The sequence below is a fragment of the Nocardioides astragali genome, assembly GCF_024436375.1.
Taxonomy (GTDB): Bacteria; Actinomycetota; Actinomycetes; order Propionibacteriales; family Nocardioidaceae; genus Nocardioides; species Nocardioides astragali.
This window is the reverse complement of the sequence record NZ_JAFMZM010000007.1, coordinates 286876-331732: the sequence shown is the minus strand read 5'-3', so window position 1 is coordinate 331732 and position 44857 is coordinate 286876. Positions and strand designations below refer to the sequence as shown.

At 70.0% G+C, this 44857-nt stretch carries 43 protein-coding genes (1 of these 43 cut by a window edge); 14 read left to right on the top strand and 29 right to left on the bottom strand.

Annotated elements, in window-relative coordinates:
• Window positions 1-118 precede the first annotated feature (118 nt).
• Window positions 119-1207 carry a 2-oxoacid:ferredoxin oxidoreductase subunit beta gene (locus J3P44_RS23405; RefSeq protein ID WP_255892915.1) on the top strand — a complete coding sequence of 363 codons (1089 nt, stop codon included), beginning with the start codon at window positions 119-121 and terminating at the stop codon, window positions 1205-1207.
• Window positions 1208-1241: 34 nt separating this feature from the next.
• On the opposite strand, the gene J3P44_RS23400 is transcribed toward J3P44_RS23405, so the two are convergent.
• On the bottom strand, window positions 1242-1652 hold the full coding sequence (locus tag J3P44_RS23400) for a hypothetical protein (RefSeq protein WP_255892914.1): 411 nt from the start codon (window positions 1650-1652) through the stop codon (window positions 1242-1244).
• A gap of 101 nt (window positions 1653-1753) precedes the next feature.
• Between J3P44_RS23400 and rarD the strand changes: the two genes are divergently transcribed.
• From rarD to J3P44_RS23385, 3 genes are all read left to right on the top strand, one after another.
• Entirely contained in the window at window positions 1754-2662 is a 909-nt protein-coding gene (gene rarD / locus J3P44_RS23395) for an EamA family transporter RarD (RefSeq protein WP_255892913.1), read from the top strand.
• Between the two features lie 78 nt (window positions 2663-2740).
• Window positions 2741-4183 (top strand): HNH endonuclease signature motif containing protein, encoded by a 1443-nt coding sequence (locus tag J3P44_RS23390; RefSeq protein WP_255892911.1) that lies wholly within the window; start codon window positions 2741-2743, stop codon window positions 4181-4183.
• Between the two features lie 244 nt (window positions 4184-4427).
• Window positions 4428-5270 carry an arginase family protein gene (locus J3P44_RS23385; RefSeq protein WP_255892910.1) on the top strand — a complete coding sequence of 281 codons (843 nt, stop codon included), beginning with the start codon at window positions 4428-4430 and terminating at the stop codon, window positions 5268-5270.
• 48 nt (window positions 5271-5318) lie between these two features.
• On the opposite strand, the gene J3P44_RS23380 is transcribed toward J3P44_RS23385, so the two are convergent.
• From J3P44_RS23380 to J3P44_RS23305, 16 genes are all read right to left on the bottom strand, one after another.
• Complete coding sequence (locus tag J3P44_RS23380) at window positions 5319-6320, bottom strand: polyprenyl synthetase family protein (RefSeq protein ID WP_255892909.1); 1002 nt, start codon at window positions 6318-6320, stop codon at window positions 5319-5321.
• Entirely contained in the window at window positions 6317-7909 is a 1593-nt protein-coding gene (gene nuoN, locus J3P44_RS23375) for an NADH-quinone oxidoreductase subunit NuoN (protein WP_255892908.1), read from the bottom strand. Before nuoN ends, J3P44_RS23380 begins: the two co-directional genes overlap by 4 nt.
• Window positions 7906-9390, bottom strand: coding sequence for an NADH-quinone oxidoreductase subunit M (locus J3P44_RS23370; RefSeq protein ID WP_255892907.1), 1485 nt, complete (start codon window positions 9388-9390; stop codon window positions 7906-7908). Before J3P44_RS23370 ends, nuoN begins: the two co-directional genes overlap by 4 nt.
• On the bottom strand, window positions 9390-11315 hold the full coding sequence (gene nuoL, locus J3P44_RS23365; RefSeq protein WP_255892925.1) for an NADH-quinone oxidoreductase subunit L: 1926 nt from the start codon (window positions 11313-11315) through the stop codon (window positions 9390-9392). Before nuoL ends, J3P44_RS23370 begins: the two co-directional genes overlap by 1 nt.
• Before the next feature lie 76 nt (window positions 11316-11391).
• A complete protein-coding gene (gene nuoK / locus J3P44_RS23360) occupies window positions 11392-11685 on the bottom strand; it encodes an NADH-quinone oxidoreductase subunit NuoK (protein ID WP_255892906.1) in 294 nt (97 codons plus the stop codon).
• The gene (locus J3P44_RS23355; protein WP_255892905.1) at window positions 11682-12494 is read right to left on the bottom strand and encodes an NADH-quinone oxidoreductase subunit J; all 813 of its coding nucleotides are present in this window, start codon (window positions 12492-12494) and stop codon (window positions 11682-11684) included. Before J3P44_RS23355 ends, nuoK begins: the two co-directional genes overlap by 4 nt.
• A gap of 67 nt (window positions 12495-12561) precedes the next feature.
• Complete coding sequence (gene nuoI, locus J3P44_RS23350) at window positions 12562-13095, bottom strand: NADH-quinone oxidoreductase subunit NuoI (protein WP_255892904.1); 534 nt, start codon at window positions 13093-13095, stop codon at window positions 12562-12564.
• A complete protein-coding gene (nuoH, locus tag J3P44_RS23345) occupies window positions 13088-14425 on the bottom strand; it encodes an NADH-quinone oxidoreductase subunit NuoH (RefSeq protein ID WP_255892903.1) in 1338 nt (445 codons plus the stop codon). The genes nuoI and nuoH overlap by 8 nt, the downstream gene beginning before the upstream one ends.
• Complete coding sequence (locus tag J3P44_RS23340) at window positions 14425-16857, bottom strand: NADH-quinone oxidoreductase subunit G (RefSeq protein WP_255892902.1); 2433 nt, start codon at window positions 16855-16857, stop codon at window positions 14425-14427. Before J3P44_RS23340 ends, nuoH begins: the two co-directional genes overlap by 1 nt.
• On the bottom strand, window positions 16854-18164 hold the full coding sequence (gene nuoF / locus J3P44_RS23335; protein WP_255892901.1) for an NADH-quinone oxidoreductase subunit NuoF: 1311 nt from the start codon (window positions 18162-18164) through the stop codon (window positions 16854-16856). The genes J3P44_RS23340 and nuoF overlap by 4 nt, the downstream gene beginning before the upstream one ends.
• Window positions 18161-18862 (bottom strand): NADH-quinone oxidoreductase subunit NuoE, encoded by a 702-nt coding sequence (gene nuoE, locus J3P44_RS23330; protein WP_372496695.1) that lies wholly within the window; start codon window positions 18860-18862, stop codon window positions 18161-18163. Before nuoE ends, nuoF begins: the two co-directional genes overlap by 4 nt.
• Window positions 18859-20205: an NADH-quinone oxidoreductase subunit D gene (locus J3P44_RS23325; protein WP_255892900.1), complete on the bottom strand. Its 1347-nt coding sequence runs from the start codon at window positions 20203-20205 to the stop codon at window positions 18859-18861. The genes nuoE and J3P44_RS23325 overlap by 4 nt, the downstream gene beginning before the upstream one ends.
• Window positions 20205-21011 carry an NADH-quinone oxidoreductase subunit C gene (locus tag J3P44_RS23320; protein ID WP_255892899.1) on the bottom strand — a complete coding sequence of 269 codons (807 nt, stop codon included), beginning with the start codon at window positions 21009-21011 and terminating at the stop codon, window positions 20205-20207. Before J3P44_RS23320 ends, J3P44_RS23325 begins: the two co-directional genes overlap by 1 nt.
• 67 nt (window positions 21012-21078) lie before the next feature.
• Window positions 21079-21633, bottom strand: coding sequence for a NuoB/complex I 20 kDa subunit family protein (locus J3P44_RS23315; protein ID WP_255892898.1), 555 nt, complete (start codon window positions 21631-21633; stop codon window positions 21079-21081).
• A gap of 12 nt (window positions 21634-21645) precedes the next feature.
• Entirely contained in the window at window positions 21646-22005 is a 360-nt protein-coding gene (locus J3P44_RS23310) for an NADH-quinone oxidoreductase subunit A (RefSeq protein ID WP_211733613.1), read from the bottom strand.
• A 193-nt stretch (window positions 22006-22198) separates the two neighbouring features.
• Entirely contained in the window at window positions 22199-22888 is a 690-nt protein-coding gene (locus J3P44_RS23305; RefSeq protein WP_255892897.1) for a demethylmenaquinone methyltransferase, read from the bottom strand.
• Between the two features lie 211 nt (window positions 22889-23099).
• Here J3P44_RS23305 and J3P44_RS23300 point away from each other — a divergent pair, with 211 nt between their 5' ends.
• Window positions 23100-24038, top strand: coding sequence for a L,D-transpeptidase family protein (locus J3P44_RS23300; RefSeq protein WP_255892896.1), 939 nt, complete (start codon window positions 23100-23102; stop codon window positions 24036-24038).
• Window positions 24039-24056: 18 nt separating this feature from the next.
• Here the strand turns inward: J3P44_RS23300 and J3P44_RS23295 are convergent, their stop codons facing one another.
• A complete protein-coding gene (locus tag J3P44_RS23295) occupies window positions 24057-25235 on the bottom strand; it encodes an AMP-binding protein (RefSeq protein ID WP_255892895.1) in 1179 nt (392 codons plus the stop codon).
• Window positions 25236-25354: 119 nt separating this feature from the next.
• Between J3P44_RS23295 and J3P44_RS23290 the strand changes: the two genes are divergently transcribed.
• On the top strand, window positions 25355-26596 hold the full coding sequence (locus tag J3P44_RS23290) for an isochorismate synthase (RefSeq protein WP_255892894.1): 1242 nt from the start codon (window positions 25355-25357) through the stop codon (window positions 26594-26596).
• Window positions 26597-26603: 7 nt separating this feature from the next.
• Here the strand turns inward: J3P44_RS23290 and J3P44_RS23285 are convergent, their stop codons facing one another.
• Window positions 26604-27239: an MBL fold metallo-hydrolase gene (locus J3P44_RS23285; protein WP_255892893.1), complete on the bottom strand. Its 636-nt coding sequence runs from the start codon at window positions 27237-27239 to the stop codon at window positions 26604-26606.
• A gap of 122 nt (window positions 27240-27361) precedes the next feature.
• On the opposite strand from J3P44_RS23285, the gene J3P44_RS23280 reads away from it, so the two are divergent.
• Window positions 27362-28561 (top strand): glycoside hydrolase family 16 protein, encoded by a 1200-nt coding sequence (locus J3P44_RS23280; RefSeq protein ID WP_255892891.1) that lies wholly within the window; start codon window positions 27362-27364, stop codon window positions 28559-28561.
• 35 nt (window positions 28562-28596) lie between these two features.
• Here J3P44_RS23280 and menD read toward each other — a convergent pair whose 3' ends face one another.
• From menD to J3P44_RS23265, 3 genes are read right to left on the bottom strand one after another with little or no spacing between them, the layout of a single operon-like run.
• Window positions 28597-30192, bottom strand: a complete 1596-nt coding sequence (gene menD / locus J3P44_RS23275; RefSeq protein WP_255892890.1) for a 2-succinyl-5-enolpyruvyl-6-hydroxy-3-cyclohexene-1-carboxylic-acid synthase — start codon at window positions 30190-30192, stop codon at window positions 28597-28599.
• The gene (locus J3P44_RS23270; protein ID WP_255892923.1) at window positions 30189-31130 is read right to left on the bottom strand and encodes an o-succinylbenzoate synthase; all 942 of its coding nucleotides are present in this window, start codon (window positions 31128-31130) and stop codon (window positions 30189-30191) included. Before J3P44_RS23270 ends, menD begins: the two co-directional genes overlap by 4 nt.
• A complete protein-coding gene (locus J3P44_RS23265; RefSeq protein ID WP_255892889.1) occupies window positions 31130-32149 on the bottom strand; it encodes an AMP-binding protein in 1020 nt (339 codons plus the stop codon). Before J3P44_RS23265 ends, J3P44_RS23270 begins: the two co-directional genes overlap by 1 nt.
• 36 nt (window positions 32150-32185) lie before the next feature.
• On the opposite strand from J3P44_RS23265, the gene J3P44_RS23260 reads away from it, so the two are divergent.
• The 3 genes from J3P44_RS23260 (at window position 32186) to J3P44_RS23250 (ending at window position 33984) form a co-directional block, all read left to right on the top strand.
• The gene (locus tag J3P44_RS23260) at window positions 32186-33457 is read left to right on the top strand and encodes an MFS transporter (RefSeq protein WP_255892888.1); all 1272 of its coding nucleotides are present in this window, start codon (window positions 32186-32188) and stop codon (window positions 33455-33457) included.
• A gap of 61 nt (window positions 33458-33518) precedes the next feature.
• Window positions 33519-33773: a DUF1330 domain-containing protein gene (locus J3P44_RS23255; RefSeq protein WP_372496693.1), complete on the top strand. Its 255-nt coding sequence runs from the start codon at window positions 33519-33521 to the stop codon at window positions 33771-33773.
• Window positions 33774-33822: 49 nt separating this feature from the next.
• Entirely contained in the window at window positions 33823-33984 is a 162-nt protein-coding gene (locus J3P44_RS23250) for a hypothetical protein (protein ID WP_255892887.1), read from the top strand.
• 126 nt (window positions 33985-34110) lie between these two features.
• Here J3P44_RS23250 and J3P44_RS23245 read toward each other — a convergent pair whose 3' ends face one another.
• From J3P44_RS23245 to J3P44_RS23235, 3 genes are all read right to left on the bottom strand, one after another.
• A complete protein-coding gene (locus J3P44_RS23245) occupies window positions 34111-35346 on the bottom strand; it encodes a hypothetical protein (protein ID WP_255892886.1) in 1236 nt (411 codons plus the stop codon).
• A 440-nt stretch (window positions 35347-35786) separates the two neighbouring features.
• On the bottom strand, window positions 35787-37229 hold the full coding sequence (locus J3P44_RS23240) for an HNH endonuclease signature motif containing protein (protein ID WP_255892885.1): 1443 nt from the start codon (window positions 37227-37229) through the stop codon (window positions 35787-35789).
• A 179-nt stretch (window positions 37230-37408) separates the two neighbouring features.
• Complete coding sequence (locus J3P44_RS23235) at window positions 37409-37849, bottom strand: VOC family protein (protein WP_255892884.1); 441 nt, start codon at window positions 37847-37849, stop codon at window positions 37409-37411.
• 152 nt (window positions 37850-38001) lie between these two features.
• On the opposite strand from J3P44_RS23235, the gene J3P44_RS23230 reads away from it, so the two are divergent.
• The 3 genes from J3P44_RS23230 to J3P44_RS23220 all read left to right on the top strand — a co-directional run bounded on the left by J3P44_RS23230 (window position 38002) and on the right by J3P44_RS23220 (window position 41577).
• Window positions 38002-39390, top strand: coding sequence for an MFS transporter (locus tag J3P44_RS23230; protein ID WP_255892883.1), 1389 nt, complete (start codon window positions 38002-38004; stop codon window positions 39388-39390).
• Window positions 39374-40249: a 1,4-dihydroxy-2-naphthoate polyprenyltransferase gene (locus J3P44_RS23225; RefSeq protein ID WP_255892882.1), complete on the top strand. Its 876-nt coding sequence runs from the start codon at window positions 39374-39376 to the stop codon at window positions 40247-40249. The genes J3P44_RS23230 and J3P44_RS23225 overlap by 17 nt, the downstream gene beginning before the upstream one ends.
• A 71-nt stretch (window positions 40250-40320) precedes the next feature.
• Entirely contained in the window at window positions 40321-41577 is a 1257-nt protein-coding gene (locus tag J3P44_RS23220) for a GNAT family N-acetyltransferase (protein ID WP_255892881.1), read from the top strand.
• Window positions 41578-41595: 18 nt separating this feature from the next.
• Here J3P44_RS23220 and J3P44_RS23215 read toward each other — a convergent pair whose 3' ends face one another.
• A complete protein-coding gene (locus J3P44_RS23215) occupies window positions 41596-41859 on the bottom strand; it encodes a DUF4229 domain-containing protein (RefSeq protein WP_255892880.1) in 264 nt (87 codons plus the stop codon).
• A 37-nt stretch (window positions 41860-41896) separates the two neighbouring features.
• Here J3P44_RS23215 and J3P44_RS23210 point away from each other — a divergent pair, with 37 nt between their 5' ends.
• Entirely contained in the window at window positions 41897-42073 is a 177-nt protein-coding gene (locus tag J3P44_RS23210) for a hypothetical protein (protein WP_255892879.1), read from the top strand.
• Here the strand turns inward: J3P44_RS23210 and ccsB are convergent.
• The 3 genes in view from ccsB to J3P44_RS23195 are tightly spaced (each overlapping or abutting the next) and all read right to left on the bottom strand, a layout consistent with a single transcriptional unit that may run on beyond the window.
• A complete protein-coding gene (gene ccsB / locus J3P44_RS23205; RefSeq protein WP_255892878.1) occupies window positions 41990-43021 on the bottom strand; it encodes a c-type cytochrome biogenesis protein CcsB in 1032 nt (343 codons plus the stop codon). The genes J3P44_RS23210 and ccsB overlap by 84 nt on opposite strands.
• Window positions 43018-44652, bottom strand: a complete 1635-nt coding sequence (resB, locus tag J3P44_RS23200; protein ID WP_255892877.1) for a cytochrome c biogenesis protein ResB — start codon at window positions 44650-44652, stop codon at window positions 43018-43020. Before resB ends, ccsB begins: the two co-directional genes overlap by 4 nt.
• Window positions 44649-44857 carry the 3' portion of a cytochrome c biogenesis CcdA family protein gene (locus J3P44_RS23195; protein ID WP_255892876.1) on the bottom strand. Its footprint extends 541 nt past the window's final position, so 209 of the gene's 750 nt are visible here — the last part of the coding sequence; its start codon lies beyond the right edge, outside the window; its stop codon occupies window positions 44649-44651. Before J3P44_RS23195 ends, resB begins: the two co-directional genes overlap by 4 nt.

Sequence of the window (44857 nt, the reverse complement as noted above, 5' to 3'; positions counted from 1 at the left end):
GGCTACAACGAGGTCCGCGGCCTGCCCCTCAAGGCCGCCGTCCTCGCCGACGTCATCGGCGGACTCGTCGCCGAAGCCGAAGGCATCGAGGTCGACGTCACCCCCAAGGAGAGTAGTGATGACTGAGCCCCTGACCGACTTGGGCGTCCCCACCTTCCGTTCGGGCACCGAGTCGGTCCCGACCAGCGAGCAGCCCCAGACCGGGAAGGAGTTCACCTCCGACCAGGAGGTGCGCTGGTGCCCCGGCTGCGGCGACTACGCGGTGCTGAAGGCCGTCCAGTCGTTCCTGCCCGACCTGGGCCTGCGCCGCGAGAACATCGTCTTCGTCTCCGGCATCGGCTGCTCCTCACGCTTCCCCTACTACCTCGACACCTACGGCATGCACTCCATCCACGGCCGTGCCCCCTCGATCGCCACCGGCATCGCCACCGCCCGCGAGGACCTCTCCGTATGGGTCGTCACCGGCGACGGCGACGCCCTCTCCATCGGCGGCAACCACCTCATCCACGCACTGCGCCGCAACGTCAACATGACGATCCTGCTGTTCAACAACCGCATCTACGGCCTCACCAAGGGCCAGTACTCCCCCACCTCAGAGACCGGCAAGGTCACCAAGTCCACCCCCATGGGCTCCCTCGACCACCCCTTCAACCCCGTCTCGCTGGCCCTCGGCGCCGAAGCCACCTTCGTGGCCCGCACCATCGACTCCGACCGCTCGCACCTCACCACGGTCCTCGCCGCCGCCGCCGCCCACCGCGGCACCTCCCTGGTCGAGATCTACCAGAACTGCCCCATCTTCAACGACGGCGCCTTCGACGCCATCAAGTCACCCGACACCAAGGCCGACGCCATCATCCCGCTCGTCCACGGCCAACCCGTCACGTTCGGCGTCGACGGCGCCAAAGCGCTCATCCGTGACGAGCACACCGGCGGCGTCAAGGTCGCCGCCACCGCCGACGTCGCCGCGGCCGACATCATCGTCCACGACGCCCACAACCCCGACCCCACCCTGGCCTTCGCCATCTCACGGCTCACCGACTCCGGCTACCTCAACACCTCACCCATCGGCATCTTCCGCCAGGTCCACCGCCCCACCTACGACGACGCCGCCCGCGAGCAGGTCACCAACGCCCAAGACACCACCGCCGACCGCACCACCCGACTGGCGGCGCTGATCGGCGGTGGCGACACCTGGACCGTCCTCTGACCTCTCGGTCAGGCGGGGGTCGATCCAGCGGGGATCACTCGAAGTACAGCGTCCAGACCTTGCCCTTGGTGTTGCCGTAGCCGTTGGAGTGGTCGACCTTCGAGCGCCACTTCCAGCGGCCGCGATCGGGCGCGTAGATGCGGGTCTTGAAGACGCCACTGTCGTTGGTCTTGACCTTCTTGACGGCCTTCCACTTGCAGGTGCCGCACTTCTTCTTGAGGATCTTCACCGTCTGGTTGGCGTACGGCAGCGCAGTTCCGTCAAGCTGGGGCTCGGTGACCGTGCCCTTGAGCTTGAAGGCGTTGTAGGAGACCTGGTGGTCCTTCGGCGGGACCTCGTCGATGATGCGCTTGGGCAAGGACCCGGCACTGGCGCTGACGCTGAGCGCACCTGCGACGAGCAATGCGGTGACGAGCGCAGCCAGGACGGCGCGGAACTTGCGCATGGAGATTTCCCCCTCGAGAAAACGATGATCAGCTGAATGTCGCGGGGCCCACCCCCGAGACCCCCTCATGGTAGGCGACGGCCGAGGCCTACACTCCCGGAGTGCCAGATAGCCGCCGTGGACTCGTCCTCGGCGCTCTCGCCTACACGCTCTGGGGCACCTTCCCTCTCTACTGGACCCTGCTCGAGCCGGGCGGTGCCGTCGAGATCCTGGCGCACCGGATCATCTGGTCGCTGGGGACGATGCTGCTGATCCTCGTCCTGTGGCGCAGGGTGCCGCAGCTGAAGGCGCTCCTGCGCGACCGGCGTCGGGCCCTGATCATCAGCGCCGCCGCCGTCGTCATCACGGTCAACTGGGGCGCCTACATCTGGGGGGTCAACAACGGGCGCGTGGTCGAGACGTCGCTGGGCTACTTCATCAACCCCCTGGTCACCGTGCTGATGGGCGTGCTGATCCTGGGCGAGCGCCTGCGTCGACTCCAGTGGGTGGCGATGGGCATCGCCTTCGTCGCGGTCGTCGTGCTGACCTTCGACTACGGGCGCCCGCCGTGGGTGGCCCTCGTCCTCGCCTTCTCGTTCGGCACCTACGGGCTCGCCAAGAAGCAGGCGGCCGTCGACGCCGTGGAGAGCATCACCCTCGAGACCCTGGTCCTGGCGCCGATCGCGCTTGCGTACGTCGGGTGGCTGATGTCGACCGGCCAGTCCAACTTCGCCTCCCACGGGGTCGGCCACGCGCTGCTCTTCACCACCACCGGGATCATCACCGCGATCCCGCTCATGCTCTTCGGCGCGGCGGCCATCCGGGTCTCGATGGTCTCGCTGGGCCTGCTGCAGTACCTTGCTCCCACGATCCAGTTCGCCCTGGGGATCCTCGTCTTCCGCGAGGACATGCCAGCCAGTCGATGGATCGGTTTCGGGCTCGTGTGGCTGGCACTGGTGCTGTTCACCGTCGAGGCGGTCAACCACCGCCGCCGGCAGCTGCGGTTGGTCGCGCACGCCAGCGCCTGCTGAGGTGCTCGTCGCGATCTTGACGTTCCCTGGACTCCCAGACCGGGCCGAGTGTCGGTGGCCTTCCGTAGAATCGAACACATGATCGAGACGCTGGCGCGGCCCGGGACCGAGGTCGACGACGACCTCACCGCCTCGGGTCTGCTCGCCCTCGCCCGCGATCGCAAGGCCGCCGAGGACCGCGCGGCCGCTGACCTGCTCGATCTCGCTGCCCGGTGGGCGGACCTGCACCCGCCCGAGTCGATCCACCACGCCGCCACGTTCACCAGCGGCCGCGGGATCGGGATGGAGGTCGAGGCGCCCATCGCCGGCGACGGGTGCCCCACGGTGGCGGAGTTCTGCGTCGCCGAGCTCGGCACCGTCCTGGGCATCTCCATCGTGTCGGCGAAACGGCTGATCGGGCACGCCCTGGAGCTGCGGCACCGGCTCCCTCGACTGTGGACGCAGGTGCAGTCGGGTGGGGTCGCACCGTGGCGGGCCCGGATGGTGGCCGAAGCCACGATCCACGCCACCCCGTCGCTGACTCCGGAGGCGGCCGGGTGGGTCGATGCCCAGGTCGCCGCCGTCGCCGGACGCATCGGCCCCGTCCAGCTCGACCGGCTCGTCGCAGAGAGCATCAAGCGCTTCGAGCTCGCCCCAGCGGATCCCGCGGCGGACCCCGATGACGGCTACCTGTCCGTGGACCCGCGCCACGTCACCGTCCACGACCAGGACGTCCACTACGCCGGCACCATGCACCTCGAAGCCGACCTCGACATCGCCGACGCCCTCGACGTCGACCGCGTCCTGACCCACGGCGCCGAGCTGCGCAAAGCCCTCGGCTCCACCGAGTCCCTCGACGTCCGCCGCGCCCAAGCCCTCGGCGACCTCGCCCGCACCCAGACCGCGCTCGACCTGCACACCCGAGGCCACACTCAGGGCCGCGCCGGTGCATCCGGCCAGGACGGTCTCCCGGTCGCGCGGGAGGTCGTGCTACACGCCCACTTCGAGGCGGTGTCGGTTGCCGAGCAGATGGTGTTCGGGCCGGCCGGGCGGCTCGAGGAACGCCAGCGGCTGGTGCTGCTCGACCAGGTCCAGTCCTGGTGCGGCGACTCCCGGACCAAGGTCACCATCAAGCCCGTCATCGACCTCAACGCTCACCTCGAAGCGCCCGGCTACGAGATCCCCGACCGGATCCGCGAGCAGATCATTCTGCGCGACCGGACGTGTGTCTTTCCCTGGTGCACTCGCCCGGCGCGGGGCTGCGACGTCGACCACGTCATCGAGTACGACCACGACGCCGAGGCCGACGGCAGACCTCAGCCCGGGCCCACGCAGACCGACAACCTCGGTGCGCTGTGCCGGTTCCACCACCGCCTCAAGACCCACACCGCCTGGCACTACGACGTCATCGGACCCGGTGAGTTCGAGTGGACCAGCCCCCACGGCCACCGCTACCGCCGCGACCCCACCGGCACCACCGCACTCGACCCGCCACCAGAACCAAGCCGGCGACCACAGATCCCACGCCAGCGACGACCATGACCCCGCCCCACACCCCGCCACCCATGCGATGGCGGGGCCACAGGCACGCACAGGCAGCTCCTCGGCGGGCCTAGACCAAGTCGAACCGGTCACCGCTCTTGCGACCCCATGCTTCCTGCCTCATGCATCTACCGCGTGCTGCGAGATCTCGCACCCCGGTGCGCACGAAGTCGATTGCAGCCCCTGATCGCGGGCTCGTACCGTCGGGGACGTCAGCCTGCCACCGACTCTCCAGGAGACCCTGATGTCCAGCACGACGCCCTCCGCCCACCCGGTCGGGCTGACCCACTTCGCCGGCCGCGCCGGTGACCACAACGATCTCGCCATGATCGGCTCTCGGGAGCTGGCTGACGCCCTCTCGGCACGCCTCGGCATCGAGATCACGACCGTCGGCGTGCCCGAGCCTGCCCGGTCGGTCGGGTGGAAGGAAGAACTCGACGCCGCTACACCCGCCCTCAAGGCCATGGCCAGTCAGCTCGACCACGTCTTCAGCTCAGGGCTCACACCCCTCACCGCCTGCAGCAGGTGCGCGGTAGCCCTCGCCACCCTCCCCGTCGTCGCCGCCCACCGCCCCGACGCCGTGGTCGTATGGTTCGACGCGCACGCCGACCTCAACACCCCCGAGAAGACCACCTCCGGCTACCTCGGCGGCCTCGCCTACAGCGGCCCCCTGGGTCTCTGGGACTCCGGTCTCGGCAGCGGCCTCACCACCGACAACGCCATCCTCGTCGGAGCACGCGACCTCGACCCCGCCGAGCAGGAGCTCATCGACACCGGGACCATTCCGCTCGTCAAGGTCGGCCCGTCCATGGCCGACGACCTCGGCACCGTGGTCGACGGGCGTCCCGTCTACGTGCACATCGACTGCGACGTCCTGGACGCCGGCACCGTGCCCACGGACTACCTCGTCCCCGGTGGCATGACCCTCGCGGACCTGCGCGCCACCGCCGAAGTACTTGCCGAGTCCGAGATCGTGGGCCTCGAGGTCGGTGAGCTGGAGAGCGCGCGAGACGAGGAGACCCCACCGAGCTACGTCACCGCCCTGCTTGAGGCGCTCACGCCCCTGTTGACGACTGCTTCCCCCTGACTGACGGCGCCACGAACCGTCCCTCAGTGCCAGGTGCGGGCCAAGACCTCAGGAGGAGCGGGTCGCCACGACGTCGGCGAACGACTCGAGCGCGGTGCGCACCGGGCCGGGGTCGAGGACCTCGAGCAGCTTCTTGGCCTGGGTGGCCTGGCCCAGCACGTAGTCCCGGGCCTGGTCCATCGCCCGGTGCTGGCGGAGCAGCGTGAGCGCCTCGGCATGCAGCGCGTCGTCAGTGAGGTCGGCACCCAGCAGCTCGAGGAGGCGGGCGTCGGCAGGGTCGGTGGAGGCCTGCGCCATCAGCACCGGGAGCGTGGGTACGCCCTCGCGCAGGTCGGTGCCGGGCGTCTTGCCCGAGGTGTCGGACTCCGAGGCGATGTCGAGGATGTCGTCGGAGAGCTGGAAGGCCGAGCCGACGATCTCGCCGTAGGCGCTCAAGGCCTCGACGACCTCGGGGCGCGCCCCGCCGAACATCGCGCCGTAGCGGGCCGACGTGGCGATCAGGGAACCGGTCTTGCCCGCCACCACGTCGAGGTAGTGCGCGAGTGGGTCCTCGCCCGGCTCGGGGGTGACGGTCTCGAGGATCTGTCCCTCGACGAGGCGGTTGAACGTCCGCGCCTGGATCCGGACTGCGTCGGGACCGAGGTCGGCCGTGAGCTCGGAGGACCGGCCGAAGAGGAAGTCGCCGGTGAGGATCGCGACGTGGTTGTCCCAGCGAGCGTTGGCCGTGTCGGCCCCGCGCCGGAGGGCAGCCTCGTCCATCACGTCGTCGTGATAGAGCGAGGCGACGTGGGTCAGCTCCACGACACACGCCGCGGTGTGGACCTCCTCGGCCTCCGGATGCGTCCCGGTCTCCGCCGCCAGCAGCACCAGCAGCGGCCGGAACCGCTTGCCGCCCGCCATCATCAGGTGGGCCGCGGCACGCGAGACGTAGGGCGTACGTCCCTGGCAGTGACCGGCCAGCAGCTCCTCGATGCGCGCCAGCCGGCCGACCAGCCGCTGCGCGAGCTCGGCGTCGACGACAGGCAGTGCGAGGGGCGAGGCGTCGGTCACCTGATGAATTCTCCCGCAACCGCCGCCAGGTCGAGCACCGGCCCCGGCAGGACGCCGAGGGCGAGGGTCACGGCCGCTCCGACAGCGATCGTGGTCGCGGTCAGCACCGACGGGTACGCCACCCGCGGGCCGTCGCCCACGGGCTCGTCGAAGTACATGACCTTGATGACGCGGATGTAGAGGAACGCGGCGACGATGCTCGCGATCACGGCGGCGACCACGACCGGCCAGGCACCGGCGGCGAGGGCCACCGAGAACACCGCGAGCTTGCCGACGAAGCCGGAGGTCAGCGGGATCCCCGCCATGGCCAGCAGGAAGAAGGCGAAGACCGCCGCCACCACGGGCGACTCCTTGCCCAGGCCGGCCCACCGGTCGATCGCGGTGGTCTCGCCACCGGAGTCGCGGACCAGGCTCACCACGGCGAAGGCACCGATCGTGGCGAAGCCGTAGGTCGTCAGGTAGAAGAGCACGGCCTGCACCGACGAGATCTCGCCGAGTGCGAGCTGGTCGGTCGCCTGGAGGCCCAGCACGCCGGTCAGGATGAACCCGGTGTGCGCGACCGAGGAGTAGGCCAGGAGCCGCTTGATGTCGCTCTGGGTGATGGCCAGCGCAGCCCCGACGAACATCGAGAGCACGGCGATGATCCACAGCATCGGCTGCCACGACCAGCGATCGGCGCCGAGCGCGACGTAGAACAGACGCATGATGGCCCCGAACGCGGCGACCTTCGTGCCGGCCGCCATGAAGGCCGTCACCGGGGTCGGAGCGCCCTGGTAGACGTCGGGGGTCCAAGCCTGGAACGGGACGGCGCCGACCTTGAAGAGCAGGCCGACCGACAGCAGGCCGGTGCCGATGAGCAGCAGGCTGGAGCTGCCGACGTCGTTGCGGACCGCCTCGTTGATCGCGGCGAAGTCCATCGAGCCGGCGTAGCCGTAGATCAGCGCTGCGCCGTAGAGGAAGAAGCCGGACGAGAAGGCGCCGAGCAGGAAGTACTTGAGCGCCGCCTCCTGACTCAGCAGGCGGCGACGACGCGCCAGTCCGCTCAGCAGGTAGAGCGGGAGCGAGAGGACCTCGAGGCCGACGAACATGGTCAGCAGGTCGTTGGCGGCCGGGAAGAGCATCATCCCGAAGACCGCGAACATCATCAGCGGGTAGACCTCGGTGTGCTCGCGGTTGGCCGCGATCGCTGCGGTCTCCGCGTCGGTGCCGGGCACCGCAGAGGCCTGGCCGGCGAAGGCGGAGACTCCACCGTCGAGGTGCCGCTCGGCGAAGAGAAGCACGCCTCCGATGGCCAGGGCCAGCACGAGGCCCCAGATGAAGAGGCTGGGGCCGTCGATGGCGATCGTGCCGCCGATCGCGAGGACGCCGCGCGCCGCCCCGTCGTCGTACGTCTGGACGTCCCGCGCGACCAGGACCACGCCGACCAAGGCGGCGACGAGGCCGCCGAGGGACAGCACGACCTGGGCGACGTAGCGCGCGCCACGCGGGGCGAACGCCTCGACCACCACGCCGAGGCAGGCCACACCGAAGACGACCAGCAGCGGCCAGAGCTCGAAGTACTCGACGCTGGGCTTGACGAACTCGGTCACTGGTGACCACCCTCCTGGGCGACGCCCACTCCTGCGAGAGTGTCGTGGACGACGGGATTGATGACGTCGAGCAGCGGCATCGGGTAGAAGCCGAAGAGCACGAGCGCGAGCAGCAGCGGCGCGACGATGCCGACCTCACGCCGATCGAGGTCGACCACCGGGGCCACGCCCGTGAGGGCCGGACCGGTCATCGTGCGCTGATACATCCAGAGCGCGTAGAACGCCGCCAGCACGATGGCCAGGACCGCCACCGAGCCCACCAGCCAGTGGTGCTCGAACGCGGCGATGATGACCATCAGCTCGGAGACGAAGGGCGACAGGCCGGGCAGGCCGCAGGCGGCGAGGCCGGCGACCAGGAAGAAGCCGGCGAGCACCGGCGCGGTCTTCTCGACCCCTCCCATCGCGCGGATGGAGGCGGTGCCGGTGCGCTGGATCAGGAACCCGGCCACCAGGAACATCAGCGCGGTCGCGATGCCGTGGTTGACCATGTAGAGGATCGCGCCGGTGCCGCCGGTGGAGCTGAAGACGAAGATGCCGAGCACGATGAAGCCGAAGTGGGACAGCGACGTGAGGCCGATGAGGCGCAGCACGTCGTCCTGGCCGATGGCGACCAGCGCGCCGTAGATGATCGAGACCAGCGCGAGCACCACCACCACCGGCGTCGCCCACTGCGAGGCGTCGGGCAGCAGGCCGAGGCAGAACCGCAGCATGCCGAAGGTGCCGATCTTGTCGAGGATGCAGACCAGCAGCACCGAGGTCCCGGGTGTCGCCTTCTCGGTGGTGTCGGCCAGCCAGGTGTGGACCGGGAACATCGGCGCCTTGATAGCGAAGGCGATGAAGAAGCCGGCGAACAGCCAGCGCTGCGTGATCGGGTCGATGTCGAGCGCGGCCAGGTCGCTGAGCAGGAAGCTCGGGGTGCCGGAGTTGGCGGACACGACGTAGAGGCCGATGACCGAGGCGAGCATCACGAGGCCGCCGGCGAGCTGGTAGATCAGGAACTTGGTGGCAGCACGGCCGCGACCCGCGCGCCCGAAGCCGCCGATGAGGAAGTACGCCGGGATCAGCGTGGCCTCGAACACGACGTAGAAGAGGAGCACGTCGGTCGCGGTGAAGACCGCAAGCGACATCGCCTCCAGAGCCAGGGTCCAGGCGAAGAACGCCTTGGCGCCGCCGTTGCCCTCGGCCTCGGACTCACGCCAGCCGGCGAGGAGCACGATCGGCACCAGGACGACGGTGAGCAGCACCATCAGCAGGCCCAGCCCGTCGACGCCGAGGGCGTAGTGGACGCCGAGCGCCTCGATCCAGGTGTGGGTCTCGGTGAGCTGCATGCCCCCGCCCGCGTCGTACTGCGTCGCGGCAGCGATGCCGGCGACCAGCGTCGCCGCGGCGAAGCCGAGGCCGACCAGCCGCGCGAGCGCCCCCGGCACGAATGCCGTGACGACAGCGCCGACCAGTGGCAGCAGGATGAGAACGGTCAGCATCATGCGAGGTTCACCGCCAGGAGGGCCAGGACCACGAGCAGGGCGCCGGCGAGGAGGGACAGGGCGTAGGAGCGGACGAACCCGTTCTGGAGCCGGCGCATCGTGGTGGACAGGCCACCGACTACCAGGGAACTGCCCTCGACGGCACCGTCGACACCGACCCGGTCGAAGGTCGTCAGACCGCCCACGAGCGAGGCTCCGGGCCGGACCACGACCACGTCGTTGATCGCGTCGCCGTAGAGGTCGGCGCGCGCCGCACGGGTCGCGAACGACACGTCACGGGGCGCCTCGCGGGGGATGTCGCGCTTGCCGACGAGGAACCAGGCTGTCGCCACACCGATGGCCACGACGCCCACGATGAGCATCGTGATCACGATGGCCGGCAGCGGCGGCTCGTGGTGCTCGGCGTGGCCGGTGACGGGCTCGAGCCACCCGACGATCCAGTTGCCGGCCAGCAGGAAGCCACCCAGCACCGACAGCGCGGCGAGCGCGATGAGCGGGACCGTCATCACCTTCGGCGACTCGTGCGGGTGCACGTCGGCGTCCCAACGCTTCTCGGTGAAGAAGGTCATCAGCATCAGCCGGGTCATGTAGAAGCCCGTGATGCCGGCACCGAGCAGGGCGAGCACGCCGATCACGAGGTTGTCGGCCAGCGCCGACTCGATGATCTTGTCCTTGGACCAGAACCCGGAGAAGCCGGGGAACCCGATGATCGCGAGGTAGCCCATCGCGAAGGTCAGGAAGGTGATCGGCATCATCTTGTTGAGCGCGCCGTAGTGGCGCATGTCCACGTCGTCGTTCATGCCGTGCATGACCGATCCGGCGCCGAGGAACATGTTGGCCTTGAAGAAGCCGTGGGTGAGCAGGTGGAAGATCGCGAACGGGTAGCCGACCGGGCCGAGGCCGGCGGCCAGCATCATGTAGCCGATCTGGCTCATCGTCGATCCGGCCAGCGCCTTCTTGATGTCGTCCTTGGCGCAGCCGAGGATCGCTCCCCACAGCAGCGTGACGGTGGCGACGATGACGACGGCGGTCTGCGCGATCGGGGCGACTTCGAAGATGAAGTTGGAGCGGACCACCAGGTAGACGCCGGCGGTGACCATGGTCGCGGCGTGGATGAGGGCCGAGACCGGGGTCGGGCCCTCCATCGCGTCGAGGAGCCACGACTGGAGCGGCACCTGGGCCGACTTGCCGCAGGCACCGAGCAGGAGCAGCAGGCCCAGCGCGGTCAGCGTGTCCTGGTCGGCGTGCGAGGTCGCCTCGCTCACGGCCGCGAAGTCCGTCGTGCCGAACGTGGCGAACATCAGCGCGATCGCCAGCGACAGGCCGATGTCCCCGACACGGTTGATGACGAAGGCCTTCTTGGCAGCGGCCGCGGCGGAGTGCTTGTGCTGCCAGAAGCCGATGAGCAGGTACGACGCCAGGCCGACGCCCTCCCAGCCGAGGAACAGGCCCACGAAGTTCGCCGAGAGGACCAGCATGAGCATGGCCGCGACGAACAGGTTGAGGTAGCCGAAGAACCGGCGACGTCGCGGGTCGTGCTCCATGTAGCCGATGGCGTAGATGTGGATCAGTGATCCGACACCCGTGATCAGCAGCAGGAACAGCGCGGCGAGCTGGTCGTAGAGCAGGTCCATGCCGACGTTGATCGAGCCGGTCTCGAACCAGGTGAACAGGTGCTGGCCGACCTGGCGCTCCTCCGCACCGCGTCCGAGAAGCGCGACGAACAGCACGAGGCTGAGCACGAAGGAGGCGACGGCAGCACCCGCGCCGACGAGGTGGCCGGACTGCTCGACCTTCGCCTTGAACGGGCCCTGCGCCATCGGCGCCACGGCGAGCAGGAGCACCGCACCGAGCAGGGGCAGGGCGATGACCAGCCAGAGCAGGTCGAACACGCCTCCGGCGCCGGTCTCAGGCGCGATCACGGGGGCGTGGGCACCCTCTGCAGTCGGCAGGGACGACAGCAGGACCGAGTGGGTCAACAGGTTCACGAGCGCTCCCTCAGTACTTCAGCAAGCTGGCGTCGTCGACCGAGGCCGAGCGTCGGGTGCGGAAGATGGTCATGATGATCGCGAGCCCGATCACGACCTCGGCAGCAGCCACCACCATCACGAAGAAGGCGGCGATCTGGCCGTCGAGGTTGCCGTGCTGGCGCGCGAATGCCACGAACGCCAGGTTGCAGGCGTTGAGCATCAGCTCGACGCACATGAACACGACGAGGGCGTTGCGACGGGTGAGCACACCCACGCAGCCGATCGTGAAGAGGATCGCGGACAGGACCACGTACTCAGTCACTTCTCGTCCTCCTCGGTGTTGGCAGGGGCACCGGACTTGCCGGAGGTCTCCGGCATGGTCGACGGGTCACCGATCTGGCGACGTACGTCGACGATGTCGTCGGCCAGCGCGGGCGCCGAGCGGACGGTGCCACGGGCGGCGAGCACGCGGGAGACCGACGACTCGGCGGCGGTGCCGTCGGGGAGCAGGGCGGGAGTGTCGACGGCGTTGTGGCGGGCGTAGACGCCGGGCGAGGGCAGCGGGCCGGGGTGCTTGCCGTGCTCGGCGTAGTCGCGGAGACGCTGCGCGGCCAGGCTGGCCTGCGTTGCCTTCGGCGTCAGGCGCTCACGGTGCGCGAGCACCATGGCACCGAGCACTGCCGTGATCAGCAGGGCGCTCGTGGCCTCGAACGCGAAGACGTACTTGGAGAACAGGATGTTGGCGATGGCCGGGACGTTGCCCCCGGTGTTGGCCTCGTCGAGGCCCACCACGGTGCCGAACGTGACCTGGCTGATGCCCAGCACGAGCACGAGGCCGAAGACCAGCCCGACCACGGTCGCCATCACCCGCTGTCCACGGATGGTCTCGACCTTCGAGTCGGACGCGTCGACGCCGATCAGCATCATCACGAACAGGAAGAGCATGAGGATGGCGCCGGTGTAGACGATGATCTGGACCGCGAAGAGGAACGGCGCGTCCATCACCGCGTAGAGGAACGCGATGCTGATCATCACCACGGCCAGCAGCAGCGCGGCGTGCACGGCCTTGCGGACGAACAGGATGCCGAGCGCCGCGGCCACCATGATCGGGGCGAGGATCCAGAAGGTCATCGGGGTCCCCTCGAAGTTGTCGGGCGGAGGAGTGCAGCGAGGGAGAACGAGAACTTCGTGGGGTGGTTCATCGAGTCGTCCCCCTGTAGTAGTCGCCCTCGTCCTCACCCAGGCGCATCGGGTGCGGCGGCTGCTCCATGCCGGGCAGGAGCGGGGCGAGCAGGTCGGACTTCTCGTAGATCAGGTCGGCGCGGTTGTTGTCGGCCAGCTCGTACTCGTTGGTCATCGTGAGAGCCCGCGTCGGGCACGCCTCGATGCACAGGCCGCAGAGGATGCAGCGCAGGTAGTTGATCTGGTAGACGCGGCCGTAGCGCTCGCCGGGGCTGAAGCGCTCGTCCTCGGTGTTGGAGGCACCCTCGACGTAGATCGCGTCCGCCGGGCACGCCCAGGCGCACAGCTCACAGCCGATGCACTTCTCCAGGCCGTCGGGCCAGCGGTTGAGCTGGTGCCGGCCGTGGAAGCGGGGCGCCGTCGGGAGCTTCTCGAACGGGTACTGCTCGGTGACGACCTTCTTGAACATCGTCCGGAAGGTGACGCCGAACCCCGCGATCGGGTCCCAGAGGCTCTCCTTGATGCCCTTGGACTGAGAGGACTCACTCATGGTTCTCCTCCGCTGAAGCGGTGACGGTGGTGCGGCCGGTGGCGAACGACAGCGGCGCGGCAGCACCGCGTACGGCGCCTCCCGCCGGCATGGGCGGGACGGGGAACCCGCCGGCGAACGCGTCGTGCGGCTCCTCGCGCTCCTCGACCTCTGCCTCCGCTTCCTCGCCCTTGCCCTCGCCGACGAACATCAGCGCGACGGTCACCACGAGCAGGACGGCGATCGCGGCCACGAGGTAGGTGCGGTTGATGTTGCCCTCGAGGGAGATGACGCGGATCGTGGCGACGGCCACGGTCCAGGCCAGCGAGACCGGGATGAGGACCTTCCACCCGAGCGCCATGAACTGGTCGTAGCGCATGCGGGGCAGCGAGCCGCGCAGCCAGACGAACATGAAGATGAAGATGAAGACCTTGCCGAAGAACCACAGGAGCGGCCAGTAGCCGCTGTTGGCGCCGTCCCACACGTTCTCGACACCCCACGGCGCGGCCCAGCCGCCGAGGAACAGCGTGGTCGCGATCGCGGACACGGTGGCGAGGTTGATGTACTCGGCGAGGAAGAACAGTGCGAACTTCAGGCTGGAGTATTCAGTGTGGAAGCCGCCGACCAGCTCGCCCTCGGCCTCGGGGAGGTCGAACGGCGCGCGGTTGGTCTCGCCGACCATCGAGATCATGTAGATGACGAAGGACGGCATCAGGATCAGCCCGAACCACAGGCGGTCCTGGGCAAAGACGATCTCGGAGGTCGACATCGAGCCGGCGTAGAGGAACACCGCCACCAGCGCCAGACCCATCGCGACCTCGTAGGAGATCATCTGGGCGCTCGAGCGCAGGCCGCCGAGCAGGGAGTAGGTCGAGCCGGAGGACCAGCCGCCGAGCACGATGCCGTAGATGCCGATCGAGGCGATCGCGAGCATGAACAGCACCGCGACAGGCATGTCCGTCAGCTGGAGCGGGGTCCGGTGGCCGAAGAAGTTGACCTCGGGGCCAAGCGGGATGACGGCCCACGTGATGAAGGCGGGCACGGTCGCGATCACCGGAGCCAGCAGGAAGACGACCTTGTCAGCCGCCTTGGGGATGATGTCCTCCTTCAGCGCGAGCTTCACGCCGTCGGCCAGCGACTGCAGCAGCCCGAAGGGACCGTGCACGTTGGGGCCGACGCGGTGCTGCATCCGGGCCACGACGCGACGCTCGAACCAGATGTTGAACAGCGTGAGCAGCACCAGGATCAGGAAGATGAAGAACGCCTTGAGGGCGATCACCCACCACGGGTCCTGGCCGAACTGGTCCAGGGGCGTCTTGGTCAGCTCTGAGGCGAGCGGCAGGATGCTCATCACTTGGAGGCTCCCTTCACGGTGACCGAGCTCCCGGGTGAGGCGAGCTCGGCGAGGACGCCGCGACCGACGGACCGGGCCGGGACCCAGACCACGCCGTCGGGCAGGTCGGCGACCACCACGGGCAGCGTCACGCTGCCCCGGTCACCGGTGATCGTCACGAGCTGGTCGCGACCGGCCTCGCCCTCGAGCATGCCGAAGACGGCTTCGTACGCGGCGCGGCCGAGACGGGCCACCGGCCGACGGGCCGTGGCGCGCAGGTGCTCCTCGCCGTCCTGCATCGAGCCGAGGTCGATGAGCTGCTTCCAGGAGGCCAGGGCCAGCGAGCTGGCCCCCTTCTTGGCGGCCTTGGGCGCACGGGGCGCCTTGCCCGCGTCGAGCGCCGGTCGGGCGCCGTCCCACGGACCGAGGGCCAGCATCTCGGCCCGCACCTCGGCGACCGTGCGGAAGCCCAGGGGGGCCCCGTGGCCCAGCGCTGCCAGCTCGTCGGCGATGCCGGACAGGATGCGCAGGTCGGGCAGGGAGGCTGGGTTGGCGAAGACCTGCTCGAAGTCGCGGGCGCGTCCGTCCCACGTCACGAACGTGCCGGCCTTGTCAGTCACCGGAGCGACCGGCAGGACGACGTCGGCCACCCGGGTGACGTCGGTCTCGCGCAGCTCGAGGCTGACGACGAACCGAGCGGCATCCAGGGCGGCGCGGAACGCCGCGGGGTCGCCGGTGTCGTCGGGATCGACGCCACCGACCACGAGCCCGCCGAGGTCGCCCTTGGCCAGCGCGGCGACGATCGCGTTGCCGTCGCGGCCGGCACCGCCGGGCAGGGACTCCACGCCCCAGGCCGCGGCGACATCGACACGCGCCGAGGCCTCGGCGACGGGACGGCCACCGGGCAGCAGGTTGGGCAGCGCTCCAGCCTCGACCGCACCGCGGTCACCGGCGCGACGCGGCACCCACGCGAGGCGGGCCCCGGTCCGCGCGGCCAGGTCGGCGACGGCGGACAGGCCACCGTGCGTGCCGGCAAGGCGCTCTCCGACGAGGATGACGGCGCCACCGTCGAGGTCGATGTCCGCCAGGGCGTCCACCTCGCCGCCGGGGACGGTCGCGATGAGCTCGCCGCCCATCTTGGCCAACCCGCGGGACGTGTAGGGCGCGATGGAGCGGACCCTCAGTCCCTTCTTCGACGCCTTGCGCAGCCGCAGGAAGATCGTCGCGGCCTCGTCCTCGGGCTCGAGGGCCACCAGCAGCACGCTCGAAGCGGCCTCGAGGTCGGCGTACGTCACACCTGAGGACAGCGCGACGTGCGAGGCGAGGAAGCTCGCCTCCTCCGCGGTGTGCGGGCGGGCCCGGAAGTCGATGTCGTTGGTCGCGAGCGCCACCCGGGCGAACTTGGCGTAGGCGTAGGCGTCCTCGGCGGTCAGGCGACCGCCCGTCAGGACGGCGCCGGCACCCGCGTCACGGAGTCCGCGCGCGGCCACGGCGAAGGCCTCGGTCCACGACGCCGGACGGAGCTCACCGTCCTCGCGGATCCGGGGGTAGGTGATCCGGTCCTCGAGCTGGGAGTAGCGGAACGCGAAGCGGTCCTTGTCGCTGATCCACTCCTCGTTGACCTCGGGCTCGTTGCCGGCCAGGCGGCGCATCACCTTGCCCCGGCGGTGGTCGATGCGGATCGCCGCGCCGCAGGCGTCGTGCTCGGCCACACCCGGGTTCGAGACCAGGTCGAAGGGGCGCGAGCGGAAGCGGTAGTCGGCCGAGGTCAGCGCACCGACCGGGCAGATCTGGATGGCGTTGCCCGAGAAATAGCTCTCGTAGGGCTCGCGCTCGTAGATCGCGACCTGCTGCAGCGCCCCGCGCTCGGCGAGCGCGATGAACGGGTCGCCGGCGATCTGGTCGGAGAAGCGGGTGCAGCGAGCACACAGCACGCACCGCTCGCGGTCGAGCAGCACCTGGGCCGAGATGGCGATGGGCTTGGGGAAAGTGCGCTTGATGCCACCGGACTCGGCGAACCGGCTGTCACCGCGGCCGTTGCTCATCGCCTGGTTCTGGAGGGGGCACTCGCCACCCTTGTCGCAGACGGGGCAGTCGAGCGGGTGGTTGATGAGCAGGAACTCCATGACGCCCTGCTGGGCCTTGTCGGCCACCTCGCTCGTCGCCTGGGTGTTGACGACCATGCCCTCGGCGACCGGGAGGGTGCACGAGGCCTGCGGCTTCGGGAAGCCGCGGCCGTTGCCGGCGTCCGGGATGTCGACCAGGCACTGCCGGCAGGCGCCCACCGGCTCGAGCAGCGGGTGGTCGCAGAAGCGCGGGATCTGTACGCCGACCTGCTCGGCGGCGCGGATCACCAGGGTGTCCTTGGGGACGCTCACCTGCACACCGTCGATGGTGAGCGTGACGAGGTCGGCGTCGACCTTCTCCGGCGCCTTGTCGGTGGTCGTCATGCGGGTGCTCCCACGGGTGCGAAGGCGGTCGAGGCGGCCGGGTCGAACGGGCAGCCGCCGTGGGTCAGGTGCGCGAGGTACTCGTCACGGAAGTGCTGGATCGAGCTCGAGATCGGGCTGGTCGCACCGTCACCGAGCGCGCAGAACGAGCGGCCGAGGATGTTGTCGCACTGGTCGAGCAGCAGGTCGAGGTCGGCCTCGCTGCCCTGTCCGTTCTCCAGGCGCGCCATCGTCTGGGTGAGCCACCACGTGCCCTCCCGGCACGGGGTGCACTTGCCGCAGGACTCGTGCTTGTAGAACTCCGTCCACCGCAGCACGGCACGGACCACGCAGGTGGTCTCGTCGAAGAGCTGCAGCGCCCGGGTGCCGAGCATCGAGCCCGCCGCTCCGACCGACTCGAAGTCGAGGGGTACGTCGAGGTGCTCGGGCGTCAGGAGCGGGGTGCTCGATCCGCCGGGCGTCCAGAACTTGAGCTCGTGGCCCTCCCGCATGCCGCCGGCCAGGTCGATCAGCTCGCGCAGCGTGATGCCGAGCGGGGCTTCGTACTGGCCCGGGTTGATGACGTGGCCCGAGAGGCTGAAGATGCCGTAGCCCTGGGACTTCTCAGTGCCCATCGAGGCGAACCAGGCAGGTCCGTTGGTGATGATGCTGGGGACCGAGGCGATCGACTCGACGTTGTTGATGACCGTCGGGCTGGCATAGAGACCGGCGACAGCGGGGAACGGCGGGCGCAGGCGCGGTTGGCCGCGGCGGCCCTCGAGGCCCTCCAGCAGCGCCGTCTCCTCGCCGCAGATGTACGCACCGGCACCGGCGTGGACGATCAGGTCGAGGTCGTAGCCCGAGCCGTGGATGTTCTTGCCGAGGTGGCCGGCGAGGTAGGCCTCCTGCACCGCGCGCTGCAGGCGGCGGATGACGTGGAGGACCTCGCCACGGACGTAGATGAACGCCGTGTTGGCGCGGATGGCGTAGGAGCTGACGATGACGCCCTCGACCAGCGTGTGCGGGCTGGCCATCATCAGCGGGATGTCCTTGCAGGTGCCCGGCTCCGACTCGTCGGCGTTGACGACGAGGTACTTCGGCTTCGGGTTGTCCTGCGGGATGAAGCCCCACTTCATGCCGGTGGGGAACCCGGCACCACCGCGGCCGCGCAGGCCGGACTCCTTGACGGCGGCGATCACGTCGTCGGGCGCCATCGCGAAGGCCTTGTCGAGCGCGGCGTAGCCCCCGCGCTCCTCGTAGGCAGCCAGGGTCCAGGCGCGCTCGGCGTCCCAGTTGTCGGTGAGGACCGGGGTCAGCGTGTCAGTCACTTGCTCTCCCCCTGGCCGGCGCCGGCTGGGGCCGTCCAGCCCTTCTCGCGGGCGATCTTGAGGCCGGCCAGCGAGGCGGGACCGGCGGTCGGGCCCTCGTCCGCGCGGTCGTCGGGGAAGCCGGCGAGCACGCGCTCCGCCTCGCGCCAGGTGCACAGGCGGGGGCCACGCGTCGAGTGGACCTCCTTGCCCGCACGCAGGTCGTCGACGGCCTGGACGGCGGACTCAGGGGTCTGGTTGTCCATGAACTCCCAGTTGACCATCATCACCGGGGCGTAGTCGCACGCCGCGTTGCACTCGATGTGCTCGAGGGTGACCTTCCCGTCCGCGGTGGTCTCGTCGTTGCCGACGTCGAGGTGCTCCTTGAGCCGCTCGAAGATCAGGTCGCCGCCCATCACCGCGCAGAGCGTGTTGGTGCAGACGCCGACGTGGTAGTCGCCGACCGGCTTGCGCTTGTACATCGTGTAGAAGGTCGCGACCCCGTTGACCTCGGCGGCGCTGAGGCCGAGGACCTCGGCGCACGCCTCGATGCCCTCAGGGGTTATCCGGCCCTCCACCGACTGCACGAGGTGCAGCATCGGGAGCAGGCCGGAGCGCGCCTCGGGGTAGCGGCCCGCGATCTCGCGCAGCTCGTCCCAGGTCTTCTGGTCCAGGCCCGCGCGCTCGAGGCTGTTGTCGGCGCTCATCGGGGTGCTCATCTGTCGACTCCTCCCATGACGGGGTCGATGGAGGCGATGGCGACGATGACGTCGGCGACCATGCCGCCCTCGCTCATCACGCTCGTCGCCTGGAGGTTGGTGAAGGAGGGGTCCCGGAAGTGCACGCGGAAGGGACGCGTACCGCCGTCGGAGACGACATGCGCGCCCAGCTCGCCGCGCGGCGACTCGACCGGCACGTAGGCCTGGCCGGCCGGGACACGGAAGCCCTCGGTGACGAGCTTGAAGTGGTGGATCAGGGCCTCCATCGACTCCCCCATGATGCGGCGGATGTGGTCGAGGCTGTTGCCCATGCCGTCGCTGCCGATGGCGAGCTGGCTGGGCCACGCGATCTTCTTGTCGCCGACCATCACCGGCGCACCTTCGAGACCAGCGAGGCGGTCGGCGCACTGCTCCACGATCTTGAGGGACTCGGACATCTCGTTGAGCCGGATGCGGAAGCGGCCGTAGGAGTCGCAAGTGTCCCAGGTCTGGACCTCGAAGTCGTAGTCCTCGTAGCCGCTGTAGGGCTGGGTCTTGCGCAGGTCCCAGGCATAGCCGGTCGAGCGGAGCACCGGCCCGGTGAGGCCCAGGGCCAGGCATCCGGCGAGGTCGAGGTGGCCGACGTCGACCAGGCGACCCTTGAAGATCGGGTTGGCGTTGCAGAGCGCGGCGTACTCGGGCAGGCGCTTCTTCATCAGTGCGATGAAGTCGCGGATCTCGTCGAGCGCGCCGGGCGGGAGGTCCTGGGCGACGCCGCCGGGACGGATGAACCCGTGGTTCATCCGCAGGCCCGTGATCAGCTCGAAGAGGTCGAGCACGAGCTCGCGCTCGCGGAAACCGATCGTCATCACGGTCAGGGCGCCGATCTCCATGCCACCGGTCGCGATCGCGACGAGGTGGGAGGAGATGCGGTTGAGCTCCATCAGGAGCACGCGCATGACCTGCGCCTTCTCCGGGATGTCGTCCTCGATGTCGAGCAGGCGCTCGACGCCGAGGACGTAGGTCGCCTCGTTGTAGAACGGGGAGAGGTAGTCCATGCGGGTGCAGAAGGTCACGCCCTGCACCCAGGAGCGGTACTCCATGTTCTTCTCGATGCCGGTGTGCAGGTAGCCGATGCCGCAGCGCGCCTCGGTGACCGTCTCGCCCTCGAGCTCGAGGATCAGCCGGAGCACGCCATGGGTGGACGGGTGCTGCGGGCCCATGTTGACCACGACCCGCTCCTCGGCGGACTCGCCGATGCTCTGGGTGACCGAGTCCCAGTCCTGGCCGGTGACGGTGAAGACGCGGCCCTGGCTGGTCTCGCCAGGTGCGGCGTAGAAGTCCTGCTGGTCTGCAGTGCTCATCAGTTGTAGCTCCTGCGCTGGTCGGGCGGAGGGATGCTGGCGCCCTTGTACTCGACGGGGATGCCGCCCAAGGGGTAGTCCTTGCGCTGCGGGTGGCCCGGCCAGTCGTCGGGCATGAGGACTCGGGTGAGGGCGGGGTGGCCGTCGAAGATCAGCCCGAACATGTCGTAGGTCTCGCGCTCGTGCCAGTCGAGGGTGGGGTAGATGCTCACCAGGCTGGGGATGTGCGGGTCGCTGTCCGGGGCGGTGACCTCGACCCGGATGCGCCGGTTGTGGGTCATCGACGTGAAGTGGTAGACGGCGTGCAGCTCGCGGCCGGCGTCGTCGGGGTAGTGCACCCCGCTCACGCCCGAGCAGAGCTCGAAGCGCAGGGCCTCGTCGTCACGCAGCATCTGTGCCACGAAGGGCAGGTCCTCGCGGCGGACGTGGAAGGTGATCTCGCCGCGGTGGACCACCACGCTCTCGATGGCCGTGGTGAGCTCGGTGGCCTCCAGCCGCGCCTCGAGGGCGCCGGAGACCTCGTCGAACCAGCCGCCGTAGGGCTTCTGCGACGGGGCGGGGAACACCTTGGCCGCGACGAGACCGCCGTAGCCGGAGGTGTCGCCGGTGCCCGACGTGCCGAACATGCCGTGGCGCACCCCGACCGAGCGCACCTCGCCCGTGGGGGCCGGGACGTTCTCCGGGGACTGCTCGGGGGCGGGCTGCTCGACGCCGCTGGGGGTGCCGGTCTTGTCCTTCGCCGCCTCGAGGTTGCGCTCCTCGGCGGGACGCGCCGCCTTGTTGGCATCGGTCTTGTCGTCGCTCATACGGGGTCCCTGCGGAAGCGTGTGGCGGAGGAGCGCAGCGGGGGAGCCATTTGGTTTCGTGGGGTGTTCATCGCAGCAGGCCCTTCATCTCCGAGGTGGGCAGGGCGCGCAGCGCGTTGGTCTCGAGCTCGGCGATCTCGTTGCGGCGGTTGACGCCCAGCTTGGTGTGCTGGACCTGGTCGTGCAGCTTGAGGATCGCGTCGATGAGCATCTCCGGGCGTGGCGGGCAGCCGGGGAGGTACATGTCGACTGGCACGACGTGGTCCACGCCCTGCACGATGGCGTAGTTGTTGAACATGCCGCCCGACGAGGCGCACACGCCCATCGCGAGGACCCACTTGGGCTCGGGCATCTGGTCGTAGATCTGGCGCAGGACGGGGGCCATCTTCTGGCTGACCCGGCCGGCGACGATCATCAGGTCGGCCTGGCGCGGGCTGGCGCGGAAGACCTCCATGCCGAAGCGGGCGAGGTCGTACTTCGGCGCACCCGTGGTCATCATCTCGATGGCGCAGCAGGCGAGGCCGAACGTCGCGGGCCAGAACGAGGCCTTGCGCATGTAGCCGGCGACGCCCTCGACCGTGGTCAGCAGGACGCCGCTGGGGAGCTTCTCTTCGAGACCCATTTCAGAACTCCCTCAGTCCCAGTCGAGTCCGCCGCGGCGCCATACGTAGGCGTACGCGACAAAGACAGTGGCGATGAACAGGACCATCTCCACGAGGCCGAATAGGCGCATCGCGTCGAAGTGGACGGCCCAGGGGTAGAGGAAGATGATCTCGATGTCGAAGACGATGAAGAGCATGGCGGTGATGAAGTACTTCACCGGGAACCGGCCGCCGCCGACCGGCTGCGGAGTGGGTTCGATGCCGCACTCGTAGGAGTCGAGCTTCGCCCGGTTGTAGCGCTTGGGACCCACGACGGCGCTCATGATCACGGAGAAGACCGCGAAGCCCGTCGCGATGAGTGCCAGCGCCAGGATCGGCGTGTAGAGCTCCATCGCTTCCCTTCCGTGGACCTGCGCCCCGATTGAGGGTGAAGGCATGTGACCTTGTGAATGGCTTCACGAGTGGCGCGGGCCACAGTCTAGGACTCCGGTGCGGCGTGCGTCACGTCGGGGTCTGGACCGCGTTCGCGCCCCTGACCTGCACATTTAGGCAATGTGGACGTGCCCTAATTCGGCGACGAATGCCTCAGGCAGTGGCGCGGTGCAGCGCGACGATCCCGCCGGTGAGGTTGCGCCACTCGGGCTGCTGCCACCCCGCGTCGGAGAGCATCCCAGCCAACCCGGGCTGGTCGGGCCAGGCGAGGATCGACTCGGCGAGGTAGACGTAGGCGTCGGCCGCGCTGGCGGTCAGGGAGGCGATCCGTGGCAGGGCGCGCATGAAGCCGTCGAGGTAGACGGTGCGCAGCGCGGCGTTGACCGGGCGGCTGAACTCGCAGACGACCAGCCGGCCCCCGGGGCGGGTGACCCGGTGCATCTCCTTGAGTCCGGCCACAGGGTCCACGAAGTTGCGCAGGCCGTAGGAGATCGTGACCGCATCGAAGGTGTCGTCGAGGAAGGGCAGGCGCGTGCCGTCGCCGGCGACGAACGGCAGGCCCGGGCGGTCCTTCTTCCCCTGGCGCAGCATCCCGACGGAGAAGTCGCACGGGACGGCGGTCGCGCCGCGGGCGGCGAAGGGCTCGCTGGAGCACCCGGTGCCGGCGGCCAGGTCCAGGACCAGGTCGCCCCGGCGCGGCGCGACGGCGTCGACCATCGACCGGCGCCAGCTGCGCTGGATCCCGGCCGTCATCAGGTCGTTGGTCAAGTCGTAGCGCTTGGCGACCGTGTCGAACATGCGACGGACGTCGGAGGGTTGCTTGTCCAGGTCAGCGCGGGCCACGCCGCGAGCGTAGGCGTCCGAACCCCGGTTGGTGCAACGCGGGGTGTCCGAGCACGTCCTTACAATCGAGGAGCCGACGGCTTCCCGGGGGAGGATCGACATGCCACGCCGCCACGCACCACGACACGCACCACGACACGCACCACGCACGTCACCTCGCGCGATCGCGCTGCTCCTGGCACTGCTGTGTGCGACGACCGGACTCGCAGCAGTGGCGAGCACGGCTTCGGCCGCAGCGCCCACCACCTCGTCCGCGGCCCGCGCCGAGTTCACGCCGATGCGCCCCGGCGACACCGGGTGGCGCGTACGCGTGCTCCAGAGCCGGCTCCACCAGCTCGAGCTGCACTCCGAGGTCGTGACCGGCCGCTTCGACGAGGAGACCCGGGCCGGGGTCGCCACCTTCCAGCGACGCCGCGGCTGGACCGCTGACGGCGTGGTCGACGAGCGCACGTGGTCCAGGATCGTGGCGCTCACCACCGAGCCCACGCCGGAGGCGCTCCACAACGTCTACACCCCCGGCCCCGCCCTCCTCGAGCGCGGCGACACCGGCATGTGGGTACGCCAGGTCCAGGCCCGCCTCAAGCAGGTGCGCTGGTTCGAGGGTTCGGTCACCGGGCGCTACGGCCGCTCCACGGTCAAGGCGGTGCAGGGCTTCCAGGCCAGGCGGAAGATCCCGGTGACCGGCGAGGTCGACCGCCGTACGCTCTCCCGGCTCAAGGAGATGACGCGCGAGCCCACGAGGGCCGAGCTCTTCAACATCGTCCCCGCCGGACCCGCCCTCGACCCGCGCTGCGTCACCGGCCGGGCGATGTGCGTGGACAAGACGTCGCGCTCGCTGCGCTGGGTGGTCGGCGGAGTCGTGCACCGGACCGTCGAGGTGCGCTTCGGCTCCGACGAGCTGCCGACGCGGGAGGGCGCCTTCACGGTCTTCCGCAAGTCGCGCGACCACGTCTCGAGCCTCTACGACACCCCGATGCCGTTCGCGATGTTCTTCTCCGGCGGGCAGGCGGTGCACTACTCCCCCGACTTCGCTGCCAACGGCTACAACGGGGCATCGCACGGGTGCGTCAACGTGCGCGACCGGGCAGCGGTCGCGTGGCTCTTCGACCAGGTGCGCCTCGGCGACAAGGTGATCGTCTACCGCTCCTGAGCACGGTGCGCGACCGGTCTAGCTCCCTGCCAGGGAGAAGGCGGCGTCCAGGTCAGCCCCGGCACGCCCGCGACGCGGCAGCAGCTCCGCGTCGACCTCGACGACCGGCGGGGAGGGGACGGGCACGACCGCGTGCTCCCGCGCGAGGTCGAGCTTGACGGCCGGGTGGTGCGCGATGCGGCCGAGCTTGAAGCCCAGCGTCGTGGCCAGGCCGCTGATGGTCCGGTTGACGCGCGTGTCCAGGACGAGCACCCGGAGGCGTCCACCCCACCAGGGCTCCAGCGCCGTCACGTCCGCGGCGAGCTTCTTGGTGCGCGAGCTGAGCCTCGCCTCGGCGACGCGCGCCGACGTGGCCTCGAGGACCTCCCGAGGAGAGTCGTGCCACGGGGCTCCGTCGACCGTGCCGGCCTCGAGCAGGTCCTCCAGCACCTTCGCGGTGGCGTGGTCGAGAAGGACGTGCGTGGGCGAGACGTGGGCGAGCGCGTCCTCCAGCAGGTCGGGCGTCTCCACCCAGGCCAGCGTGCAGCCCGCGGTCACGTGGGCGTCGCGGACGACGGTCGTGAACCGGTCGGTGGCCTCCCCCGTCAGCAGCACGACGTCGTCGGCCCGGAGGTCGGCCAGGGTGCCGGACGACTCGGGACGGACGAGCCACGCCATGCTCTTCTCGCGAGGCAGGCCCAGCACGGCGGCGGACGGCGCCCCGGCACGCGCGGAGGCCACCCAGTCGAGCACGTCGGGCTGCCGCTTGCGGCGCTCGAGACCCATGCCGCGCAACCGCTCCCACGACCTGTCGTCGCACTCGAACAGCTGGGACTCGGCGAGGCCGGCGCGACGCAACAGGGCCAGTCGGCTCTCGTGGTCGACGATCACGAGGCGCACCTGGACGCCGTCGAGGAGCTGGCCCACCTCACCGACGTCCATGTGCTCGGGCAGCAGGAGCGGCACGGCGCCGGCCACTCGCGTGGCGAGCTCGAGCTCGAGCTGGCGGATGCCGGTGGGGACCCGGATCACGACGACCTGACCGGGGTTGACGCCGGCCTCGATCATCCCGGCGGCGCCGTCGATGACGCGGCGATAGAGCTCGTTCCAGGTCAGCGAAGCCCACGACTGGCCACGCCGCTCCACCGCCGCCACCTCGAGGGCACGGTCGAGGGCGTGGCGCTGCAGCCGCACGAGCGGCGATTCCTGAACAGGCACTTGCGCCTCCCTACGTCCTTCGTGTACGGCCGCAACTTATGGGACCGACGCCGGTCCTGTTCGCCGTTTGCCCGATCTGTCGTCACCCGGCTGCGCCACCCCGCGTAGGCTCCCCCCTCGTGACGACCCCCGCGTCCGCCTCCACCGCACCCCTCGTCGTGCGCACCGTCCCCGTGGACCTGGCGGATCTCCCCCTCCTCGACCTGCTCCCCGACCAGGACCCGGTCAGCTGGCTGCGCCGGGGACAGGGACTGGTCGGGTGGGGCGTCGCCGCCCGCCTGGACACCGCCGGGCACACCCGCTTCAGCGACGCCGGGAAGTGGTGGTCGGAGACCGTGGCTCGCGCCGAGGTCGACGACCGGGTGGGCGAGCCCGGCACCGGTCTGGTCTGCTTCGGTGCGTTCGCGTTCGCCGACGAGCCGGGCGACTCGGTGCTCGTGATCCCCCAGGTCGTCGTGGGCCGCCGCGGCGACCGCACCTGGCTGACCACCGTCTCCGTCGATGCCCCGACCCTCGCGCCGGCTGCGCCGCCCTCCCCTCCCGCCGGACTGACCTTCTCCGACGGTGCCCGCAACGGCGAGGAGTGGATGTCGGTCGTCGCCGAGGCGGTCGGCCGGATCGCGGCCGGCGACCTGGAGAAGGTCGTGCTGGCACGCGACCTGATCGCCAGCACCGACGAGCCGCTGGACGTCCGGTGGCCGCTGCGCCGCCTGGCCGACCAGTACGAGATGTGCTGGACCTTCCACGTCGACGGCCTCTTCGGCGCCACCCCCGAGATGCTCGTGCGACGCGAGCGCGGCCTGGTGACCTCCCGCGTGCTCGCCGGCACCATCCGGCGTACGGGCGACGACGAGCGCGACCTGGCGCTCGCTGCGACCCTGGCCCGGTCGTCGAAGGACCTCGAGGAGCACGAGTACGCCGTGCGCTCGGTCGCCGACGCCCTCGAGCCGCACTGCTCCTCGATGAACGTCCCCGAGGCACCGTTCGTGCTCCACCTGCCCAACGTCATGCACCTCGCCACCGACGTGAACGGCGTGGTGCACGACATGGCGAGCTCGCTGCAGCTGGCCGAGTCGCTGCACCCCTCGGCAGCCGTCGGCGGCACCCCCACCCCTGCCGCGGTCGCGCTGATCGCGGAGATCGAGGGGATGACGCGGGACCGCTACGCCGGTCCGGTGGGCTGGATGGACGCCTCCGGCGACGGCGAGTGGGGGATAGCGCTGCGCTCGGCGATGGTCACCGCCGGCGGCGTACGCCTCTTCGCCGGCTGCGGCATCGTCGCGAGCTCGGACCCGGAGGCCGAGCTCGCCGAGTCGCAGGCGAAGTACGTGCCGGTGCGCGACGCCCTCGAGGCCGGCTGAGGACCTCCTACAGGTCCTGGCCGGGCTCGCGGCGTTCGAAGGCCTGGCCGTCCGGCAGCAGGTTGGCCATGTGGGCCTCGACCATCTTGAGGCCGATGTCGCTGTAGACACGGTCGTGGATGGCCAGCGACGTCGGCGCCGCCACCTCGCGCACGAAGTCGATGGCCTCGCCGACCTTGAGCCACGGGGCGCTCACCGGCGCCAGCAGGACGTCGACGGGGCGGCCTGGCGGGGTCAGCGCGTCGCCGGGGTGGTAGACGCTGGTGCCGTCGGCCTCCAGCACGTAGCCCGAGTTGTCGAACCGGTCGTAGTCGGGGTGGATGACCGCGTGCTTCTCCCCGACCACCTCGACCGAGGCACCGGCGATCTCGAGCCGGTCGCCGGGGCGGACGACGGTGACCCGCTCGGCGACGTCCGGGGCCTGGTCCCGCAGCAGCCGCTCGACCGCGGCGATGGTCCAGATCGGTGCATCGGTCCCGCGCAGGTGCTCGGGATGGACATGGTCGGGGTGCTCGTGCGTGATCAGTACGGCGTCCGCAGCGTCCAGCGCGCTCGCATCGGTGTACACGCCGGGGTCGAGGACCGTCACGCCTCCGTCGGTCTGGATCCGCACGCACGCATGGCCGAACTTCGTGATCCGCATGGGGTCCAGACTAGGCACGTCGAATCGGACACCGGTGGGATGCGTGGTTATGGTGGTGTTGCCTCCGACGGGTGGAGTGCCCTGGGGGAAAGCAAACCGAACCCGAGACGAAGAGAGTTCACATGTCTGCACGCCGCGTGCTTGCAGGGAGCGTCGCCACGCTGCTCCTGCCCGCGTCCCTGCTCTTCACGACCGAGACCGGCTCGGCCACTGATTCCGCGGCACGCGCCGCGTCGACGTCGGTGACCGAGAAGGCTGGCCAGAGGATCTCGCTGGAGGTGCTCCCCCAGATCGTCCAGCAGGGTCGGGGCACCGCCAGTGCCAACTCGGCGAAGGCCGCCGTGACCGCGACCATCAAGCCGGTCAAGGTCGGCAGGAAGGTCGTCCTCGAGCAGCTCAACGGCTCCTCGTGGAAGAAGGTGGGGACGGCCAAGCAGGAGAAGTCCGGCCGAGCCAACTTCTCGGCGCGGATCTCCAAGAACGGTCTCCCGCTCACCTACCGCGTCACCGCGATGAAGCAGCAGGGCCTCAAGGCGATCAAGAGCAAGACCGCGGACACCTCCCGCTGGCTGACCCCCACCTTCACCGACGAGTTCTCCGGCAGCACGCTCAGCCCCACCTGGAACATGCGCGGCCAGGACTACGAGCCCACCAGCAAGCGCTACTGCTCCAAGGGCAGCCCGAAGGCCGTCAAGGTCACCGGCGGTGCGCTCCGTCTCAGCGTGATCAAGGACCGCTCCCGCAAGGGCAAGTGCAAGGCGCGCTCCCGCACGGAGACCAGGAAGATCAGCTACCGCCTCAACGGCCACGTCGGCACCAATGGCGGCTTCAGCTTCAAGTACGGCGTTGCCGCGGCCCGCATCAAGATGCACAAGCTCCAGGGCCAGCACGCCAGCTTCTGGTCGCAGCCGACCAACGAGAACGGCCCGCACTCCGACGGCCACGAGATCGACGTCATCGAGTACTTCGGCGACAAGCACCCGCAGGGCGGCCTGACCAGCTTCATCCACTGGTACAAGGGCAAGCGCCTGATCAAGACCGGCTCCTGGATCAAGGACTCGACGTCGTTCCTCAAGAACAAGCGCGACGGCTGGTCGAAGAACTACCACGTGTTCTCGGTCCAGTGGACGCCCAACGTCATCATCTTCCGCATCGACGGCAAGGAGACCTGGCGCACGTCGGCCCGCGTCTCCAAGGAGCAGCAGTACCTCATCCTGAGCCTGCTCGCGTCGGACTACGAGGCGCTCGAGATGTCGGACAAGAAGCTCCCCCAGCACATGTACGTCGACTGGGTGCGCGTCTGGGAGACCCCCGTCTCCTGATCCACGCTCCAAGCACGCGGTCCGCGCGCTGACCCTCACCGGGTCAGCGCGCGGATCCTTTTGTCCAGCTCGGCTCGGTTGTCGCGGCGCACCCGCGCCTCGACGACCTCGAGGCCGCCGTTGGGCGAGGCCAAGGCCTGCTCCAGCTCCGGCAGGCTGGTGACCTGCAGGTGGGGGACGCGGACCGCCGCGCAGAGGCTGGCCACGTCGACGCCGTGCGGGGTGCCGAAGAGCGTGTCGAACCTGTCGGCGTACTCCGGCGCCCCCTGCTCGAGGGTGGCGAAGATCGAGCCGCCGTCGTCGTTGACCACGACGATGGTGAGGTCCGGGCGCGCCTCGCGCGGACCGAGCACCAGGCCGGTGGTGTCGTGCAGGAAGGTCACGTCGCCCAGCAGCGCGATCGCGCGGGACGACTGCGGCCGGCCGAGCGCGGCGCCGATCGCCGAGCTGACGGTGCCGTCGATGCCGGCCAACCCGCGGTTGGCGATCACCTTGCGGCGCCCGCCGACGTCGTAGCGCGCGACCATCAGGTCCAGGTCGCGGATCGGGTTGGAGGCGCCGACGAACAGCATCCCGCGCGGCGGGACAGCCCGGCTCACCGCGCGCGCCACCTCGTACGGCGTGAGGTCGGGCTCGGCGGCGAGGAGCCGGTCGAGCTGCCGCGACAGCGCCCGGTCGGCGTCGCGCCAGGAGTCGGACCATGCGGGATCGTCCGGGCCTCGCACGTCGACCTGGTCGACCTCGCGGGCGACGGCGAACGGACGGTCGGTCCAGATGCCGCGGTGGCGCACCGAGACCACCTCGACGTCGTCGCGGCCCAGGAGCCGGGAGACCGGCCGCGACAACGTCGGGTGGCCGAAGACCACGACACGCTCGACCTGGTGGCCGAGCTCCCCCGCGAGCAGGAGGCGATAGGTGCGGATGACGCTGTCTCCGGTGCGGCAGCCGCTGGACGGCTCCGCGAGGAGCGGCCACCCGGCCCTCTCCGCGAGCACCCGTGCCGGAGGGCCGGCGTCGTCGCCCGCGACAACGACAGTGCGTGGCCCGGCGGTGAGGACCTCCCTCTTCATGGGGCGCGCGAGGGTGGCCGCCCACTCTGGCACCTCTCCCCCGTCCCACGTGTCGTCCGGCAGCAGCGGGTCGTCGAGCTGGACGTTGAGGTGCACGGGTCGTCGACCGTCGTGCTGGCGGAGGAAGGCGAGCAGCGCCGCCAGGTCAGGAGCCGCGACGTCGAGGCTCGGCGCGAAGGACCCGAAGATGCCGACCTGGTCGGTGGTCTGGTTGGCACCGGTGCCGCGCAGACGGGCGGGACGGTCCGCCGTGACCACCAGGAGCGGCACCCCGGCGTGGGCTGCCTCGACCACTGCCGGAACCAGGTTGGCGACCGCGGTGCCGGAGGTGCAGACCACGGCTGCGGCGCGGCCGCTGACCTTCGCCAGGCCCAGCGCCAGGAAGGCCGCTGTGCGCTCGTCGATCCTGGTGTGCAGACGGATGCCTCCTGCCGCCGCGACGTCGTACAGGGCGAAGGACAGCGGAGCGTTGCGCGACCCGGGAGCGAGCACGGTCTCGCGCACGCCGGCGCCGCGCAGCGCGGTCACCACGGCCCGCGCGAGCTCGGTCGAGGGGTTCACGACGCCCGATCCTGCCCTACCGCCTCCAGCCGCCGACGCCAGTGGGTGACCCGCTCGTCGTCGGCGGCCAGCCGGGCGAGTGCCGCCTCGTCGACCTCGGGTCGGGTGACCGGCAACATCCCGTCGGCGGGCAGCATCGGCTCGACGGCGACGTCGTCGGTGAGCAGCTGCACCGTGGCCAGGCCGCACGCGTGGTGCAGCTCGGGCAGGGCGGCCGCGAGGGCGACCCCGGCCGCGATGCCCACGCTCGACTCGACGGCGCTGGAGACCACGACGGGCACCCCGATGTCCTCGGCGATCCGCAGGCAGGCACGGACCCCGCCGAGTGGCTGGACCTTGAGCACGGCGATGTCGGCGGCCTCGAGGTCGCGGACGCGGTAGGGGTCGTCGGCGCGCCGGATGGACTCGTCAGCGGCGATCGGCACCTGGACGCGGCGGCGTACGACCGCGAGGTCCTCGACCGAGGCGACCGGCTGCTCGACGTACTCCAGGCCGCCGGCTGCGCGGTCGAGGGCACCGATGGCCCGGACGGCCTCCTCGACGTCCCAGGCACCGTTGGCGTCCACCCGGACGAGGCCGTCCGGCCCCAGCGCGTCGCGTACGGCCTCGACGCGCGCCACGTCGTCGGCGAGGGTCTGGCCGCGCTCGGCGACCTTGACCTTCGCGGTGCGGCAGCCGCCGGCGCGCACGATGTCGTGCGCCCGCTGGGGGTCGGTCGAGGGGACGGTGACGTTGACTGGGATGCGGTCGCGCACGGGCTCGGGCCAGCCCACGTCCGCAGCCTCGCGCGCGCACGCCAGCCACGGACGCGCGGTGGCGTCGTCGTACTCCAGGAACGGCGACCACTCCCCCCACCCGGCGTCGCCGCGCAGCAGGACGCCCTCGCGGACGGTGATCCCTCGGAAACGGGTGCGAAGCGGGATGGAGAAGACGTGGATCACAGGCCGGCCTGGATGGCCTGCCGGTCGACCTTGCCGTTGGGCAGCAGCGGGAGGCTCTGGGCCCGTACGAACTCGCGGGGCGCCCACGACCGCGGGTGCACCATGCTGATCCAGTCACGCAGCTCGGCGTCGTTGGCGGTGCCCACCACCACGGCGACCAGGCGCTGGCCCCACTCGACGTCGGGCAGGCCGAAGACCTCGGCCTGGTCGACCATCAGGTGCTGCCGCAGCCGCTCGGCGACCGTCTCGAAGGGGATCTTCACGCCACCACTGATCACGACGTCGTCGATGCGGCCGAGGATCTCGAGCCTGCCGTCCTCGTCGATGCGACCCGCGTCGGAGGTCAGGAACCAGCCGTCGACCACGGTCTCCGCGGTGAGGGCCGGGTCGTTGTCGTAGTGACTGAAGAGGGTCGGGCCGGCGACCCGGACGCGACCTCCGTCGCCGAGCGAGACGGCGACGCCGTCGAGGGGCACGCCGTCGTAGACGCAGCCGCCTGATGTCTCCGAGGAGCCGTAGGTGGTCACCACGTTGACGCCGTGCTCCTCGGCGCGGCGCCGGACCTCGCGGTCCAGTGCCCCGCCACCCACGAGCACGGTGTGGCAGCGCGCGAGCGCGGTGAGCTGCTCCGGGTCGCCCATGATGCGGTGCAGCTGGGTCGGCACCAGTGACACGTTGACCGGGGTGTCGGTGTGGTCGGAGGCGGCGGCACGGCCGACGTCGAGACCGTCCACGACGATCGGCTCGAAGCCGGCGACCAGCGACCGGACGATCACCTGCACGCCCGCGACGTACGACGACGGCAGGGCCAGAAGCCAGCGGCCGGGCTCCTCCAGGCGGCGAGCCGAGGCCTGGACGCTGGCCAGCACGGCGCGCCGGGGGATCACGACGCCCTTCGGCTTGCCGGTGGACCCGGAGGTCTCGATCAGCAGCGGATCGGGGTTGTCGGCCTCGAGCCACCGCGTCAGCTGCCTGACAGCGACCGAGGGCTCGTCCGATGGCCGGAGGAAACTCACACGACGCACGCTAGCGGCTCTGCCACCATGGGCGCGATGGAACGGACGGAGACAACCACGGAGAAGACTCCGCAGTCGTGGTGGCAGCGTCAGCTGCCGCCGAGCCCCCTGGCCCGGTCGCTGTCGGTCCAGTCGATCCTCTTCGCGGTCGGCGAGGGCACGTTCATCACCGGGTCGGCCGTCTTCTTCACGCAGATCGTCGGCCTCTCCGCGGCCCAGGTCGGCATCGGCCTGACCGTCGCCGGGCTGGTGTCGTTCTTCTTCGCCGTGCCGGCCGGCAAGCTGGCGGACCGGGTGGGCACCAAGCGCATCTGGGCGATCAGCGCCTTCCTCACCGCGCTGCTCTACCTCGTGTGGCCGTTCATCCACGGGTTCGTGGCATACCTCGCGATGATGGTCGTGCTCGAGGTGGTCAGCCAGGCCGGGTGGAGCGGTCGAGGCGCCTACACGATCGACATCTTCACCCGGGAGGAGCGCGTCCAGTCCCAGGCGTTCATGCGGGCGGCGCTCAACATCGGGTTCACCGTCGGCGCGTTGATCGGCGGCCTCGCGCTGGCCACCAACAGTGACGCCGTCGTGCGGAGCGTGCCGATCCTGACGGGCCTGATCCTGCTGGCGAACACCTACTGGATCACCCGGCTGCCGGACCCGGCCGCGAAGCACAAGCCCGCCCACACCGACGACGCGGTGATCAAGCCCGCTGCGCTGAAGAACCGCGCCTTCCTCGCGCTGATGACCGGCGACGGGGTGCTCGGCACCAACCAGGTGCTGCTCAACATCGTGATCCCCCTCTGGCTGGTCGAGGAGACCGACGCACCGCGGGTGCTGCTGGCTTGGCTGTTCGGCACCAACACCGTGATGGCGGTGCTGCTGCAGGTCGCCGCCGCGCGAGGGGTCGACTCGGTCGCGCGCTCGCTGCGCGCGTCGTACATCTCGGCCGGCTTCTTCGTCCTCTCCTGCGCGATCGTGCTGGTCACGCACGACACGATGGGCTGGCTGACGATCTTCCTGGTGTGGCTCGGCCACGTCACCGTCACCGGCGCCGAGCTCTTCCAGTCCGCCGGCCACTGGGGCTTCATGTCCGAGCTGACCGATGCCGACCAGCGTGCGGAGTACCAAGGCGCAGCCCACATCGGCGGCACGCTCGGCTCCGTGTGGGCGCCCGCGCTGTACACCTACCTCGCGATGGAGCACGGCTCGATCGGCTGGCTCGCGATCGCGGCGATCGTGGTGGTCTCGACCCTCACGATGGCTCCGGCCGCGCGCGGCGCGGAGCGCTATCTCGCAGGGCACGGCTCGCCGGTCTGACGGCTGGCGCACGTCGTAGTGTCGGCGCCAGAGTGCGTACTGGATCTGCGTCTACAAGACCGTGCACGACGCCGACAAGGTGGCGGCGTACGCCGAGCTCGCCGGGCCGGCCCTGCGCGGTGCCGGTGGCCGATTCCTCGCGCGCGGGAACCCGGCAGTCACCTTCGAGAAGGGCGAGTCGACCCGCACCGTGGTCATCGAGTTCGAGTCGGTGGGGGCCGCGGTCGCAGCACACGATAGCGAGGGCTACCAGGAGGCCCTCCGCGCCCTCGGCGACGGAGCCGACCGGGATCTCCGGGTGGTGCCGGGGGCCTGAGGCTCGGCGTCGGCGCCCACGCACAGAACCTGCGTGCCATGGTGGGGGCATGGACGCGTTCAGGCTCGTCGTGACCATCCTCGTGATGGCCGGGGTCGTCGTCGCCATCCTGCTGTTCGAGCGTCGCCGGGCGGACCGCATTGCCAGGGACACGCGGCGGATGGCTGAGGGACGGGGTGGGGGCGAGGAGGAGGAGGGCGAGCGGCAGTAGGCGCCGGCGGCGGATCGTTGGTCAGCGTGGCGGTGCCACGTCTGACTGGGCCGCGCGCGACCCGGGAGCACCCCACCCGCCCCGGCTGGCGACAACCCCTCAGACCAACCGAGTCTCGTTGTTAATTCAAGTCAAGAGCGCGGCAATGGCCGCGCCTCCCATCGCCGCAACGGCCCCAGCGAATGTGGCCGCGACCAGAAGTCGGCCCTCAAGTCGACTTGAGGTCTCCTGCAGTGAAGCGCGGACCCCGGTGAGGTTCATCGAACTGATCGACTCCTCTCCTGCGTCTAGGAAGTCTTGGACCTCGGCGAGACCCCGAGACTGCAGGACTTCAAGAAAGTGTGCGTGGATTCGTTGGAAGGGGCCCAGATGCGAGTCAATCACGGCGAGCGCAAGCCAAATTCCAGCGATGAGTTGTCGTGTTTCGCGACGCGAACCACGCATGGCCCATAGATCAGAGATCCATCCTCGAACGTCTGGCAAGCGCCGGCGAGCGGCCCACTCATAGGAGTTGGACAGCATTGCCGCAGAGTCGCGCTTCGCACTATCCGCCAAGTAATGGATGACATCGGAACTCGCCTTTGCCTCGGCGAAATTGAGCAGAGGCGAGGCGACGCGGGAAAAGGTCCGGAGCAAGTTGCGTTGATCATCGGCTTCGCGCGAGTACGGAGTCACGACGGTGCTGCCGACGGGCGTTTCTCCCGCGACGTGAAAGTGGTCTGGGGGATCTTCGAGCAACTCGAACGTCACGAAGTCCGCATGTACGAAGCGGTGCAGGCACCCAGGCGAGCAGACCAGGACCACTACCGGGTAGCCAGCAGACTCGCCAACGCTCTCCAAGATCTCCAGCACGACATGACCTCCCGACCCCGTCGCGCGCGGGCTCGACTGATCCCACTGAACTGCTAGCGCCAAGCCGTTCCACGCAACCAGATACTCGTCAGCAGGCACGTCGTCCATGCTCCGGTACTTTGGCTGGTTCTTCTCAGGAATCCGAACGCGGAAGAGGATCGTGGAGTTGAGAGTCAGTCCCTGGAAGGAGCCGAGGGAGTCGAGCAGGTTCTCCGCTTCGGGATCGAACTCGTACAGGGTCCGCGTTCGCGCGTTGTCCACGTCGAATGCGTCTTGGGCGGGGTAAACCTCGGACACCCGAGTGTCCGCCGACAGTGCCTCCCGCAACTTCTTCTCAACCTCTGCCGACAACGTTCGGGCCTCCGCCCCCACGAACATCGGCGATGTCTCCTCGGGTAACCGGATTGCGGCGATCGCGACCCTGCAGACGTAAACCGATTCGTTGGAAGGCCCTTGGCCCTCATCTACCACCACGCCCGTGAGCGGCTCATTCGAGTCTTGAACAGTCATCGACTCCCCCTTTAGGAGGAGCCTAAAGCAGCGCGCGGGAACACGGCGTCCCTTCATGGCATGTCTAGGGGCTGTATTAGCCACTACCGAGGTCGTCGGGGTGGGTCTGGCCGGGCGGGCCGCCCTGGTCCATCGGGATGTTTCGTCGATGTGGTCGAGGTCGCAGACCTCGGAGCGTCGCCCGCAGCGGGATAGACACAGGTCTCGTAGCGGAGCCGGACGGCCTCTGCCGTCCGGTTGGAGGCTCGTGCCGGTCCATCGTGGCACGGCGTTTGATGTCGATGGACAGGCGTCGTCACGGTGTTCGCGAGGAGCAAGCGAGAGGCCAGCGGCGGACCGCTGTCGCCGGAAGCGGCCCGTGACGGAGGCTGGAGCTGCCCATCACGTCCAGCGGCGTGCCTGTGGCCCGATCACCTTGGTGGTGTCGGGCTTTGGGGCGGTCAGGTTCGTCGACGTCTGGGTGGTGGTGCGGGGCGCGGCATGTTCGGGTCGGTGGTGACCTGGGTGCCGGTGGGCAGGGTCCACTCGTACGACCCATCCGCCAGGCGTCGGTAGCTGAAGTGGGCGAAGGTCTTGGCGCGGTGGTGCCGCCGGCACAGCGGGGCGAGGTTGTCGGGATGCGTCTGGCCGGGTGGGCCGCCCTGGTCGAGGGGGATGTATTCGTCGATGTGGTCGAGGTCGCAGACCTCCGCTCGGCGGCCGCAGCGGGGGTAGACACAGGTCTCGTCGCGGAGCCGGACGGCCTCGGCCATCCGGGCCGGCGGGTCGTGCTGGTCCACCGCGGGCATCGCCTGGATGTCGAGGACGGGCTTGATGGTCACCGTGCCGGCGGTCAGCAGCCACGAGTGCAACCGGCTGGTGAGCACCGGGCCGAGCCTCGGGGAGCGGGCCACCCCGTCCCGACGCAGCAACCCGCTGCCGTCGGGGTCGAGGAGGTCGCGGTCGGTGACGTGGAAGACGACGACCGCCTCACCGGCACCATTACTGCCGCGGAAGGGGGTGGGGGTGGCGTAGGCGGCGTCCTCGGCGAAACAGACCGCGGGGTCGTGGTCCGGGTCGAGGGGTCGGTCGGGGTCGGCGATGTCGGCAGCGGCCAGCAGGTCGAGGGCCTGCTGCGGGTCCGCGAGCACCCCCACCGCGTGCGCCCGGCAGACGCCGAGGTCCCCGGGATGACCCAGGGCGCGCATGGTGGCGGCCATCGTGGACACCGTCGAGTCGAACGCGGCCGCATCCGCGGTGTCGAGGGTCATGAACACCTCCGACGAGCCGGGCGCACCTTCCTCGTGGTGCACCTCCACCCGACGCGACGCCAACGCCTGATCGTGGTCCGCGATGGCCCGGTCCGGGTCGGCGTACAGGCGGGCCTCGTGGACCAGCACCCCCACCCGGTGCGGGTTCAGCCGCCGTGGCCGCCACGACAGCAGCCGGTCCGCATGCGCTGCTGCGTCCACGTCCAGGTCGCGGGACTGCCGGGCGGCCTCCCGCCCGAGGTGGACCGGGACCCGCAGCTCCTTGACCAAGGCCCAGGTGCGTGGCAGGCGGTGGGCCAGGTCGAGCACGTCGCCGACCAGGGACAGCGTCGCCTCGTGCGAGATGTCGAGGACCGCGGCGAGCTCCGTCACCGCGAACTCCGCCACCGCCGGCGTCCCGTCACCCGCGATCGGGGTGGCCCGCTCCCCGAACAACGCCGCCGCCGACCCAGGCGTGTGGATGATGTCCGACCTCCAGCCCGCGGCGTCGTCCTCACCAGCCGGGACGTGGGCGTGCGCCCACACCAACGCAGCCTCCAGCACCTCGACCTCCGCCCGCCGCCGAGCGGTCATCGCCGCCCGAGCACGGTCCAGCACGGCGAGTGCGCTGGGAGCCGGGGTGGTGGTGGACATGCGTCCATCCTCCCAGAGCCCACCGACACTCTGACCTGCGCCAATGCTCCTGTGGAGAAGTGTTCTCGAACAGGACGACGGACCCAGGAGAGGGGTTTCGTGACGGTCGCTGCGCGACCTCCTCAACCAGCGAGAGCGCGCCTGCGCGACCTCCTCAACCAACAAGAACGAGGGGACGCTCAGCCGATCTGCTCCGCCAGCGACACGATGATCCCCTCGGGGCCCCGGACGTACGCCATCTTCCACTGGTCCTCGTAGCTGCCGATGCCACCGACCAGGCCGTAGCCACGCTCGGCTGCGAGCGCCACGGCGCCCTCGATGTCGACGACCTGGAAGGAGACGTTGCGCAGGCCCAGCTCGTTGGACGGCGCGGCGGGCGAACCTGGCAGGTGGTCGGGGCGGCGGAACCTGCCCAGCTCCACCGTGGCGCCCCCGTCCGGGGCCTTGAGCATGGCGATCTCGGTGCGGGCGCCGGGGATGCCGCAGACGGTCTCGACGAACTCGCCCTCGAGGAACGTACGACCCTCCACCTCGAGGCCCAGGGCGACGAAGAAGTCGATGGCGGCGTCGAGGTCGGCGACGGTGATGCCGACGTGGTCGAAGCGTCGAATGTGGGTCATGGGTCGATCCTCCGTGTCGTGGGTGCTGTCGATCCCGGGACGGAGCTGGCAGCGCCTTCTCGACATGGCCATCCGATCCGACCGCACGGTCCGACCGCGCGGTCCGTAATTGGCGCGACGGGTGTCGGACCCAGGGCCCACAATGGACGGCGATGAGCATCGTGTCGACCCTCAAGAAGCAGGCCACGCCTCCCTCCCCACTGGCGGGGAGGTTGGCGACCCAGTCACTGCTCTTCGCTCTCGGCGAGGGCACGTTCATGGCGGGCTCGGCGGTGTTCTTCACCCAGGTGGTCGGGCTGTCGGTCGTCCAAGTGGGCCTGGGTCTGACGATCGCGGGCGTCGCCTCCTTCATCGCGGCCTACCCGATGGGTCGCATCGTCGACCGCCTCGGGGCCAAGCGTTGCTGGGCGATCAGCTCGGCCGGGCAGGGCGCGATGTTCGCGGTCTGGCCGTTCATCGAAAGCTTCCAGGGCTACCTCGCGATGGCGATCGTGATGGAGGTGATCGGCGCCCTCGGGGGAGTCGCCCACGGGGCCTACACGATCGACGTGCTGCCGCCGCAGGAGCGCGTGAACTCCCGCGCCTACATGTACTCCGCGCTCAACGTCGGCTTCACCCTCGGCTCGTTGCTCGGCATCATCGCCTTGGGCCCCGAGTCCTTGACGCTCCTGATGGCGATGCCGCTCTTCACATCCGTCGTCTTCCTGTTCAACAGCTTCAACATCACCCGGCTGCCCGACGCCAAGCACGACATGCGGACCGCGGAGGAGCGGAAGGTCAAGGTCCCCGGGCCCGGCCCGATGCGCAACGTCGGCTGGCTCGCCACGAGCTTCTTCAGCGGGATGCTCTGGACCAACCAGGTGATCCTCAACGTCGTCATCCCGCTGTGGCTGGTGGACAAGACCGACGCGCCGTGGGTGATCCTGTCGCTGCTCTTCGGCACCAACACCGTGATGTGCATCGTCCTGCCGATGGCAGCGGCCCGCGGGATCAAGGACGTCACCACGGCGCTGCGGGCGATCCGGATCTCGACGGTCTTCTTCATCATCTCGTGCGTGATCACGCTCTCGACCCACCACACCGTCGGCCTGTGGACGATCCTGCTGTTCTTCCTCGGCCACGTCACGCTGACCGGCGCGGAGCTCTACCTCTCGGCCGCGAGCTGGACCTTCGAGGCCGAGCTCATGGACCCCCGCCGTCGCGGTGAGTACCAGGGCGCAGCCGAGCTCAGCAGCACCCTCGGCCATGTCGGGGCGCCCGCGGCCTTCACCTTCCTGGCGATGACCTGGAGCACCTACGGCTGGCTCGTCATCGCCGGCCTCATCACCTTCGCGGCGATCGCCATCCACCCGTCGACGGCGATGGCCCGCCGCTTCCTCGAGCGCAACGTCCCGGCCGACGTGCTGGCCGACGCGGCCGCGCACGCCGCCGACGACGCGGACGCCCCGGTCGGGCCGCCGACCGTCGACCAGCCCGCCGAGCCCGGCGGCGAGTCGCCGCTCGACGGGCTGCCAGAATCCACCGGTGACCTCATCCGCTGACTGGCTCGCCGGCGCCCGGCCGCGCACCCTTCCCGCCGCCGTCGCCCCCGTTCTGGCCGGCACCGGGGTGGCGGCGTACGTCGACCAGGCCGTGTGGTGGAAGGCCCTGCTCGCCCTCGTCGTGAGCCTCGCCCTGCAGGTCGGCGTCAACTACGCCAACGACTACTCCGACGGCATCCGCGGCACCGACGCCGACCGGGTCGGCCCGATGCGGCTGGTCGGCTCCGGCACGGCCACGCCGCGGGCCGTGAAGACCGCAGCGTTCGCCGCCTTCGGTGTCGCCGCCGTGGCCGGACTGGTGCTTGCCGCCACCACCGCATGGTGGCTGGTGGCGGTCGGGCTGGCCTGTGTCGTGGCGGCCTGGTTCTACACCGGTGGCGACAAGCCCTACGGCTACCTCGGGCTCGGCGAGGTCATGGTGTTCGTCTTCTTCGGGCTCGTCGCGGTCGTCGGCACGACGTACGTCCAGACCGAGACCTGGGAATGGCCAGCCCTCTACGCCGGGGTCGGCGTCGGCGCCCTGGCCTGCGCCATCCTCGTCGCCAACAACCTGCGCGACATCCCCACCGACACGGTGGCCGGCAAGCACACCCTCGCGGTGCGGCTGGGTGACGAGCGCACCCGCTACCTCTACGCCTTCCTCGTCCTCGTGTCGGCCGCCGCCGTGGTGGCGATCGGCGCTGCCACCACCTGGTGGGCCCTGCTCGGCCTGGGCTTCCTGGCCCGTGCCGGCGCCCCGACGAAGGCGGTCCTCGCCGGCGCTGCCGGGCCCGCCCTCATCCCGGTGCTCGCCGCCACCGGCGCTGCCGAGCTGATGTGGTCGGTCCTCGTCGCCGCTCCGCTGCTCGTCCTCCGCTGATCCCCTCTGCTCGAGCTCGGCAGAGCCGAAAACCCGTGGCCCCTGGCGGGAGCGCTCACTAGCGTGGGTGGGTGGACTACGACTTCGCCATCCTCGACTTCTTCGACGAGTCCGACGAGGCGACCGCACTGCGGCGCGGCTGGATCGACGGCGTGCTGCGGGGCTTCCGCGAGGACCGCCCCGAGGACGAGCTCGTCACCCGGTGGGTCAACCACTACCGCACCGACCGCGTGGTCGTACGCGGCGCCTGGCTGCCGGCCGGCGAGTTCGGCGCCGGCCCGATCCCTGTGGCGACGTACGCCAGCTTCGACAAGACCCTGAACGCGGGCCGCGAGCTGGTGCCACTGCGGATGATCACGGACGTGACCACCAGTGCCAGCCACCGCCGCCGAGGCCTGCTCCGCCGGCTGATCGAGGACGACCTGTCCGACGCCGTGGCCCAGGGCGTACCGATCGCCGCGCTCACCGCGTCCGAGGCCACGATCTACGGTCGCTGGGGTTTCGGTCCGGCCACGTTCCGCCGCGGCATCGAGGTGGACACCTCACCCGGCTTCGCGTTCCGCTCGTTCGTCGACCCGGGCCGCGTGGAGCTCATCGAGCCGCTGGACGCGTGGCCGCACGTGAAGGGCGTCTTCGACGTCTTCCATGCGAGGCAGCGCGGCTCGGTGGAGTGGCCCTCGCCCTACCAGGACATGCACACGGGCACGTACGACTTCACCGGCGGCGGCGGCAACCGCAAGCTCCGCGCCGCCGTCCACCTCGACGACGGCGGTCAGGTCGACGGATTCACGCTCTTCAAGCACGGGGAGAAGGACACGGTCAAGGTCGACGAGATGGTCGCCCTGTCCCCCGCTGCCCAGCTCGGCCTGTGGTCCTTCCTCGCCGGCATGGACCGCGTCAAGACCGTGACCTTCAACCTGGCCCACCCCGATGACCCGATCACGTGGGCGCTCACGGACCTCAACCGGGTCAAGACCACCGAGATCGAGGAGTTCCTCTGGCTCCGCATCCTCGACGTCCCGCGTGCCCTCGCGGCACGCCCGTGGGCTGCGGACGGCACGATCGTCCTCGAGGTCGACGACCCGCACGGCCACGCGGCCGGGCGCTACGCGGTCGAGGCCGGCGACGGTGTGGCCGCGGTGTCGCGGACCGAGGAGGAGCCCGACGTACGGGTCACGGCCGAGACGCTCGGCTCGCTCTACCTCTCCGATGTCGGCGTGCAGCAGCTGCGACGCGCCGGGCGGATCGACGGCACCGATGACGCCGTACGCCGGTTCGCGGCGATGGCCGACCTCAGCGACCCGCCCTACAGCCTCACGGGTTTCTAGTCCCGACGCCGCGGAGGCTCAGTCCTGGTCCTCGCGCGCCTTGCGCTCCTCGAAGGCTGCCGAGGCCTTGGCGGCGCGGCTCTCGACGCGTCGGGCGAAGGCCTCACGCTGCCGGTCGAGGATGTAGTAGGACGCGATCCCGGAGATGAGGAAGGCCAGGATCACGGCCCAGAACAGGTTGAACCGGCCGTCGAAGACCAGCGCCATCACGCCGGCGACGACGCCGAACGACGCCATGAACAGCACGATCCGCAGAGCGGTGTAGACCACGAACTCCTTCACGGGACCAAGCCTAGGCTTGCGCGACTACATTGGAGGAATGCTGAAGGTCCTGCTCGTCGTCGCCGCCATCGCGGTCGTCGTGTGGGTGCTCGTCAGGCTGGCGCTGCGGCGCCTCGACAGGGGCGAGGCGTCACGTCCGCGCGTGATCGGACCCGACGACGACCCCGACTTCCTGCGCGGTCTCGACCGGCCACGCAAGCCCGACGACGACTGACCGGGTCCCGGCTGCGCCCCCGGCGTACGAGTGCTGGCTCGTCGTGCTGAAGAAGTTGATGCCGATGAAGTTGAACCACAGCGTCGCGGCGCCGACCAGTGCCAGCAGCGCGGCGTTGCGGCCGCGCCACCCCGCCGTCGCGCGGGCGTGGAGGTAGGCGGCGTAGACCACCCACGTGATGAACGCCCACACCTCCTTGGGGTCCCAGTTCCAGTAGGACGACCAGGCCTGGTGCGCCCAGATCGGACCCGTGATCAGCACGCCGAAGGTCCACACCGGGAACCCGAAGGCGTGCATGCGGTAGGAGATCCGGTCCAGCGTCGCCAGCTCGGGCAGGCGGGCGAGGTAGCCCTTGTCCTTCGTGGAGCGGGCCTTGAGCAGGTAGAGGATCGACGTGATGGCACCGAGCGTGAACGCCCCGGTGGCGATGACCGCCGCGACCACGTGGATCACCAGCCAGTAGGACTCCAGCGCCTCGGTGAGCGGGGCCACAGGCTCGTAGAGCCACAGCACGTCGGCGAGCAGCACGCACAGGACGAACCCGACGACGATCGGCCCCAGCCACGACAGCCGCCAGCGGCCGGTGGTCGCGAGGAACAGGGCGACGACCACGAAGGTGCCGCTGAGGGTGAACTCGTACATGTTGCCCCACGGCACCCGGTTGGGGTCCGCGGCCATCCCGCGTCCGACCAGGGCGAGGAAGTGGGCCAGCGCGCCGATGCCGGTGAGGAGGACGCCGAGGCGCCCCGCCATCTCGGTGCGCTCCGCGACCCGCTCGTCGGGTACGTCGACGGCGACCCCGCCGCCGCCGGCGGCCACCGGCTGCCCGACCGGAACGTCACGCAGCGCCGCCCACTGCACGGCGTACGCCAGCAGGGCCAGGAAGTAGACGACCCCAGCGGCCGCCACGCCCTGGTTGCTGAGGGTCTCCCATTGTGCGTCGCTCACGCTCGTACCTCTCGGTCCTCTCTCGTGGCCTCTCTCAGTGCTGCCACGATCTCAGCAAGCTCGTCACGGCCCGTCTCCGGGTCGCCTCCCGAGGAACGGTCCAGCCTGGCCACCTCGACCAGCGTGGTGCCGTCGTCCTGCCGCCGGGCGCGCACCCAGAGCCGACGCGGCCGCACGAACAGCGACCCGAGCAGTCCGAGCAGGGCGAGGACGACTCCTGTCAGCGCGATGAGCTTGCCAGGGGTGCGGCTGATCTGGATCTTGTTCCAGCGCTCGAGGCCCTCGAACGTGACGCTGCCCAAGCCGTCGGGGAGGGTGACGGTGTCGCCGGGGCGCAGGTCCATCCGGAACGGCTGGCCGTTGGCCTTGGTCAGCTGGGTCGCCCTGCTCTTGTCGAGGACGTAGACCGACGCGCTTGTGCCGTCGTCGAGGCCGACGTCACCGGTGTAGACCTGCAGCGAGACCAGGGGGTCGATCGCGTTGCCGAACGCGGAGGACGGCAGGCTGAGGTTGCCGTCGGCGTCCTTGCTCATCGCGAAGGTCGGGTAGAAGGTGCCTTCGAGCCCGATCTGGGTGGGCTGCGCGTCGGGCGCCTTGACCACGCCGAAGGACTCGAAGGTCTGCGCGTTGGTCGGCAGGAAGACGCTCGGACCCGTCTGTGCGATGTTGCCCTCGCCGTCGCGGATCGTGATGACGGGTGCGTAGCCGTGGCCGATCAGGAAGACGTCGGTCCCACCGATGGAGAGCGGGTGGTTGACGCGGAGGTCGTACTGCTTCGTCTCCGCACCCGGCTCGGTCTCGTAGTCGAGGTGGGCGACGAACTTGCGCGCCTGGCCGGCCCGCCGACCCTCGGTCATCCACTCGACGTCGAAGTCGGTGATGCTGAAGGAGAACGGCTCCATCACGGCGGGGTCGAAAAGACTGCCCGGGGCGAAGTCGTCGTAGAGGGGAAGCTTGTTGGTGAAGCCGTGTTCCTTGCCGTTCAGCATGATGACGCCGCCCTTGTAGCCGAACAGGCTGCCGATGGCGACCCCGACCAGGACGACGATCACGGCCAGGTGGAAGAGCAGGTTGCCGGCCTCGCGGAGGTGGCCGCGCTCGGCCGCGACCGCGTCGGACTGCCCCGCCGTCCAGTCGACGCGGAAGCGGCGACGCCGGATCACCGACGCCGCCCGGGCGAGGACGACGTCGGGGTCCTCGTCGGTGGCGTACGACGTGTGCTCGGGCAGCCGCGAGAGGTGGCGGGGCGCCCGCGGGGGCCGGGCCCGCAGCGCGCGGGCGTAGACGAACAGCCGCGGGATGATGCACCCGACCAGGGAGATCATCAGCAGGATGTAGATGGCGGCGAACCACGGCGAGCCGTAGACCGCGAACAGGTCCAGCCGGTCCCAGATCGGAGCCAGGCGAGGGTGGTCGTCGCGCCACTGCGAGACCGCCAGCGAGTCGATGTCCTCCTGCGGGAACACCGAGCCCGGGATCGCGGCGAGGGCGAGCAGCAGCAGGAGCACGAGCGCCGTGCGCATCGAGGTGAGCTGGCGCCACATCCAGCGGCCGAGCTCGCGGGCATTGAGGTCGATGGGCAGGGCGGTGGCCTGCCGGTCGTCGGACGGCCGGCTCAGGGGATCGGTCACAGCGGCACCGTGAATCCCTCGACGACCTGGAGCTGGAGCCACTGCACGATCCGGTCCCACCATCCGGTGACCAGGAGGATCCCCACCACGATCATCATCGCGCCGCCGAGCCGCATGATGAGGACCTGGTGGCGACGGATCACCGCGAAGGCGCGGATCATCCGGCGGTAGGCGAGGGCTGCGGCGATGAACGGGAGCCCCAGGC

Coding starts and splice junctions, on each gene's coding strand:
- J3P44_RS23405 (WP_255892915.1), top strand. CDS start 119: ATGACTGAGCCCCTGACCGACTTGGGCGTCCCCACCTTCCGTTCGGGC.
- J3P44_RS23400 (WP_255892914.1), bottom strand. CDS start 1,652: ATGCGCAAGTTCCGCGCCGTCCTGGCTGCGCTCGTCACCGCATTGCTC.
- J3P44_RS23390 (WP_255892911.1), top strand. CDS start 2,741: ATGATCGAGACGCTGGCGCGGCCCGGGACCGAGGTCGACGACGACCTC.
- J3P44_RS23385 (WP_255892910.1), top strand. CDS start 4,428: ATGTCCAGCACGACGCCCTCCGCCCACCCGGTCGGGCTGACCCACTTC.
- J3P44_RS23370 (WP_255892907.1), bottom strand. CDS start 9,390: ATGCTGACCGTTCTCATCCTGCTGCCACTGGTCGGCGCTGTCGTCACG.
- J3P44_RS23355 (WP_255892905.1), bottom strand. CDS start 12,494: ATGACCTTCTGGATCCTCGCCCCGATCATGGTGGCCGCGGCGCTCGGC.
- nuoI (WP_255892904.1), bottom strand. CDS start 13,095: ATGAGTGAGTCCTCTCAGTCCAAGGGCATCAAGGAGAGCCTCTGGGAC.
- nuoH (WP_255892903.1), bottom strand. CDS start 14,425: ATGAGCATCCTGCCGCTCGCCTCAGAGCTGACCAAGACGCCCCTGGAC.
- J3P44_RS23340 (WP_255892902.1), bottom strand. CDS start 16,857: ATGACGACCACCGACAAGGCGCCGGAGAAGGTCGACGCCGACCTCGTC.
- nuoE (WP_372496695.1), bottom strand. CDS start 18,862: ATGAGCACCCCGATGAGCGCCGACAACAGCCTCGAGCGCGCGGGCCTG.
- J3P44_RS23325 (WP_255892900.1), bottom strand. CDS start 20,205: ATGAGCACTGCAGACCAGCAGGACTTCTACGCCGCACCTGGCGAGACC.
- J3P44_RS23320 (WP_255892899.1), bottom strand. CDS start 21,011: ATGAGCGACGACAAGACCGATGCCAACAAGGCGGCGCGTCCCGCCGAG.
- J3P44_RS23315 (WP_255892898.1), bottom strand. CDS start 21,633: ATGGGTCTCGAAGAGAAGCTCCCCAGCGGCGTCCTGCTGACCACGGTC.
- J3P44_RS23310 (WP_211733613.1), bottom strand. CDS start 22,005: ATGGAGCTCTACACGCCGATCCTGGCGCTGGCACTCATCGCGACGGGC.
- J3P44_RS23285 (WP_255892893.1), bottom strand. CDS start 27,239: ATGCGGATCACGAAGTTCGGCCATGCGTGCGTGCGGATCCAGACCGAC.
- J3P44_RS23280 (WP_255892891.1), top strand. CDS start 27,362: ATGTCTGCACGCCGCGTGCTTGCAGGGAGCGTCGCCACGCTGCTCCTG.
- J3P44_RS23260 (WP_255892888.1), top strand. CDS start 32,186: ATGGAACGGACGGAGACAACCACGGAGAAGACTCCGCAGTCGTGGTGG.
- J3P44_RS23250 (WP_255892887.1), top strand. CDS start 33,823: ATGGACGCGTTCAGGCTCGTCGTGACCATCCTCGTGATGGCCGGGGTC.
- J3P44_RS23245 (WP_255892886.1), bottom strand. CDS start 35,346: ATGACTGTTCAAGACTCGAATGAGCCGCTCACGGGCGTGGTGGTAGAT.
- J3P44_RS23240 (WP_255892885.1), bottom strand. CDS start 37,229: ATGTCCACCACCACCCCGGCTCCCAGCGCACTCGCCGTGCTGGACCGT.
- J3P44_RS23235 (WP_255892884.1), bottom strand. CDS start 37,849: ATGACCCACATTCGACGCTTCGACCACGTCGGCATCACCGTCGCCGAC.
- J3P44_RS23230 (WP_255892883.1), top strand. CDS start 38,002: ATGAGCATCGTGTCGACCCTCAAGAAGCAGGCCACGCCTCCCTCCCCA.
- J3P44_RS23210 (WP_255892879.1), top strand. CDS start 41,897: ATGCTGAAGGTCCTGCTCGTCGTCGCCGCCATCGCGGTCGTCGTGTGG.